This window comes from Streptococcus sp. OMI870 (genome assembly GCF_047460295.1).
Lineage (GTDB): Bacteria > Bacillota > Bacilli > Lactobacillales > Streptococcaceae > Streptococcus.
Window position 1 is genome coordinate 173015 of sequence record NZ_JASHGM010000003.1, and the last position, 55220, is coordinate 228234.

Genomic DNA, 55220 nt, shown 5'->3' on the forward strand with positions numbered 1-55220 from the left:
AAACTATCAAGACCAAGTACAAGGTGATTGCTAAAGGGTGGATCAACCTTGCCAACCCTGAGTCTGGCTACGATTCAGCAAGTTCACGAGCTAGTATCGAGCCAAAAGTTGGGGAATACCATGATTATACGGTCTATCTCCAACCAAATCTCTATACGGTTAAGAAAGGTCACAAGTTAGCCCTAGTCTTTAACACCTATGACCCATCTGATTTAACGGTGGAGCATCCATATGAAGTAACCTTTAAGACAGATTCTATCCAGGCTGCGATTCCAATTGTCGAAAAGACCCGCGCCCAAAAGGCAGTCTATGTGCCAAGTGCAGGCGATACAGACTATGCAAACTTGCCAGAAATAGAAGGAGCTGCTCTAGTAGCACCAGAAGTACACGACAAGGAGGAATATATCCTTCCAACCCCAGAACATCTTGTCCAACCAAGCCCAACTATTCCTGACAAGGTAGAGGAGATGAAGACAGGATCAGCTACACAAGAGCAACCTCATCATACAGTAGCAGTATCCTATGGCCCTCAATTTGTTTCATCAGGATTGGTAGAAGATTTTCCTGCTACCAACTCTACAGCAGGAGGAGAACATCTAAACCATACGCTTCCACAAACAGGGAACAAAGAACATGCTCTGGGTCTCTTAGGTCTGTTTACCCTGACAGCTTCTAGCCTCATCTTTTGGCGCAAGAAGAAAGAAGAGGCCTAAGGAGTAACCGTAGCAAATATTTCTAAAATGGCCTCTTTTAGTGTAAAATAAAAGTAGAAATGTTAGATCAGTAGATGGCTACTGAAAAAGGAGGAAATATGGCACACGTAATCACAGATGCAACTTTTGAACAAGAAACTAGCCAAGGACTTGTCTTGATTGACTTTTGGGCAACTTGGTGTGGCCCATGTCGCATGCAAGCACCGATCTTGGATCAGTTGGCAGAAGAAGTACATGAAGATGATTTGAAAATCTGTAAGATGGATGTCGATGAAAATCCAAACACAGCGCGTCAATTCGGTATCATGTCGATCCCAACTCTTCTCTTTAAAAAAGATGGACAAGTTGTCAAACAAGTGGCTGGAGTTCATACCAAAGCCCAATTAAAAGAAATCATTGCAGAATTGAGCTAAAAAGAAGACTCGTTTTCCAAACTGGAAAACGAGTTTTTTTGATGCTCTTTATTTCTTTCAAATAGACGCGATACCCATTGACAGCGTTTTCTCATAGTGCTAAAATGAAACTGTATTTCCTATAAAATTTTTACAGGAAAAAATCTCCTAGGAAGCTATAGGTCCTAGGAGAAAATTACATATAAAGGTTATTGGCCATCTGTATCTTGGGCTACCCAGACGCTGATGGAGCGTTCTGCCACTGGGAATTCAGCAGTACCGTCTTCTTGAACTTGGACAGTTTCGCTACAATTTTCTAGGACATCATAGTAGGTGAGACCTGCATAGGATGAGCCAATCTCCATGACTTTTGTAGCAGCTTGGTTATTCGAAATCAAGCAGGCGATTGGTGCTGAATCTTCTCTTCCTGAGCGTGTCCAACCGATGCAATTTGGATCATCGAAGTAGTCCGTTTGTTCCCCGTAGGCCAGATCTTTACGGACCCATAAGAGACGATCGAGAACCTCTTGGAAACTTTCTTGTGCAAATTTGCCTTGGATACCGTAGTAGTCTCCATAGAAGACACAAGGCAAACCAGCTTCACGAAGTAAAATCAAGGCATAGGCTGCAGGCTTAAACCATTCTTCAATGGTAGATTCCAAGGCTTGCCCTCTCTGGGTATCATGGTTGTCCACAAAGGTTACAGCCTGTTCAGGATGATTGAGCGCCAGTGTTCCATCAAAAATGGTTCGCAGGTCGAAATTTTCACCCTCTTGGCTAGCTCTGAAGAGGTTTTGGTGGAGAGCTACGTCGACCAGGTCATACAAGTAATCAATACTTTCCAAATACTCATCGTTGGTCTCTTTATCTCCATTCCAAAACTCGCCAAAGACGTAGAAATCTTCTCCAAATTTTTTAGTGATATTGTGGATGAAATTCTTCATAAAGAAGGAGTCGATGTGTTTGACGGCATCCAGACGGAAACCTTCTACACCAGTCGTTTCGATAAACCATTCAGCCCACTGATCGAGATTTTCTACAACCTCAGGGTGTTTGAAATCGATATCGGCGTACATGAGGTAATCGTAGTTTCCATTCTCTTTGTCCACCAGATCCCCATGAGCCCAACCTTTGTTGTCTCCTTGGATTTGGTAGATCCCATTCTTATTACGAGAAGCATCGTAGTCAGTACCGGTGAAGTGGTACCAATGCCAGTGGAAGTCATTATAGGCTCCATTTCGGCCATCAAAGGTAAATTTAGTCCATCCTTGAATGGTGAAGGGCTCAGTGAGGATCTTGTTTCGATCCATGGGATCGACTTCAACGACCTCGAACTCCTCTAGACCATCTGCTGCAGCTTTGTGGTTAAGAACGACATCAGCCATTGGTTGAATACCCACAGCTTTGAGGGCTTGAATGGCTTGCAGATAATCTTCTTTGAAGCCATATTTGGTACGAATCGTCCCTTTTTGGTCGAACTCTCCCAAATCAAAGAGGTCATAGACACCGTAACCAACGTCATTGTTAGAAGTAGCTTTAAAGGCAGGTGGCATCCAGACTTTACGAATACCCAAGTCTGCTAAGTGTTGCGCATCTTCAGCAAGACGCATCCAGTGGTTTCCATCAGCTGGCAGGTACCACTCAAAATATTGCATTAAGGTTTGATTTTCCATTGTTATTTCTTCTTTCATGTGAATGGTCCTATTTTACCAAAAATAGTTGGATGCGACAAACGTTTGCACTGGAAGCAAGCCCTTTCTAGAAAAGAAATCGCATACAGGAAAGAAGTGAGGTCGGGAGATAGAGTCATGGTTGCCTGTTGGCCACAGAGACATAGAAGTCTGATAGTAGGGATATCCATTATTCTATTTATATATAGTAGCAAAGAAGGGTGGTTTTGAAAGTGAAAGGAACCAATAGAGAGAGTATCGAAACGATTTTTACCGAAGCCTTGGCCATTCCAAGCTTCACCAACACGGAGACAGAGCAAGGAATCGAAGCCTTACTGGATCAACGGATTGCCCAAATCCCCTATTTTAAGGAACATCCGGACCACTTTGGGCGCTATCAGGTACCACAGGATCACTTGCATCGGTCGGTCAATTGGGCCTTGGTCGATAAAGGTAAGAAAAAAACTCTCATCCTTTTTCACCATCATGATACAGTCGATCTTGAAGACTATGGACATTTGTCGGAGATCGCGCTCGATTCTGATAAAGTAGCAGCAACATTGAAAATACTAGATATGCGACCAGATATCCAGGCTGATTTAGCTTCTGGTCAATGGAAATTTGGCAGAGGATCTTGCGATATGAAAGCAGCCTTGGCCCTTCAATTAGGGGTTCTAGAAGCCTATGCGGCGGATCCTATTGGAGGTCAGGTCAATCTGCTCTATCTCTCTGTTGGAGACGAGGAATCCTATTCACGTGGGATGCGGGGAGCTTTGGGGCTCCTGACAGATTTGCAAGAAAAGTTTGATCTGGATTATGTATTAGCAGTAGATTCGGAGCCCTTTGAATCGGATCTAGAAAAAGAAAAGGTCCTTCACATTGGTACGGTCGGCAAACTCATGCCAGTCGTTGTGGCACAAGGCGTCTTGTCCCATATGAAGGAACCCCTTAAAGGAATCAATGCCTTGTCCCTCCTAGTAGCCATCGCAAGCCAGCTAGATCTTCATCCCGATCTGGCAGATCAGGCGCTGGGAGAAACGTCTCCCCTCCCTTCTTGGTCCTATCTCAGAGATTTGAAGGAGCAGTACGATGTATCGACCGTGCTTTATGCGGCTGGATATTTCAGTGTGTTGCATTTGAAGAAAACACCGCAAGAACTCCTGCAGCGGATTTATGAACTTAGTCAGGAGGCCTTGGACGCCTTTTACAAGAAGTATGAACACTTGCAGGATCAGGCTGGCCAAGACCATATGATTGCAAGGCCAAGAGTTATCACCTATCAAGAGTTAGAGGAACGATGCCAAGCCATCGAGGACTACCAAGTCTTTAAGGAAGCTTCCAACAAAAAAGCGGAACAAGATTTTCGTGCAGGTACTAGCTACCAGAGCCTTGCGATTCAGCAAATCCAGCGACTGCTAGAGTTTCTCGGAGATAAGGATCCCATGGTGGTCATCGGTTTTGCGCCCCCATATTATCCTTCTATGAATTGTCGCTTTTTGGACAATACAGAACTCAAAATCGAGTCCTTGATCGAGGATTACCGCCAGTATCTGGACCAAAAGGGTTATACCTTAAAAGTCGAGGAATACTTTATGGGGATTAACGACACCAGTTATTGCGCCTTGGAAAAGGATGTGGCCTCTTACCAAGTCGTCCTAGATAGTCTGGCCACTCCGGCTCAAATTTATGATCTGGATCTGGATAAAATTGCCCAAATTCAGGTGCCAGCAGTCAATCTAGGCCCCTGGGGCAAGGAATTGCACAAGCGAGGGGAGCGGGTTTACCAAGAAGATTTCTTAGCAACCATTCCAAACTACCTGCTAGATTTGCTCTATCATTTCGATGATCTCTAATGACAATAGAAAACAAACACGATCCCAATGAGGATCGCACAAGGAGTTAGCATGATTACATTTCACGGAGTTACAAAAGATTACGATGGGCACATTGCCCTCAACCACTTGGATCTGACCATCGAAGATGGGCAAATTGTCGGCCTGATTGGACATAATGGAGCCGGCAAGTCGACAACCATCAAGAGTTTGGTCAGTGTCATTACCCCAACCACTGGGACCATCGAGGTAGATGGTCAGGACCTCTATAGCCATCGGCTTGCGGTCAAAAAGAAGATCGGTTATGTGGCAGATTCACCGGATCTATTCTTGCGTCTCACAGCTAATGAATTCTGGGAACTGGTTGCGACCTCTTATGATATGAGTCAGAAAGACTGTGATCAACGCTTGGAAGAGCTTCTCAGGATCTTTGATTTTCAGAGCCACCGCTATGAAGTGATTGAATCCTTTTCACATGGGATGCGCCAGAAGGTCTTCGTCATTGCAGCCCTCTTATCAGATCCAGATATCTGGGTCTTGGACGAACCGATGACCGGGTTGGACCCACAGGCTTCCTATGATTTAAAACAAATGATGCGGCAGCATGCGGATCGCGGAAAGACGGTTATTTTCTCTACCCACGTCTTAGAAGTAGCTGAACAACTCTGTGATAAGATCGCCATTCTCAAAAAAGGCAATCTCATTTTCTATGGGACGATCGAGGAATTGAAGGGCCAACACCCCGAACAAAGTCTGGAAAGTATCTATCTCAGTCTAGCGGGGCGGAAGGAAGAAGGTGGCGATCATGCGTCTTAAGATCATCCAACAGTTGGTCAATGTCAATATCATCTATGCCAGCCAGCCAGCTCAGATCGCAAAATTACGTGCCAAACAGGCCAAAAAACCGGACGTCAAACTCAATGTTGCCCGAAGATCGGTATTGAACTATCTCTCTTTAGGGTTTTTCTATTTCGTCTTGTTTGGTTTGCTCTTTAGTATCTATGATTTTGTCCATCAACCAGCCTTCTTTGTCAACATGGTGGCCCTTTTTTCCTTGATGACCATTTCCCAAGGTTTTATGAGCTTTTACAATGTCTTTTATGAAAGCAAGGACCTGCAGTTTTACCGGCCCTATGCTTTCTCAGATGCAGAAGTCATAGCAGGAAAGAGCATCTCAGTCATCCTGACTCTTCTCATGGCTATCCTTCCCTTGATCAGCTATTTTCTGATCCTCCCTGTACAGGCAGGTGGCTTTAATCCGTTAGGGATCCTACTAGGTCTCTTTTGTGCTTTGATTCTCTTAGCCGTTCTCTTTTTAGCGACGATCATCCTCTCCCATCTGATCACCAAGACCCTCTTTTTCAAAAAACACACGACCTTGGTCTCTAATCTCATGGTCGGAATCGGCTCCCTCCTCAGTCTAGGCGCTTATCTTTATCTAAATCTAGTCCAAACTCACCGGGTAGAGGTGTCGGGTGGAGCGGATATTCCCATTCTATTTCCACCTTTTACAGCCTTTCATCAGTTTATCCTCCATCCTTTTGAGGGAGGAGCGATCCTTGGCGTCTTGGGCTGGATAGCGGTGCTGTTGGTCTTGATCGGCCTGGTTCGCAAAATTGTCATCCCGCAATTCTATGATGCGGCCCTTGCAGTTGCGACCAACCAAACCGTCAAAGAGCGAGTGAGAGCGATCCATGTGGGTCAGAAAGACTCTTTTAGACGATTTGTCATTCAGTATCATCGCAGACTCTTGCTTGATGGAACCCTTATAGTGCAAGTCCTCTTGATGATGAGCATTCTGCCTTATATTTTCTTACTCAGTGGAGCAGTAGGAGCATCGAAAAATATAGGAGGCCTCAGTCCTTACTTGACAACCCAATATCTGGTGCCACTGGCTCTCGTTGCCTTCTTGATCGGTGTTTTCAATAGTTTTGGAGGCTTGACCGGTATCGGTATTTCGCTGGAGCGTGAAAACTTTGAGTACTTGAGATCGCTCCCTATTGATTTCAAGCGCTATCTCTTCCTGAAGTTTTGGATGCTCTATCTGGTGCAATCCATCCTTCCTGTCCTTCTTCTGGTTGGTGTTTGTCTCTATTTTGGCGTGCATCCCTTGGCTATCTTTGCCATGTTGCTGATCTGGGTCGTAACGACTATTCCGATTTGCATTCGAGACTATGTCAAAGATTTTCAAAATTTTAGCACCAATTGGACCAATATAACAGAGTTGATGACTCGTCATCGTGGGAATGCAGCTCTTCAGTCTATTCTCTTGATTGTCTTTCTCTTTGTGATGTTTCTCTTAATCATTGGCAGCTTCATTTGGACCTATCATTCCGTCAACACCCTGCTGGCTGTGATCCTTTATAGTGTTATCCTGCTAATCGGAGCAGGCATCAGTTATACCATCTACCGCAAAAAAATCCGCACTCTCTACCAAGAGATCGGAGAATAAAAAGAGAGAGTGGGACAGAAATCGGTCATTCGTTAGAATTTGATTTCGTCGTCCCACCTCCGTACAGTTGAGTAGGGCTGTAAAATCTGATGAAATCAGCGTAGTAGAGTCCACTTAACCACTGCGTCTTGCTCGACAATCCAAAAACAATTGAGAGGCTAGGACTTTTGTCCTAGCCTCTTTTTAGTGGTAACTTAAATCTCATACCCCATGAGGAGCCCGCCTTCTTCGGCATAGAAACTACAAAGTCCGGAAGTAGGAAGAACTTCGATGTTTGCACGGGCAAATTTTTCACGAACCAATTCAGAGAATTGCTCGATAAATTTTTCATTGTTGCGGTGGGCGATGGTAATATGCCCGCCATTATAGCCTGCCTTGATTAATTCATCAAAAGCAGCCTTGATCGCTTTCTTTTGGCCCCGTGCTTTTTGAAGCAACTCGAGGGTACCCGTCTTACTAGCTTCCCCAACCATACGGATATTGAGGAGCCCGACAACCGTTCCAATCAATTTGCTGAGACGCCCATTTTTGACTAGATTATCAACCTTGGCCAAAACAAAGAGCAACTTGGTTTTTTCTTGGTATTTGGTGATGACTTCGACCACTTGATCAAAATCGAGACCTTCAGCTACCAACTGGTTGAGTTTTCGAACGATTAGGTCCACCTCGCCCCCAGCTGACAAGCTATTAATGACGTGAATATTGGTATTCGGATGCTCTTCCAGATAAATTTTCTTGGCCACCTCAGCACTATTGTAACTACCAGAAAGGGTACCTGTGATGGTAACAACGAAGATATTATCCGCCCCTTCAAAAGACTTCATATAGTCATCCGGACTTGGGCAGGCAGACTTAGATGCAGTCGCAGTCGCATACATCTCTTCCATCATCTGATCGATAATGAGGTGGGCGTCATCTGTATAGATGGTCTCGCCCACTTGGATGGTCAATGGAACACTGATAAACTCTGTATCTGGTGCCAGATTGTCCAAAGAGCGGTAGTCGCAGCCTGAATCCGCAATAATTTTCCATTTCATTAGTAATTACCTCATAGTTATATAAAAATGTACATTGACAAGTAGTATGTCTTCTTTTACAATTATATCATGAAGTACCATGCTATCCAAGCAGATATCATCAGGTGAGACAGATAGAAAGTAAATGTTATGGCAGAAAGAAAAATATCTGAGAAATCCTTGGAAAATCTCAAACGATTTAACCAAGAAAACAATGCGATTACACGAGAATCCATCGAAATCTCTCTTTTGCAATTGTTGGAGAAAAAAGATCTGAAAAAGATCACCATCTCTGAGTTGGTTCAGCGTGCTGGGGTCTCTCGCGCGGCCTTTTACCGTAATTATGACTCCAAAGAAGAGATTCTAGAGTCCATCTTTCAATCTAGTATCGCAAAGATTACCAAGTCTTTAGATGGCTACAACCTTAAGACAGACCTCTACCAGGTCTGGGTCTACCTCTTTAAGGAAGTCAAGAAAGAAGCCAAAATCATTAGCCTAGCCATTGATTATAATTTTGAGCGCCTCTTGACCAAGGCAGTCTATGATTTTCTAGAAAAACGAAATGGCAGTTCCTCAAATGGCGCTGGCAGCTACCTCAATTCTTTCTGGAGCTCTGCCATCGTCTCAGTCATCTCCAAGTGGATCAAGGATGGCATGAAGATTCCCGCTGAGAAGATCGCGACCCTTGGCCTGCCCCTCTTTCCACAAAAGAAGAAGTAATCACCACCGAGAGGTGGTTTTTTTGGTGCAACTACCACCAACTAGTGAGGAAGTTGAATAAGACGCAAAATTTCGGTATCATGTTAGGAGTTAACTTGTAGAATTAAACCATTAAGTTGGACTTTTAAGTGATTTATTTTAAGACAGAGTAAATAAATGCCAAATCACAACAAGCTACTAACTAAGGAGATTTATGGTAAAAAATTATAAAGAACTAAGAAAACGATACAATATTCCAGTGATAGTCCTATTGGTCATTCTAGCCTTACCGTTTTTATATGTCGTGCAAGTGACTCAAAGTAAAAAAATTGCTCTCATTTGTTTTTTGATTTACTTACCATTTGAGCTGGTTCTAGTTATCATTAAAGATACTCTTTTAATTAAGAAGTTGAATAGTCTTATCTACGAGGATATCAATCTTGACTTGATGGCAAGCTATATTCTGAACCAAAAAAGAAAAAGTATCAAAACTATTAAAGCGCGTGTACAGGTTGCCACTATTTTCTATTTCTATAGGATTGGTGACTTTGGATCCATTGAAGCAGTTGTAGACGAACTCAAAAAGAATCAAAAGTTTACAGATGCTGAACAAGTAAAATTAAACGAAATTCTATTGAATGCAAACTTATTTTCTAGACCTGATTTGAAGGAAGATGAGTTTGAGGAATTGCTCTCTGACTATTTAGCAGATGTTGAACCACTCAAGATGGCATATAGAGCCCGCTACGATATACTGGTCAAAAAAGAGCCCAATGATGCCGTCTTACAGGAAGTGACGTACAACAAGTTCTCACAATTGGAATCTATGTACCTAAGGGCAGTCAATGAATACCTCAAAGGGAATAGAAACAAGGCAATGGAGCTATTTCGTACCATTGCGAAAGAAGATGAGGGATTGTATCTGGTCCGAATGGCTCAGGCCTATCTAGATAGTGAAAACTCAGGAGAAAAGAGTGTTTTACTTGATGAAAGACAAGAAGAAGTCACTTTGAAGCTATTGCGAATGCTCGTAAGTTTCTAGAAGAGATTGCTACTCCTAAAAACCAAATCGACCAGATTTGTCGGGTAATCAATGCTGTTTCTTTCAGCAAAAACCGCGGTAAACATCCAGAAACCATAGAAGGCAAGATTGTCCAGGATGCAGACCGCCTAGATGCGATAGGAGCTGTAGGAATTGCGCGAACTTTTTCCTATGGTGGCTACAAAGGGAGGTCCCTTACTGATACCGTCCAACATTTCCACGACAAGTTGCTCCTTCTAAAAGATGAAATGAACACGGAGACTGCTAAACAAATGGCAGAAAGTCGCCATCAATTTTTAATCACCTTTCTAAATGAACTAGAGACGGAACTCTAACAAAAAAAACCTGTCTGAAATGATCTCAGACAGGGGTCTTTCTTTATTCTTGGATCATGGCTAGGAGATCCTCTCCTGTAGTGGTTGGAAGGATCCGAACTCGTTTGAGGGAATAGAGGCCATCAGCGGAGCTGGCGAGTCCATTTTTAGTGGTGAGGCCCAGTTTGTAGTCAGCTTTCTTGGCTTGGTCGATCGTGACCTGGCTGTAGCGACCAGATGGGTAGACGATAACGCTGGTATTTTGATCCAGCACCCTGTCCAGCAGGCGTTTAGAAGCAACGAGCTCATTCTTTTGAGTCTCGAGACTGGAATTGGCTAGGTCTGGATGATTGACTGTATGGCTTTCAAATGTTAAGCCAGCATGTTTCATCTCTTTGATTTGGTCAAAGGTCAGGACATTTTCTTTTTCCTGTTGGGTAAAGTCTGTGATGATATTGTTGGTGGCCGTCATCTTGTATTTCTTAAGAAGCGGATAGACGATGGTATAGAAATCCTCGACGCCATCATCAAAGGTCAGCCAGACATATTTCTTACCTTTTGGCACTTCGTTCTTTGCGAGGATCCGATAAGCCTCCTCAGGTGTCAATGTGTAGTAACCCGCTTTTTTCAGGGCCTTTAGTTGGCTCTCAAAGGTTTCTGGATCGACAATTAGATTGGCATTGGCAGCTTCGGACTCAGCCATATTGTGTACAGAGTGGTACATGAGGATGGGCAGTTTGACCGGCTTTTTCACTCGGGTCCACTCGATAGAGGAGCTGTCTTCATCTAGCGAGCGCGTCATGGCAGTGTTACTTGTATTTCCATCACTGGGTTGAGTGATCCGTTTGATCAGAAGAAAGCTACAAATAAAGATAGAAACCAGAAGAAGGGCATTGATCCCAAGTAGGATTTTGATTTTTTTAGGTAGTCTTCGTTTACTCATGGTGTCACCGCTTTCATTATTTTCTTTATTGTACCACAAATTCTATGTTCTTTTCCAGAACTTGCTACAGCTTGCTATTGTCATGAAGATTCAGACTTTTTAAGGCAATTGGCTGTAAAAAACGCAAGTTTTTGTTATAATGGACCTATTATAGAAAATTCAAGGAGACCCATAGGATGTCTGTTAAGATTGCCTTACTAGGATTTGGTACTGTTGCCAGTGGCGTACCATTTTTATTAAAAGAAAACCATGAAAAGATTAGCCAAGCTGCTCAGGATGACATTGAGATTGCCAAGGTCTTGGTTCGCGATGATGCGGAAAAGCAAAGCTTGCAAGCGGCTGGCCATGACTACAACTTTGTGACCAATGTCGATGAGATTATTGAAGACAAAGAGATTGCCATCGTGGTCGAATTGATGGGCCGGATTGAGCCAGCGAAGACCTTTATCACCCGTGCTCTTGAAGCTGGTAAGCATGTGGTCTCTGCGAACAAAGACCTTCTAGCTGTTCATGGAAGCGAATTGCTAGAGGTTGCTCAAAAACATCAAGTAGCTCTTTATTATGAAGCTGCAGTAGCAGGTGGGATCCCAATCCTTCGAACCTTGGTGAATTCCTTGGCTTCTGACAAGGTGACCAAAGTACTCGGTGTGGTCAATGGAACATCTAACTTCATGATGACCAAAATGGTGGAAGAAGGCTGGACTTATGAAGATGCTTTAGCAGAAGCGCAACGCCTTGGTTACGCTGAAAGTGACCCAACCAATGACGTCGAAGGGATCGATGCAGCCTACAAGATGGTGATTTTGAGTCAATTTGCCTTTGGGATGAACATCCAATTTGACCAAGTAGGTCACAAAGGGATCAGCCAGATCACTCCTCAAGATGTCTCTGTTGCTCAAAGCCTTGGTTATGTGATCAAACTGGTCGGCTCGATCGTTGAAACGCAATCAGGTATTGCAGCAGAGGTGACACCAACCTTCCTTCCAAAACAACACCCACTTGCTGGTGTGAATGACGTCATGAATGCGGTCTATGTGGAATCCATCGGGATTGGTGAGTCTATGTACTATGGACCTGGTGCTGGCCAAAAACCAACTGCGACAAGTGTCGTTGCCGATATCGTTCGCATTGTCCGTCGTCTAAAAGAAGGAACGATCGGTAAAGCCTTCAATGAATACAGCCGCCCTCTTCAATTGGCTAAGCCTGAAGATGTGAAGAACAATTATTACTTCTCAATCAAGGCACCAGATGCGACTGGTCAAATCTTGCGTCTCGCGGAGATCTTTAATGCAGAAGGAGCTTCCTTCAAGCAAATCCTCCAAGAAGACTCTGATGGTCACTATGCAAGTGTGGTCATCATTACCCACCAAGTTAATCAGACCCAATTCAAGAACTTGGTTGAAAAACTGGATTCAGAGCCGAATTTCGAACTCTTGAATACCTTTAAGGTCTTGGGAGAATAAGCATGAAGATTATTGTTCCAGCAACCAGTGCCAATGTAGGGCCCGGATTTGATTCTGTTGGTATCGCTGTTTCTAAGTATTTGACCATTGAAGTCCTTGAACCAGCAGATGCTTGGTTGATTGAGCATGATCTAGGAGCAGGAATTCCGACAGACGAGAAGAACCTCTTGCTCTCGACAGCCCTTTCTATCTCAACTGATATGCAGCCCCATCGGATCAAGATGACCAGTGAAGTGCCTTTGGCGCGTGGTCTTGGTTCTTCTAGCTCTGTCATTGTAGCTGGGATTGAGTTAGCCAATCAATTAGCCGACCTCCAGCTATCAGATGATGAAAAATTACGTATCGCGACCAAGATTGAAGGTCATCCGGACAATGTAGCCCCAGCTATTTTTGGGAACTTGGTCATTGCCAGTTACATCGGTGAAGATGTCCAATATGTGACAGCTGACTTCCCAACTTGTGATCTGGTAGCCTTTGTTCCCAGCTACCAATTGAAGACCAGTGATAGCCGCAATGTTTTGCCGATAGAATGGTCTTATAAGGAAGCTGTTGCAGCCAGTAGTGTAGCCAATGTGGCTATCGCAGCCCTCCTCAAAGGCGACTTGGTAACGGCTGGTCGCTCCATCGAGTTGGATCAATTCCACGAGCGCTACCGTCAATCCTTGGTTAAAGAATTCCCTCAGGTCAAAGAAGTTGCGCATCAACACGATGCTTATGCCACTTACCTTTCTGGTGCAGGTCCAACGATCATGAACCTTTTGGCACCGGAGCATACCGCATCCTTTGTAGCAGCTCTCGCAGCACTTGGGCTAGATGGTCAGATTTTCCAGCTTAAAATCGACACATTTGGCGTTTGTGTCGAGAAATAAGACTGAATGTAACACAATTGAAAAAAGGATGTATACATTTGTATATGTCCTTTTTCTTGATCCTATGGTAGAATAAGGAACTGTATGGGGAAATGCTCAAGCTTTCCCAATCATGTAGGGGGAAAAATGAAACCAGAATATTTACATAATATTGCTACAGATCTTGGTCTGCAGTTTGATAGTGAAGCGCGTGTCATGTATGGAGAGCGCGAGGGATTTTTATTAGTCATTGAAGGAACGGAAACCAAAAATGTTTTTAACATTTCATTCAGTGCTAAGCAAGGATCAGAGGGAGATTTGATCGAAGAGGGAAAAGACATCTGGGATGACTTAAAAACACAATCAAAAGCCATTCATGCGATTTCCTTCAATGATTATCTAACAACTGTCGTCGTCAAAGGTGGGATGACCAAAGGGAAGGCTGTCGAAACCTTGTGGACAGCCATCCAAGATATTGTCGATTTCTTGCTCAACCACCAATTCGTGCAAGTCAATGCGGCAACGGGTGAGGAAGAACCAATTGGTCTGTATCAAATCGGTGATACCATCTATTTAATCGATGATGCTACCTTCCAGGACTACCATGCAGAGGTTCAAGATACGGTTCAAGCATACGACGATCGGAAAGAAAACTTCCTTTTGGGGATAGTTGGGGCCGTAATCGGTGTGATCATCGGTGGAGCAGTTGCCCTCTTAGTAGCGCGTCTCGGCTATGTATCTGTTTTGGCAGGTGCAGCCCTCGGTTTTTGTACCATCAAGGGTTATGAGATTCTTGGTAAAAAATTGACTAAAAAAGGTGTGGTGGTCTCAGCGATTTTGATGGTCTTGACAGTCTTATTGGTTAACCAATTAGATTATATTTTGTTTCTCATGGATGAGTATGCCTTGCCATTCGATGTATCTTGGAGTCTCTTCAACGAAGAGACATTTAAGGGGAATTTTCCAGAAAACTACTTCTTGGAGCTAGGGAAGTTAGCTGTCTTCACTCTTGGTGGTGCTTGGATTTCAGTTCAATCAGCTCTGGAAGGGAAAAAGAATCGTGCCATCGCACGTAAAATTGCCTAATTTATTAGAAAAGAAAAAAGCTGGGCAGGCCGTGTCCAGCTTTTGCTATTTCCTAGTAGTGAGTGCGTCCAACACTTTTAAAATTGGCTTGAAGAGGCTGGTGAATTTACCAGCCTCTTTCTTTATTGGGGGTCGAAAAAAAGTCAAAAATTTGGTATAATAGTTTGTATTTTATAGAGAGAGAATATACTGAAAGATGATCGAAAAAATAAACCAAATTCTTGAAGGGATTGATATCCGTTTTCAAGAACCATTAAAACATTATACCTATACCAAGGTTGGTGGGAATGCTGAATTTCTGGCCTTTCCTCGTAATCAATACGAATTAAAACGCATTGTACGCTTTGCAAACCAAGAGGATATTCCATGGATGGTCCTGGGGAATTCTTCGAATATTATTGTTCGAGATGGGGGAATTCCTGGTTTTGTTATTATGTTTGATCGCTTGCGGGACATTAGTGTGGATGGCTATGTGATCGAAGCAGAAGCAGGTGCAAAACTCATCGAAACGACTCATGTAGCCTTGTATCATAGTTTGAAAGGTTTTGAGTTTGCTAGTGGCATTCCAGGAAGTGTCGGTGGGGCTGTCTTTATGAATGCTGGAGCTTATGGGGGAGAGATTGCTCATGTTCTGGTATCTTGTAAGGTCTTGACCAAGGAAGGGGAAATTGAAACCTTGTCGGCGAAAGAGTTGGCTTTTGGCTATCGTCACTCAAAGATTCAAGAGACAGGGGCTGTCGTCATCTCTGCCAAATTTGCTTTGTCTCCAGGTAATCACGAGCAAATCAAACAGGAAATGGAGCGTTTGACCCATCTTCGTCAGTTGAAACAACCCCTTGAATACCCTTCGTGTGGATCTGTCTTTAAGCGTCCAGTGGGCCATTTCGCTGGTCAGTTGATTAGTGAAGCAGGACTAAAAGGCTATCGAATCGGTGGTGTTGAAGTCTCTGAAAAGCATGCTGGCTTTATGGTCAATGTGGACAATGGAACAGCTAAGGACTATGAAGATTTGATCGCTTATGTCATTGAAGCAGTAGAGTCTCATTCGGGTGTCCGTTTAGAACCAGAAGTTCGCATTATTGGCCAAGCCTAAGAGCTTGCTTTTAAACACAATTTATAGTGAACCATCGATAGCATCTGTTGGAGAGGGGGTGAGTGCCTATCGATACCGTAAATAGGTGGGGCAGTCTAGTAAGTCCCCGAGAGGTATTGGTGGCCTGACAGGTTTTCCTGTCAGCCGCTGCGTTTTCGTTTGAAAAGCAGTTTGGTAATCGCAGTAAAGAAGGAATTTATGTGAATTGAAAAAACCAATTATTGAGTTTAAAAATGTTTCAAAGGTCTTTGAAGATAGCGGAACCGTTGTCCTAAAGGATATCAATTTTGAATTGGAAGAAGGGAAGTTCTATACCCTGCTCGGTGCATCTGGATCAGGGAAATCGACCATCCTGAATATCATTGCCGGTCTTTTGGATGCTAGCTCTGGAGATGTCTACCTTGATGGGGAGCGGATCAATGATGTCCCAACCAACAAGCGGGATGTCCACACAGTCTTTCAGTCCTATGCTCTGTTTCCTCATATGACGGTCTTTGAAAATGTGGCTTTTCCCCTTCGTTTGAAGAAGGTAGACAAGGCTGAAATCGAGAGACGAGTAACAGAAGTCCTCAAGATGGTGCAATTGGGAGGCTTTGAGAAACGTTCCATCCAGAAACTTTCTGGTGGGCAACGCCAGCGGGTAGCTATTGCACGGGCTATTATCAATGAACCGCGTGTGGTCCTTTTAGATGAGCCCTTGTCTGCACTTGACTTGAAACTTCGAACAGACATGCAGTATGAGTTGCGAGAATTGCAACAACGCTTGGGCATTACCTTTGTCTTTGTTACCCACGACCAAGAAGAAGCCCTTGCCATGAGTGACTGGATTTTTGTCATGAATGAAGGGGAGATCGTCCAATCTGGGACACCAGTTGATATCTATGATGAACCGATCAACCACTTTGTAGCCACCTTTATCGGGGAGTCCAACATCCTTTCAGGTCGCATGATCGAGGACTACTTGGTTGAATTCAATGGCAAACGTTTTGAAGCCGTCGATGGGGGAATGCGTCCAAACGAACCAGTCGAAGTCGTCATTCGTCCTGAAGACTTGCAAATCACTCTTCCTGAAGAAGGCAAGCTCCAAGTGAAGGTGGACACCCAGCTCTTCCGTGGTGTGCATTACGAGATCATCGCCTATGATGATTTGGGAAATGAGTGGATGATTCACTCCACTCGTAAGGCTATCGTGGGAGAAATCATTGGGCTAGACTTTGAACCAGAAGATATCCACGTTATGCGTCTCAATGAAACCGAAGAAGAATTCGATGCGCGGATCGAAGAGTACGTTGAAGTGGAAGAGCAAGAAGCTGGTTTGATTAATGCCATTGAGGAGGAAAGAGATGAAGAAAACAACCTCTAATCTATTTATCCTCCCCTATTTCTTGTGGATTTTTCTCTTTGTCTTGGCTCCTGTAGTCATGATCATCTTTCAATCCTTTTTCAACGTTGAAGGGCAGTTTTCACTTGAAAACTACAAAGAGTTCTTTACTTCGCAAAATCTGACTTATTTAAAAATGAGCTTTAATTCGGTCCTTTATGCCGGAATTGTCACCTTGGTGACGCTCTTGATCTCCTACCCGACTGCTTACTTTTTGACGCTGCTCAAACACCGGCAGTTGTGGTTGATGTTGATCGTCTTGCCGACCTGGGTCAATCTCTTGCTCAAGGCATATGCCTTTATCGGAATCTTTGGCCAAAACGGCTCCATCAATAGCTTTTTAAGCTTTCTCGGTGTCGCTCCCCAGCAGATCCTCTTTACCGATTTCTCCTTTATCTTTGTAGCTAGCTACATCGAGTTGCCTTTTATGATCTTGCCGATCTTTAACGTCTTAGATGACTTAGATCCAAACTTGATCAATGCCAGCTATGATTTGGGTGCCAATCGTTGGGATACCTTCCGTCGTGTGGTCTTCCCCTTGTCCATGAATGGAGTCCGTTCAGGTGTGCAGTCTGTCTTTATTCCTAGTCTGAGTCTCTTCATGTTGACACGGATGATCGGTGGAAACCGCGTCATTACCTTAGGGACTGCGATTGAACAGCACTTCCTGACAACACAAAACTGGGGAATGGGTTCTACCATCGGAGTTGTTCTGATCCTTGCCATGCTCTTTACCATGTGGGCAACTAGAGAAAGGAGAGAACGATGAAAAAAGTATCTCATTTCTATCTAGGTTTCGTCTTTCTGATCCTCTATCTTCCTATTTTCTATTTAATCTTTTATGCTTTCAATAAAGGGGGAGATATGAATGCCTTTACAGGCTTTACCATGGATCATTTCAAAGAGTTGTTCGCAGATAGTCGCTTGATGCTGATTTTGACAGAGACCTTCTTTTTGGCCTTCTTATCAGCTTTGATAGCGACGGTGATTGGAACCTTTGGAGCTATCTATATTTACCAATCCAAGAAAAAGTTAGAAGGACCTTTGCTCTCCATTAACAATATTCTCATGGTAGCGCCAGACGTCATGATCGGAGCTAGCTTCTTGATTCTCTTTACGACGGTGAAGTACCAGCTAGGCTTCTTATCGGTTCTGGCTAGCCACGTGGCTTTCTCGATTCCTATTGTGGTCTTGATGGTTTTGCCACGTCTCAAGGAAATGAACCGGGATATGGTCAATGCAGCCTATGACTTGGGAGCTACCCAAGTGCAAATGCTCAAAGAGATCATGTTGCCGTATCTGACACCAGCTATTATCGCCGGCTACTTTATGGCCTTTACCTATTCTCTTGATGACTTTGCCGTGACCTTCTTTGTAACCGGAAATGGTTTTACAACCTTGTCAGTAGAGATCTACTCACGTGCGCGTCAAGGGATTTCCCTCAGTATCAATGCCTTGTCCGCCCTTGTCTTTCTCTTTAGTGTGCTCTTGGTCATCGGTTATTACTTTATCACCCGTGAAAAGGAGGAAGCAGCATGAAAAAACTTTATTCATTCCTAACTGGGATTGTCCTTGTCATTCTGGTCCTCTGGGGAATTAGCCACCAGATCGAAGCGAGCATGAATACCAAGAATAGTGACAAGCTGGTCATCTACAACTGGGGAGATTATATCGATCCAGAATTGCTCCAGGAATTCACCAAAGAGACAGGGATTCAGGTGCAATACGATACCTTTGATTCCAACGAAGCCATGTACACCAAGATCAAGCAGGGGGGCACGACCTACGATATTGCGATTCCTAGTGAATACATGATTGCTAAGATGATGGATGAGCATCTGGTTGAAAAGTTGGACCAATCTAAGATCAAAGGGATGGAAAACATTGATCCAAAACTGTTGAACCAATCGTTTGATCCGGGCAACCAATATTCCGTTCCTTATTTCTGGGGAACCTTGGGGATTATCTACAATACCAAGATGGTCAAAGAAGCTCCGGAACACTGGTCAGATCTCTGGCGTGAAGAGTACAGAAATGACATTATGATGTACGATGGGGCGCGTGAGGTCATGGGAATTGGTCTCAATACCTTGGGCTATAGTCTCAACGAAAAGGATCCAAAGAAATTGCAAGAGGCGGTGGATAAACTCTACACCTTGACGCCAAATATCAAAGCTTTGGTGGCCGATGAGATGAAAGGCTATATGATCCAAAACAATGCAGCTATTGGGGTTACTTTCTCAGGGGAAGCCAGCCAAATGTTGGATGCCAATGAGGATCTTCGCTATGTCGTCCCAACGGAAGCCAGCAACATTTGGTTTGATAATATTGTCATTCCAAAAACCGTTAAAAATAAAGAAGCAGCATATGCCTTTATTAACTTCATGCTTCGTCCTAAAAATGCTTTGAAAAATGCTCTTTATGTTGGCTACTCAACGCCAAATAAAAAAGCCAAAGCCATGTTGCCAAAAGAAATCCAAAATGACCAGGCCTTCTATCCAAGTGATGAAACACTGGACCATTTGGAAGTCTATCAACAATTAGGCAAGAAATTGCTTGGAGTCTATAACGATCTTTACCTCCAGGTCAAGATGTATCGAAAATAACACAAAAGGAACCTCCGGGTTCCTTTTTGATTGCAGATAAACTCCTCTTAGAAACTTTCCTTAAATGAGTACGGACGTCAGCGAACTTCGAAGAAGTTCCATGACTTAGTTTTGGACCTAAGGTTCCAAAACTCCCGAGTGCTAGAAACAATGGTGTTTCTAGCACTTTTCTCACAGCGGAAAGTTTCATTATATATTTAGATGCTCTACAAAAATGCAACAATTGAATTTTTAGCATCACTTAGGTGTTATTTGTAAAAAAGGATTATCTATATTCTAGCAGAACACCGCAGGTTCTTTTATGATTGCTGCATAAAGTCTCTAACTAGTGAGTTGGATTGAGATTCAAATGAAAGATGCTATAATAGTAAAGAAAGTGACTGGCCCATTTAGTCATGAAAGGAACGATTGGAGAAGAAGAGATGAAGAGACGACTGAAACTATTTTTGATCATCCTGTTACCGATTCTAGGACTTTTACTTCTAGGAGGAAAGATCATGAACATAACGAAGAAACCAGAACAGAAGGTAACGGCCTCTTCTTCAAAGAAAGTAGTTCAGAAATCAGAAGAAGAAATAAAAAAAGAGCAAGTAGCCTATCTCAAAGAGCATGAAAAAGAAATCGTGGATTATGTGAAAGCCCAAAGTCCGAAAATTGAATCCGTTCAGATCGATTGGGATCAGACGCAATGGAGTGATGGTGGTCTCACAACCCCCAAATATTATATAAATGTTTTTGGTGGCATTAATCATATTGACGATTCTGGTTGGGGAATAGATATTCCAATTAATAATGATCAGTCAATTGAAATGCGAGAAATGTTTATGCTCCATGAACCTACGATTGGCGGAAAACCTATTTCCTAAGTAAGTACAATACATTTTGAAAAAGAACTGTTTTAGAGAAAGATAGCACATGATAAAACAAACGGCGTTTAAATTAATCACTACATTAGCTCTCCTTGCAAGTATAGGAGGATGTACCATAAATTCAAAAGAGCAAACGAAACAAGCACCAATTACAACCTCTTCGACAAGCGGAGAGGACAAAGAAGCGATAAATAAAAAACAAATCGCTTATCTCAAAGATCACGAGCAAGAAATCGTCGATTTTGTAAAGTCAAAAAATTCTAAAATAGAATCTGTTCAGGTTAATTGGAGTGATATTCGATGGGGCGAAGCAGGCAACGGAACTCCTCAAGGAGGTGGCGAAATCATCGAGTTATATGGTGGTTTTAATCATATTGAATATTCTGGTTGGAATGTCACGATTGAGATTGTTAATAAAATGCCTGATCTAAAAACTATGATGTTAAGCAATGGTTTTGGTGTTGGAGGAGAAGTATTTGAGTAATTGGGACAAGGAAAAGCTATGAGATTAGAAACCAGACAAATCGTGGTAACAGTTGTTGCCATTGCTGGATTTTTAATCCTTGGAGGGTGTGTTGGGAAGCCAAAAGAACAGACGAAACCAATAAATAACATCGCTTCGTCATCAATCAAAGAAGACAAAAAAGCCATTAAACAAAAACAACTTGCTCATCTCAAAGAGCATGAGCAAGAAATCGTCGATTTTGTCAAAGCTCAAAATCTGAAAGTTGAATCTGTCAAAAATATTGGGATGAAACTCAGTGGGGCGTGGCAGGAAATGGAACACCTCAAGGTGGTGACGAAATACTATTAGTATTCGGTTATGCCAATGGAAGTGATCTAACAAATTTTAGCCTGAATTTTACCTTAGACGAAAATAAGATGCCTAAAATAGATTCAATTGGTTCAGACAATTTATATCGGGTAGAAAAGAAATGATCCGTCCGTTATATAATGAGAGATGCAATAGAGGAATCAGTTTTAAACGAAATAAAATTATGAAAAAACAAATAAACAATCTGGTGATCACAATTACTTTCATTTCAACACTTGGATATCTAGTAGGATGTGTGAAGCAAGAACGTGAAAAGAGCAGACGAGAGAAAATTGTCGCATCCTCATCAATTAAAGAAGACACAGAAGTCTTTAAACAAGAACAGCTCGCTTATCTCAAAGATCACGAGCAAGAAATCGTCGATTTTGTGAAATCAAAGAGTTCAAAGGTTGAATCTATTCAAATTTATTGGGACGAAACGCAATGAATTGAGGGTGGAAATGGGACACCACAAGGTGGAGATGAGGTCATAGAAATTTTTGGCACCGTCAATCAACTTGAAGATTCAGGATGGAGGGTGGATGTCGTATTGGATTCTGATCAAAAGATGACATTCAGTATGGGCCAACATATTAGTATTAAGGGTGATTATATCGAGTAAGAGTTGGAAAATTTAAAACCTTTAAGTTTTTGTAGTCAATGTTATTGAATTAGTTATTTTACTAGAATATCTAAATGACTTTACTGGAGTTTATCAAAAACGAAAAAAATGAGTAAGATCCACTTATTTTATTTAATAAATACTACAATAAAAGCTGACATCAAAAGCTAAAAAAAATCAGTAAGATTGTCCTTACTGATTTTTTAGTTGGTTCCGGATGATGCTGTATCTGCGCCACTGTTTGTTGCTGTGGAGCCTTGGTCTTGTGCGGCAGACGAACTAGATTCTGTAGCGGATGAGCTATCGGTTTCTTTTTGTGAACTGGTATCTGTATTGCTTGAATCGGTTTGCGTATTGGCATCTGTATTGGTAGCGCTTGAGTCAGACTCCTTATCGTGAACCACGACGACGCTGGTGCTGCTAGATGGTTTGTCTTCTGTCTTTTGATTGTCTTTATTAAGCAGACTCATAATCGTAATAGAAGTGACGATAATCCCTAAAAGACTAGCAATTGTAGCTACAACTGTTTGAAATAGTGATAGACCTTGTTTGACCTTTTCACCGCGAGAAGGTTTGGTATCTACTTGTTCCTCAGGTTTTTGATTCTTGTTACTTCTTGAATATTGTGACATGTTTGTTCTCTTTCTATCATGAATTTTTTTAACACTTTCCTATTATAAGTCATTTTCTGAAAAATGTCTAAAAAGAACTGAATTTTATAGAGGGATTTCACCTCATCTATCTTTATCAAATCCTTGTCCCAAGCTGTTAGAAATGATAAAATAGAAGTTACGTAAAAAGAAAGTGATGGATGCGTAGGACATGATTTATTTTGACAATTCAGCAACGACCAAACCTTATCCGGAAGCCCTTGCTACCTATACGGAAGTAGCGACTCGGATTTGGGGGAATCCTTCTAGTCTGCACAATTTAGGAAGTCAAGCTACTCGTATTTTAGAGGCTTCCCGGAAACAGATTGCGGAGCTAATTGGCAAGAAAGCTGAGGAGATTTATTTCACGTCTGGTGGGACAGAAGGGGACAACTGGGTCCTCAAGGGTGTCGCTTTTGAGAAAGCTCCTTATGGCAAGCATATCATTGTCTCTGACATCGAGCATCCTGCCATTAAGGAATCGGCTACTTGGTTAGAAACGCAGGGATTCGAAGTGGATTATGCGCCAGTGGATGCCCGGGGCTTTGTCAAAGTGGATGCCTTGGCTAACCTACTTCGTCCGGATACGACATTGGTCTCTGTCATGGCCGTCAACAATGAGATTGGCTCCATCCAACCCATCCATGAAATTGCTGCTCTCCTAGAAGATCGCCCAACTATTAGTTTCCATGTTGATGCGGTTCAAGCCTTGGCCAAGGTAGCAACGGCGGGCTATCTACCAGAGCGCGTGGACTTTGCGACCTTCTCTAGTCACAAATTCCATGGTCTTCGCGGGGTTGGATTTGTCTATATCAAAGAAGGCAAAAAGATCACCCCTCTCTTAACGGGTGGGGGCCAAGAAAAAGAAATGCGCTCGACAACTGAGAACGTGGCAGGTATCGCAGCAACCGCAAAAGCCCTACGCTTAGCGATGGAAAACCAAGTAGCTTTTGTCAGTAAGACCCAGCAGATGAAAGAAGTGATCCGCAAAGAATTGGCCAACTATCCTGATGTCACCATCTTTTCTGGTGAGGATCACTTTGCGCCTCACATCTTGACTTTCGGGATCAAGGGAGTTCGTGGTGAAGTAGTGGTCCATGCTTTTGAAGAGTTTGATATTTACATCTCGACCACCAGTGCCTGCTCTTCCAAGGCTGGAAAACCAGCTGGAACCTTGATAGCTATGGGAGTGGACAAGAGTATCGCCCAGACAGCTGTTCGCTTGAGTCTCGAACTGGAAAATGACATGAGCCAAGTCGAGCAATTCTTGACCAAATTCAAACTGATTTACGAACAAACAAGAAAAGTACGTTAATTTTAGAAGGAAATCAACATGACCTTAACCTATTCAGAAATTATGATTCGCTATGGAGAGCTTTCTACGAAAGGAAAGAACCGTATGCGTTTCATCAATAAACTTCGCAATAATATCCAAGATGTTTTATCTATTTATCCAGCTGTCAAAGTGACAGCGGACCGCGATCGGGCCCATGCTTATCTACATGGGACAGATTATGAACCAGTAGCAGAATCGCTCAAGCAGGTTTTTGGAATCCAAAATTTTTCACCTGTTTACAAGATTGAAAAATCAGTCCCAGCCTTGAAAGTAGCAGTGCAAGGGATTATGAAAGAGATTTACGAAGAAGGCATGACCTTTAAAATCTCAAGTAAGCGGAGTGACCATACCTTTGAGCTCGATAGCCGCGAGCTCAATCAAACCTTGGGTGGGGCTGTCTTTGAAGCGATTCCAACCATTCAGGCACAGATGAAAAAGCCAGATATCAATCTGCAAGTCGAAATCCGCGAAGAAGCAGCTTACATCTCTTATGAAACCATTAAGGGAGCTGGTGGCCTTCCTGTTGGTACATCTGGCAAAGGGATGCTCATGCTATCTGGTGGGATCGACTCTCCAGTAGCTGGCTACCTAGCCTTGAAGCGTGGGGTGGATATCGAGGCCGTTCACTTTGCGAGCCCGCCTTATACTAGCCCAGGTGCCTTGAAAAAAGCCCAGGAATTAACACGGAAGTTGACCAAGTTTGGTGGCAATATCCAATTTATCGAGGTGCCCTTCACAGAGATCCAAGAGGAAATCAAGGCAAAAGCGCCCGAAGCTTACCTCATGACCCTGACCCGACGCTTTATGATGCGCATCACAGATCGTATTCGTCAAATCCGTGGTGGCTTGGTCATCATCAATGGAGAAAGCCTCGGTCAGGTAGCTAGTCAAACGCTAGAGAGCATGCAAGCCATCAATGCCGTGACCAATACACCGGTTATCCGTCCGGTAGTGACCATGGACAAGTTGGAAATCATCGATATTGCCCAAGCGATTGATACCTTTGAAATCTCTATCCAGCCTTTCGAGGATTGCTGTACCATTTTTGCGCCAGACCGTCCGAAGACCAATCCCAAACTCAAAAATGCGGAGAAATATGAGGAACGCATGGATGTGGAAGCTTTGGTTGAGCGTGCGGTAGCAGGGATCATGGTAACGGAGATCACACCAAAAGCAGAAAAAGATGAGGTCGATGATCTGATTGAGGACCTTTTATAATAGAGACTGAGATTTTCCAGCCTCTTTTTAAAAAGAACTAGAAGGAGAGAAGATGAAAAAAATTATCGTGTTAATAACGAGTTTGCTTCTTTTGACAGGCTGTGTCAAAGTATCTTTTACGAGCTCAAATAAAGAATCAAAATCTAGCCAAACCTCAAGCAGTAAGAAAGAAGCCCTCACATTTGTTAGAGCTGACCAGTACAAAGATCAGGACAATGAGATTTTAGAACTTGCTGAAAAGTTTATCAAAGACAATCCGACGCTTGGGGATGCCGGAAAATTATTTGTCTTTTTCCCAGGTTATACTTTTGGAGATGAGGAAACTCGCTTGGCCCTGTTCTTAATGGTGAATCGGACCACTACAACCATTGATCGAGATGCCTCCTTTGTTGTGAACTTGGAATATGATAGAGCACCGATTCTTGAAAATATTACGGTAGATTATCAGATCAGCGAATCAGGTGTTTTAAAACCGAATATGGTTTCAGCTATTCCTCTCAAAATCACCAAAGAGCAAGAAGAAAAATTGAATAGCATGACCGATTCGTCGAAAGCTAAAATGAGTTTTAAAGACTTTAAATATAAAAGCAAGGGATAAGAGGAAGAAGAGAAAAAATAATTAGACTTCAATCGCCCTGAACCTAGAGCTATCTTCTAGGTTGAGGGGCTTTTTGATATCAAAATAAAGAAAGGGATCTAGTCTGTAATGGGAAGGCTAGATCCTTTAAAATATAGAGGGTTACAAGATATATTTAGTAAGCATAGCTTAGTTTTTCGCTTGAATCGCTGCTTGAGCGACGGCTAGTCTGGCAGCAGGAACCCGGTAAGGAGAGCAGGAAACATAGGTGACTTGAATGTCTTGGAAGAAGGAGATCGAAGAAGGATCTCCGCCAACTTCGCCACAGATACCGATAGTGAGGTTCGGTTTTACTTGACGGGCCTTGCTGATAGCAATTCTCATTAATTCACCGACTCCCTCCCTATCGATTTTTTGGAAGGGATCAAAAGAAAGAATATCCTTGTCCTTGTAGTGGCCAATGAATTTACCAATATCATCCCGAGAGAAGCCATAGGTCATTTGGGTCAAGTCATTGGTGCCAAAGCTGAAGAAATCAGCCTCTTGAGCCAGTTTATCTGCGGTTAGGCAGGCGCGGGGCAGTTCAATCATGGTACCAATTTCATAAGGGAATGGCTCCTGACCATACTGTTTGAAAAGCTGTTCAATATGCTGAACAAGATACTCTTTGATGCATGCTAATTCTTTTTGATCAGCAATTAAAGGAACCATGATTTCCGGCTTAATCTGTTGACCTTCTTGATGCAATTTGATAGCACTTCTAAAAATAGCTTCTGTCTGTATCTTGTAGATATCCGGCTTAGTTATGCCGAGACGGCAACCCCGGTGTCCCAACATAGGATTGCTTTCCTGCAGACTTTCAATGCGGTCGGCAAGTTTATCAGGAGATTTTTTTAGTTTGCTTGCTAATAATGCAATTTCTTGGGAATCCTTAGGTAGAAACTCATGCATGGGTGGATCGAGCAGGCGGACAATCATTGGTTTATCTTGAACGGTTTGGAACATTTGGTAGAAATCTTCTTCTTGGAATTCTAGGAGCTTATTGAGGGCTTCTTTTGTTTCTTCTTCAGTATCCGCTAAGATGAGGCGACGCATTTCAAGAATCCGTTCTTGTCCAAAGAACATGTGTTCCGTCCGGGCCAACCCGACTCCTTTGGCCCCAAAGTTCATAGCGGTTGTCAAGTCTTTGACGGTTTCTGCATTGGCTCGAACTTGGAGGATGGCGAATTCATCTGCCCAAACAAGCAAGCGCTGGAGGTCTTGGTTGTTCTCAACTAGGACAGTTGGAAGTTCGCCACGATAAATGCGACCAGAATAACCATCTACGGAGATGAGATCTCCCTCCCTTAGAACCAGATTGCCACAGGAAAGGGTTTTATTTTCTTCACTGATAGTCAATTCTCCGCAACCTGCGACACAGCAAGTTCCCATGCCACGAGCTACAACAGCAGCGTGGGAGGTCATTCCCCCTTGGCTGGTGACAATGGCTTGGCTGACAATCATCCCTTCAATATCTTCAGGAGAAGTTTCTTGTCGAACCAGGATGACTTTTTTCCCTTCTTGATGGATTTCTTTAGCTCGGTCGGCAGTAAAGACGATTTGGCCAGTAGCTGCACCTGGGCTGGCTGGTAGGCCTTGAGCTAAGAATGGTGCTTTCTCTAAGGCCACTTCCTCAAAGACAGGATGGATTAGTTGACTGATGGAAGCAGGAGCAACTCTGAGGAGAGCTTCTTCCTTACGAATCAGACCTTGGTCTACCATATCTAGAGCAATCTTTAAAGAAGCTTTGGCTGTTCGTTTTCCATTTCGGGTTTGGAGGATGTAGAGCTTGCCTTTCTCAATGGTAAATTCAATATCCTGCATATCCTTATAGTGGTTTTCAAGGATCTTGGCGTAGTCACTGAAAGCCTGATAGGTTTCAGGTTGGATTTCTTTTAAGGCTGCAATCGGCTCAGGAGTGCGGATCCCAGCTACCACATCTTCCCCTTGAGCATTTAGCAAAAATTCACCAAACAGTTCTGCCTCCCCAGTTGCAGGGTTTCTAGTGAAGCAAACCCCTGTCCCACTGGCTTGGTCACTATTTCCAAAGACCATGGCCTGGACATTGACAGCTGTTCCTAAATCATGAGGGATCTGATGAAGCTCCCGGTAAATTCTAGCCCGCTTGTTATTCCAGGATTTAAAGACTGCTTGGATGGCAGCATAAAGTTGCTCATTCGGGTTCTCAGGAAATTGCTTTTTGTGTGTGGAGTAGAGATCTTTATAGTGTTGGATCAATTCTTGTTGCTGGGCCAGGTCAAAATCATGGACCTTTTTATTCTGTTTTTGTTCAAATGCTGCTAGTTGGTCATCAAAAAGTCCCTTATCGATACCATAGACCACATCAGCAAACATCTGGAGTAGACGGCGATAGCAGTTGTAGGCGAAATCAAGATTGGTTTCTTTGGCCAGTAATTGAGTCCGTTGATCATTGAGACCAAGATTGAGAATGGTATCCATCATCCCTGGCATGGAAAACTTGGCCCCGCTACGCACAGAGACTAAGAGCAAGTGAGGATCCTCTCCGCTAAAGGACTTACCCGTTTTGTCTTCCAGTTGAGCAACCGCTTTCAAAATTTCCTCTTTTAAAGAGGAATCAAAGAAGTCAGGATGATCGAGATAGTGGATACAACTTTTTGTGGTGATGGTAAATCCAGGAGGAACCGGTAGTCCCAGATGGCTCATCTCAGCTAAATTAGCGCCTTTCCCACCCAGGAGATCATTGTCCTTCGCACTTCCTTCTTCGAAGGAGTAAATCCATTTTGTCATATAAGCCTCCAAAAAAACTAAATATGTGTCACATTTAAGACAAAAACATTGTATTATACATCACATAAATTTGTCAAATAAAACATACATCTTTTTCTGTTGACTAATTGGATTATTTTGCTATAATATTCAGTAAAAAATGATGATTATTTGAAAGTAAAGGATGAAAATATGATGAATATTGCTTTGAAGATGTCTGATATAATCATCATGGAGCTAGAAATAGAAAGGCTAGGAAATTTTGAAATTAAGTGAACGTCAAAAGAAAATAGTTGAAATTGTTAAAATGCATCAGCCCTTAAGTGGGGAGAAGATTTCTGATTTATTGGATATTTCAAGAGCGACCCTTCGCCCGGATTTGTCCTTTCTGACCTTGGTTGGTATGTTGAAAGCGACTCCCAAAATTGGCTATACTTATTCTGGATTAGATCTAGAAACACTTTTCTTTTTTGATACTTTTCAAAAAGAAGTAGCAGAGATCATGACCTCTCCGGTTTTAGTCACCCATGATTCCTATATTCAGGATGCCATTATCACCCTATTTATGTATGATGCCGATGTCCTCTATGTTATCGATGAAGACAAGCTCTTACTGGGAATTATGTCCCGTAAAGATTTATTGAGAGCATCTCTTAATTCAAGTATCCAGACGACTCCTGTAGCAGTTTGTATGACTCGAATGCCACATATCATTACCTGTACAAAAGACATGAACATCCTAGAAGCGGCTGCCCTCCTGCAGGATCATGCCATCGATTCCTTACCGGTAGTCGATGAGGAAAATGACCGAAAAATTGTGGGAACGGTGACCAAATCAGTCTTGCTCGATTACATTATCCTACAAGCAAGAAATGCTGAACTGAAGAGTGAAGAGGAATAAATATGAAAAAAGAGATCATTGTATATAGTATTTCAGATTCTTTGGGTGGAACTTCCCAAAAATTATTGTCAGCAGTTACGGCACAGTATCCAGATATCATTTTTAATAATAGTTCCCGTTTCCCTTTTATCAATCAAGAAGAGGAACTCTTGGATATCTTATATGATGCCTTAAAGGATGATGCGCTTGTCATCAGCACCTTGGTCAATAGTCAGTTAGCATCAGTAGCCAGGGAATTTAGCCAAAAAAATGGTCTGGCTTATTTAGATCTCATGCATCCATTTTTTGAAATCATTCAAGAAAAGACCGGAACCAGACCAATCGAAGTTCCAGGAACCTTGCACCGCTTGGACAGTGATTATTTTAAAAAGATTTCAGCAATTGAATTTGCTGTGAAATATGATGACGGTAAGGCACCCCAGGGATTTTTAGAAGCCGATTTGGTCCTGCTTGGTGTTTCCCGTACATCAAAAACACCCCTGAGTATTTACCTGGCCAACAAGGGCTATAAGGTTGCAAATTTGCCTTTGATCCCAGAAGTTCCTTTACCTCAGGTCTTGGATAAGGTTGATTCTCGTCGCTTGATTGGTCTAATCTGCGAGCCCGAAAAATTAATGAAAGTTCGAAGCCATCGCTTGGATTCTTTAGGATTAACACAAGAAACAAGCTATACGGATTTAGAAAAAATCTATCAAGAATTGGATTATTCCAAGAAGGTCTTTAAACAATATGGCGCTCAAGTCATCAATATGACGGATAAATCGATTGAAGAGACAGCTTTCCTAATTGAGGAGCAAGTAAAGAAGATGAACTGATTCTTGAATCAGTCTAGATTGGGTTGTAACTGCAGATTCCTTGGAGAAATGATATGGAGCAATATAAGCGTATTTTACTAGAGAAATTTGATTCTCGTCAAAAAGTCATTACTGAACTCACTAATCTTGAGGCCATTTTAAACCTACCAAAAGGGACAGAACTCTACATAAGTGATATTCATGGAGAATTTGCGGCTTTTGATTATATTTTGAGAAGTTGCGCTGGAATTTTAAATGAGAAAATTAATGATTGCTTTGCAGCTTCCTTGACACAAGAGGAAAAGAATACACTGTCAGCTCTGGTATCTTATCCAGAGCGAGTTTTGGAAGGAGTGAATAAGGAGAAAGAGTGGTATAAATCAACGATTTCTCAACTCTTGACTCTATTGAGTTTTGTAGCAGCTAAATATAGCCGTTCCAAACTGAGAAAGGCCTTGCCCCAGGAATATGCCTATATTATAGAAGAACTGATCTATAGTGATCTTACGCTAGCTGATAAACATTCTTATTTCCATACTATCTTAAGTTATGTTATTGAACTAAGAGAAGCGGATCCCTTTATCTTGGGAATTGCCAGCAGTATTCGTCGCTTATTGATAGATCACCTGCATGTGGTAGGAGATATTTTTGATAGAGGGGCTGGAAGTGCCCAGGTAATGGATGAGCTTCTTCAGTTTCATTCCTTAGATATTCAATGGGGCAATCACGATATCATTTGGATGGGAGCTTTTTTTGGATCCAAGGCGTGTTTATTGAATGTATTGCGCATTGCAGCACGCTATGGTTATTTATGGGATATCGAAAAAGCTTATGGCTTAAACATTCGATCCTTAACCTTATTTGCGGATAAAACCTACAAAGCCAATCCTAAGTTTAGGCCTATTCTGGGGACAAGAGAGGAGGAATTTACACCAGAAGAAATATTACAGCTGGAAAAGGTCCATCAAGCGCTGGCCATTCTCCAATTTAAGATAGAAACTCAATTGATGAAGAGACGGCCAGAATTTCAGATGGGAAATCAAATCTTGCTGGATAACATTGATTATTGGAAGAATACAATCAGCATTGACGGGAAGAGCTATTCCTTGAAAAATACCTGCTTCCAAACCATAGATCGGGAAAATCCTTCTGAACTATCCTCAGAAGAAAAACAAATAGTAGACAGTATGCTGGCTTCCTTCCATGGATCTCCCAAAATGGCCAAACATATGGAGCTGTTAATGAAAAAAGGTTCCATGTATAAGGTTTACAATCATCACTTGCTTTTTCATGGTTGTATTCCCTTGAAACCTTCTGGGGAATTTCAACCTCTGCTTCTTCATCAAGCCCAGTATGCGGGGAAAGAATTACTAGACTTTTTCGAATATCATATACGCTTTGCGGCAAAAAACAAAGAAGTTGGGGACGACCTTTCAACGGATTTAGTATGGTATTGCTGGCGAGGGCAATTATCTCCTCTCTTTGGGAAGAATAAGATGACGACCTTTGAACGGTATTTTATTGAGGAGGCAGAAACGCATAAGGAAATAGAAAATGAGTATTTTAGCTATCGCAATTCAAAAAAGATTTGCCAATTAATTTTAGAGGAATTTGGTCTTGAAGCCAAGGTATCTCGCATTGTGAATGGACATACACCAGTGAAGACAGGAAAGGGGGAATCGCCCATTCGGGGTGAAGGACTACTCTTTGTCATTGATGGGGGTCTTTGCGAAGCATATCAAAAGAAGACAGGTACAGCAGGCTATTCACTCCTTAATAATTCCTATGGTTTTCAACTGGTAACCCATCAGCCCTTCCAAGACATTCAAAAGGTAGTAGATTCGCCATTTGAGCAAACTTCCTTGAAGAGGGTTATTGAAGACCTGGAGGACCGTACTCTCATCCAATCCACCACCATCGGTCAGAACTTACTGGAACAACAGCAAGAACTGATCCAATTGCTCCATGAATTTTATGATGGGTGAGATCATTCATAAAAGGAAACAACTAAATCATAAATAGCTTCTTTATAAAGATAGCTGAGATTTATAGAAGTCATTTAATTCTAGTAAACACTTAAAAGAATTTTTTAAAAGAAAATTCGTTTTCAAAGCGCAAAAATGCTTGTCTTTGTCTGATAGAAGTGATATACTAAGAGAGTTGACTATGCACATGCCTGTGCAACCGCTCGATCATCGTTGCTCATTTTCATGAGAATAAGTGGTTCGTCCCACGATGCTAGGCGAGTCTTCACAAAAATACGGGGAAACCCAAAAATACATAGGAGGTGCATAATGAGCACATACGCAATCATTAAAACTGGCGGAAAACAAGTTAAAGTTGAAGTTGGTCAAGCAGTCTACGTTGAAAAATTGAACGTTGAAGCTGGTCAAGAAGTTACATTTAACGAAGTTGTTCTTGTTGGTGGTGAAAACACTGTTGTCGGAACTCCACTTGTTTCAGGAGCTACTGTTGTTGGAACTGTTGAAAAACAAGGAAAACAAAAGAAAGTTGTTACTTACAAGTACAAACCTAAAAAAGGTAGCCACCGTAAACAAGGTCACCGTCAACCTTACACTAAAGTTGTCATCAACGCAATCAACGCTTAATTTTTAGGAGAACACATGATACAAGCAGTCTTTGAACGAGCCGAAGATGGCGAGCTGAGGAGTGCAGAAATCACTGGGCACGCTGGAAGTGGCGAATACGGCTTTGATGTCGTGTGTGCATCGGTTTCTACGCTTGCCATTAACTTTGTCAACTCTGTTGAGAAATTTGCAGGCTATGAACCGGAACTAGAATTAAACGAAGAAGAGGGTGGTTTCATGCGGGTCACAATCCCGACACACATTCCACCTCATCAAAGAGAAATGACCCAACTATTCTTTGAATCATTTTTCTTAGGGATGGCAAACTTATCGGAGAACTCATCTGAGTTCATCCAAACAAGAGTTATCACAGAAAACTAACATGGAGGAAAACAATTATGTTGAAATTGAATCTTGCTAACTTGCAACTTTTCGCCCACAAAAAAGGTGGAGGTTCTACATCAAACGGACGTGATTCACAAGCTAAACGTCTTGGAGCTAAAGCAGCTGATGGACAAACTGTAACAGGTGGATCTATCCTTTACCGTCAACGCGGTACTCACATCTACCCAGGTGTGAACGTTGGACGTGGTGGAGACGATACTTTGTTCGCAAAAGTTGAAGGCGTAGTACGCTTCGAACGTAAAGGTCGCGATAAAAAACAAGTTTCTGTTTACCCAATCGCAAAATAATTGCTTTAGATAGCATAAAATAAGGCTCTCCGAATATAACGGAGAGCCTGTTTTTTTGTTTTGATACCCACGGTGATACCCATATTCTAAAAACCAATGTAGGAAGCAAATTTGTCAGCAACTTCATTTTTTGCTTTTTGGGTGACGTGAGCATATATGTCCATCGTTGTCTGTATATTTTCATGCCCCAGTCGCTCCTGGACCTCTTTGATCGTTGCTCCAGCCTCGAACAATAGGGAACAATGAGTATGTCTGAAGCCGTGAGGAGTGATACGCTTGAATTCAGGATACTTTCTCCAAACTCTATTCAGTAAGTTATTTACATGCACAATACTTTTAGGGCTGCCTGATTCATTTTTAAATAATAAGCCTTTTGTACTGTATTTGTGCCAATCTTTCAAAATATCAATAGTCTTTGGATCCAGCGATATTGTTCGCTGGCTTTTTTTCGTTTTTGGAGTCTGAAATATGATTTTATTGTTTTCACCCTTAGCTAGTGTTTGATTAACTTTTAGTTGTCCACTCTCCAAATCAATATCAGTCCATCTTAATGCACCCACTTCGTTTTTCCTCATTCCTGTGAAAGCCAACAAACGGAAGAAAGTGAGCATTTCTATGTCATCAAGTTCCTGGACCATTTCGAAAAAAGTTTTTAGTTCTTCTTTATTATAGAATTGTTCAAGCTCTTCCTTATCTTTCTTTTTTCTTTTTGGTTTTAGAGTTTTTCTCATTGGATTGCTATCAATCAATTCCATAGATATAGCATAATCAAATATCTGATTAGCAATGCTGATGATCCCAAAAAATCTCTTATAGTCCTCAGCCCATTTATTGACCTGAGCTTGGCACATGGATAGAGTAATTTTATTTATGGGCTTATCTCCAAAATGAGGGATAATAAGTCTATCTGCTTTGTCAATTTGGCTAACATAGGTAGATTCTTTAACTGTATTTCTATAATGCTCTTTCCACGTTTCATATACCTGTTTGAAAGTAGTAGTTGTATTTCTGGTTCTAAATGTTTTCTTCTCATAATCAGCCAAACACTTAGCTTCAGCAAGTCTAGCTTCGCGTTCGGTTTTAAAACCACGCCTAAGAGTTACAATCTTCTTTCCAGTTAAAGGATCAATTCCATGATAGGCTTTAAAATAGTAAGCGAAACCATCACCTTTTTTATATTTTTTGATCATTGATTTTTACCTCATTTCTTGTTAAAATGGGTATAGTAAAGAGGGCTTTTTAATGCCATTCTTTCTATACAGCACATCCTCACATTTTAGCTTGCAGGCGGTGTGGGGATTTTTATTGCTTTTTGTTAATCTTCGTTGTAAAATAATATTGAAAGGTGGTGCAGTGACATGTTTTCTTTTTTTACTCGTATTAACAAAGAACAAAAACAAATAGAGCAATCTATAAAAGAAATGGAATTGCATCACAAGGAGTTCGCTGATAAAATTCATAAGGATATCCAAGTCGGTGAAGAAGAACTAACTTTAAAAAGAGAGCTGTTCAATCAAAGATATGGTCACTTATTTAGTCCTCGAAATAAATAGCAATAGGTCTTACTAGGTGGTCTCCTACATTAATGACACCAAACGAACTAAGCATAATACTTAGAATTGTAGTCGGTGCGTGTTTTATTATTTTGTTACCATCACTCATATATGATAAGTCGTTAGTTGTTTGTTCGTCAATAGTTGATGAACAAATACCTAACATTTTTATTTTTCTTTTACCTAGTTGCATAAAGCTGAGTTGGATATTTTGAACTCTAAGAAACTCTAGAGGCAAAATACTAAAGGTATCGTTAATCTTAACTAAATTTGTTTCAGGTAATAATTTTTTTAAGTAAGCTGACATATTTTTTAGTATATCAAAATTGTTCCAAGCGTTCGTTTCAAGCTCTTTTTGAATGTCTTTTGTTCTTGCTAAATACTTTTGTTTATCTTTTATTTTTGAATATTCTGAGCGCAGTGATTTAAATTCGTCATATCCTGGGAGCATAAATCCAATTTCTTCAAGGTCGCTTGCTTCAGCTAACTGTTCAAAGTTGAAAGCTGTCAATTCTCCAGATGTAGAAATTAAGTCACCGTCTTTGTAATCAGTTAGTTTGATGAGTTGTTTTGCTTCAAGCCCATTGATAAGCAAATCTAATGAGTAATCATCAAGTGCAGTTTCTACTAAATTTTTGTTTGATTTGGAAAAGACAAAGTTATAGTTATCTATTGTTGTAGAAGAATAATCACCTTCAGCTTTTAATAAGGCTGAAATACCGACTGAACCTTTTTTTGTAGCTTGTTCTGTGCTCCCCTCTGTCCTAGCGTCACTTTCGCCATCTTCGTTCACTAATTTTGTAATCAGGCCTGAGTTAAGTTGTGCTAATAATGAATTAACTAGATTTGTATCTAAATAAATTATTTCTTTCATATTTTCTCCAATATCTTTTGTGAAGGTGATAATAAAAAGATCTAACTAAATAATTTTCTCAAACACCATTGTAGCCTGGATGCGATCTCCTCCACCTAGGCCCTTGCTGCCCCCGTTAGCTGTGCTAATGGTATGGAGTCGGTATCCTTTAGCAGCTTGTTTGTTAATCACATCTTCAAGTTCAGTGAGGTTTCCAGATCCAGTACCAAATAACTTTTCTTTAAGTGTCACTTGAAGCACAACATAGTTCAATCCAGTTACTCCTGAAGCTCCAGAAAAAGAACTTTCTTGTTTAACATTATCAAAAAATCCCATAATAATTTCTCCTTTTTTAATCAATTAAAGACCTATATTCATCAATCACCATCGTTTCGTTAGCGATGGTTTTTAAATTATACCGTTCCATAAAATGGATGTAATTAAATTCTGATACATCATCCAGAGTCTTTAATTCTTCTTCTAATAGATGATGAATCATGCTACGATCAGCTTGAAGTTCACACAACTCCCTATTAATCTCATACTGGACTGGGTTATGTTCTTTATGTCCCAATTCATGTAGGGCTACTTGTTTTTGATCTTGCTCCGATAGATTGATATCTATAGCAAGGACTTTTAATGCCGGATTGAAGAAGCCTGGGCTGTGCCATTCGCTTCCATCAAAGTAGCATAGGCTCACACCCTCAAGGGCACAAAGCTCTTTTACAGTCATAAAATGCACCTCTATTTATTTTTTAAGTGGGCCTCCAAGACTGCTGTAATAAAATCAATATCCTCTTCAGTAAGTGGTTTACCATCGAATAACATAGATTGCGCAGCAATGTCTCTGAGGTCTAATGGTGCAGAAGCATCACCATCTTTCGCAATTTTTGGATTTTCAGTGCGTCCCAATAGGTAGTCGGTGGACACGTTGAAGTAGTCAGCGATTTCCGATATTCTCTCAGCGTTAGGTTTTTGAGATTTCAACTTATAGAGTGTATTTCTGCTGTAACCTAAATCCTCTTCTAGTTTCGTGAGAGAAATTCCCCTTTTATCGGCAAGTTCTTTAATTTTTTCGTATGTCGGAAACATTGTCAAATCAACCTTTCAGAAGCATAACAAAAAATATTTCAACTTTTTAGGTGTAAAAGTGTTGACAATACACCTAATTGGGTGTAAAATAGTTTTTGTAAGTTAGTGAGTTAGAAAAAAACGAAGTAAAACTTATCTAAAATAAACAGCTTTGGCGAGCAAGATAGTTGATAGATATTGCGTTTTATCAAGTTTTTAACTATGCCTACATTTTAACCTTTTGGGTGAAAGTTGTCAAGGATTTTATAAATTAATTTACTAACTCATTTTCTTACACAAATAAAAAACGCACCTCAGCTGCTATCTGGGGTACGTTACGGAAATTGTTCTGCTCAAACTAATAGCAGTAGTCAACAACACTTCGCCGGTATCGTCCCCGGACCTGCAGTTGAAATAGAATTTGATTCTCGATTTTAGAGTCTAGCTTTTTCGCCACTATAAAAGTGACAGCTGATTTAACTACTATTTGGGTCGTCCAGCTAAGACGCCCTGAAAAAGATAGCTCTCCTATTGAACCCTGCTAGTCAGGTACGGTAGGCAAAAGGAAAACCTACAGATGAATCCAAATTTTACTGAGACACAGTACCTTTCAAAAATTCTGCCAATTTGCATCAGCTCCTTTCTGTTATAAAGGTAACGTTATTATACTAAATGTAAGAAGATTTGTAAAGGTTTTATTTGCTAAAAGTTAGAGCAGACAATGAATTCCAAAAAAATAGTTCATTATTTTTACTTACAAAAAAGGAGGAAACGAGATGCCTAATATGGATGGTGGCCGTCAAAAGGTCAGAGATTATTTGAAAGAACATGGTTTGTCAATGGCAACATTAGCTGTACAGTATAGTATGACCCGTCAGGATGTTACCAATATCCTAAATGGAAAGTTGAAAAATCCACAAGCTAACCAATTCATTGCTCGTGTGATTGAAGATTTTAAGATCCGATAGAAGGTGAAGGGATATGAACGAACTTATCAATGTAACCCTGAATGATAGTCAGGAGCCTGTAGTTTCAGGCAGACAACTACACGATGCTTTAGGGGTTAATTCAAATTATACAACATGGTTTGATAGAATGACTGACTATGGTTTTGTAGAAAATCAAGATTATATTTTGCTTTCCAATTTTGGAACGCAAACAGGCCGAGGTGGGCACAACAAATTGGACCACATCATTAAGCTAGACATGGCAAAAGAAATTGCTATGATCCAGCGAACGGAGCGTGGAAAGCAAGTCAGACAGTACTTCATCCAAATAGAAAAAGACTTCAATAGTCCAGAGAAGATTATGGCAAGAGCCTTACTGATGGCTGACAAGAAAATTCATAAACTTGAAACGCAGATTGAAGCTGATAAGCCGAAAGTTCTATTTGCTGATGCAGTGAGCGCAAGTCATTCTTCAATCTTAGTCGGTGATCTTGCTAAACTAATCAGCCAAAATGGATACAAAATTGGTGGAAATCGTCTGTTTGTCTGGCTACGTGAAAATGGCTATCTTATCAAGCGAAGAGGCTCTGACTGGAATATGCCGACACAACGTAGCATGGAAATGAAACTCTTTGAAATCAAAGAGTCTACCATCACACATCCAGACGGTCATATCTCAGTTAGTAGGACCGTCAAGGTCACTGGTAAAGGTCAGCAATACTTTATTAATAAATTTTTGAATGGCTACGTGGCATAAAACAAAAAAAGCACTTCACAAAACAAGTGAAGCGCTCAACAAAAATAAACTACTTAAATTATATCACAAATTGGAGTTGACAATGAATATTCTAAGTGAAGAATTTGAAAACGGAATAAGATCAGTGGTTCGAGTTCAATTTAAAGAATCTTTCACTGAATTCTTAGATCAGGAGATAGCAGAAAAGCGTTGGTTATCACTAGAAAGTGCAGCACATTATGCGGATTGTAGTTCAAATACCATCAGAAAATGGATCAAGATGGGATTGAATCTTTATCAAATTGATGGAACAAAACGCATCGATAAGAATGAATTAGATCAATTCATTCAAAGTAATATCGTTATTTAGATAAATATAACAAGAAATGGAGATCAGAAAATGTTAAATGAAATTATTATTGGTGTATTGGTAATCGTTGTGTTGTTTGAGGCTATCATGGTAAGTGCAATTAGCCAACGATGCAAAGAGTCAAAACGGGAATTAAAAAAGTTGATCAAGGAAAAACAACAAATCGAAGAAGCTCGTCAAGCAATGCGCTTTGGGTATCGTAGATAAGGAGCGATAAAATGGCAGAAAAAACAAATATCCTGCCTCACGACTTACTAGCTGAACAGGCGGTACTTGGATCAATTTTCGTTGATCCAGAAAAAATATTTATCGCATCCGAATTTCTCACACAAGAAAGTTTTTATAAATTATCTCACGGTATTATCTTCAACATTATGGAAGAATTGGCAGACAAGGGAGAGCCAATTGACCCTGTATCTGTAAAATCAGCACTTGACTCTATTGGAGAGTTTGAGCGTATTGGTGGAATGGCTTTTCTTGCTAGTTTGATCAATTCAGTTCCTACTAGTGCTCACATTGAACATTATGCAAAGATTGTGGCCGAAAAAGCTAAAGCAAGAGAGGTCATCAATGATCTAGGTAAAGCTATTGAAACAGTATATGAGGATCACCAAGATCTAGATGATGTCATAGTAAGACTTGAAAATACACTGACATCGGTAAGTGCTAATCAAAACTCAGGTTTTAGAAACATCATGGACGTATTGGATTCCACTAATATCAGAATTGATGAACGATCTAAGCACATTGGGGATGTTACTGGCCTTGCTACAGGTTTTACCGATTTTGACAAAATAACAACAGGACTACACGAAGACAACTTAATTATTTTGGCTGCCAGACCTGCCATGGGGAAAACAGCATTTGCTCTAAATATTGCACAGAATGTCGCAATACGAGCAGGTAAACCAGTAGCTATCTTCTCACTTGAAATGGGGGCTGATAGTCTAGTAGAACGCATGCTATCCGCTGAAGGAGTGATTCCAGCCTATCACATTCGGACAGGAAAGTTATCTGACAGTGAGTGGAGGCGAATGCTCTTAGCACAGGAACAGTTATCAAAGGCTCAACTCTATATTGATGATACCGCTGGCATCAGAATTTCTGACATCCGAGCACGATCAAAGAAATTAGCTCAAACAACAGGAGAGTTAGGTTTGATTGTTATTGATTATTTACAGTTGATTACTGGCAGAGGTAAAGAAAATAGACAGCAAGAAGTATCTGAGATCTCAAGACAATTAAAGATTTTAGCAAAGGAATTAAAAGTGCCAGTGATTGCGCTTAGTCAGCTTTCTCGTGGAGTAGAACAACGGAATGACAAACGGCCTGTTCTATCAGATCTTCGTGAATCAGGATCAATTGAACAAGATGCTGACATTGTAGCATTTCTTTACCGAGATTCTTACTACCGTCGTGAGGGGCAAGAGGAAGATGATAATGTGACAGAAGTAATCTTTGAAAAGAACCGTCATGGAGGGTTGGGTACTGTCAAATTATTCTTCCACAAAGAATTTACAAAATTTACAAATATGGAGGTAAACTAAATGATTAAAAAATCTGAAGTAGCAGGCTTTCTAGCTTTCTTTAAATTTCCTAAACCATTTATCTATGACGAAAAATATAAAAAACTTAGCAACAATGCAAAATTAATGTATATGTTACTGTTTGGTAGGCTTGAACTATCGGTAAAAAATGGCTGGCATGACAGAAAGGGAAATGTTTTTCAATATTATACAAATGAGCAATTAATGATTGATTTAAATAGCAGTGAAAAAACAATCATTAAAGTGAAGAAAGAATTAAGAGAGGTGGGTTTACTGGAAGAAATTCGACAAGGAAATAATCTACCAAATAGAATTTATATCAGTCAAGTTGATGGAGCTGTAGAAAATACAGTTCTTGAACTGGAAAAAGTACAGCATGGAGCTGTAGAAAATACAGTTCTTGAACTGGAAAAAGTACAGACAAACAAGATAGATATTAACGATACTGATAATAACAATATTAAGTCGTTTTGTCAGGAAGTTATTACTTATCTCAATCAGGTTACAAAGAAGAATTTCAACAAAAATACAGCTAGCCATCATAAATACATTAAGGCACGCTTGAAGGAAGGTTATGAACTAAAAGACTTTAAACATGTGGTTAATGTTATGGCAGCTACATGGATGGGAACAGATTATGAACGATATCTACAACCTCAAACGCTTTTTGGGAATAAGTTTGATAGTTATCTTAATCGTAGCATACCAAAAAATATCCGCTCATTTGCTTCAGCAGTTGATGAAAGGCTAGGATTCTAATGGAAGTTCTAAAAGATATTGAAAGAAAAAAGCTACTAGATAAAATCTGTGAAGTGCACTCTTGCCAATTATGGGAGAGTCCAGTAGTTATTGCTGGAAAATTGAAATATTTGCAGGTTTGTCCAGAGTGTGAGAAGGAAGAAATTAAACGAATAGAGAAAAAGTTAAATAATGAGTCAGCAATTAATTCAAAATTAGCCCAAACATTTGAAGTATTCAGTCGTTTTAGTTTATTTCCTGATGAATTGATCGGAAAAAATTTAGAGAACTTTAGCACTGATAATCAGAGTGCAGAGCAAGGTTTAAATTTTTCAAAAAGGATGCTGAGAGACTATGTGAAGGGAGAAACTGGGAATGTTATTATCACTGGCCCTCCTGGAGTTGGTAAGAGTCATCTATCAATTGCTTTAGCTTCTTCTCTGAATAATAAATTCAAGGACATAGGTACTCCTAAAAGTATTGTTTTTGTATCGGTAACTAGACTATTTACTGAGATAGAAAATAGCTTTGGTGGGAAAGGCGACTTTACAGAAAGTCATGCTGTAGAAATGCTTAGCAATGTAGACTATCTTTTTCTTGATGATCTAGGTAAGGAAAGTAGTATGAGTGATAATCTTAAGCAAGCAAATGAATGGAGACAAAGGGTCCTATTCAAGATTTTGGACAATCGACAGACAACTTTTATCAATACGAACTTATCTAGTAGCGATATCAAAAAAATCTATAATCCAGCACTTGCAGATAGAATTTTTAAGGGTGCAAGTAAACATATTTTTAAATTCCCTGATGGGATGGAAAGCAGAAGGTATTAATGGAAAATAAAAGATTAGTTGAATTAATTAAGAAAACTCAAAAATGGTTTTATGATCGTAATTTACAGACTCAGAATCCTGATAAACAATTTTTAAAATTGTTTGAGGAAATTGGGGAATTAGCTAGTGGGCTAGCAAAAAAACAAGATGACGTTGTAAAAGATAGCATCGGAGACATTGCTGTAGTGTTAATTGGCCTTACTCTACAATTAGGAATTGATACGAAAGAAGTATTTCCAGATACAGAATCAGTTCCTTCTACGAATTCTAACAAGGAAGAAGATCATTTTATTTTATTGCTAGATCAATCAGTTGCTGCTTACTTTAGTCGCCAAAATTATCAATTAAAAAATGTAGCATTTGAATTGATTCGAGTATCTAAGTTTTTGAATATCGATTTCACAGAGTGTTTAGGCTTGGCATACGAAGAGATCAAAGATCGAACAGGGCGCTTAGTTGACGGTGTTTGGGTGAAAGAGGAGGATTTATGATGGGCGAAAACAAAGTGAAACAGTATGATACTATCAACAACCCCAGCCATTATCATGGGAAAAATGGGATGGAGGCAATTGATGTAATAGAAAACTTCATAGGTGATTTAGCAGGAAAGGCAGGTTGGGCCTGGGGAAATTCAATGAAATACCTTTTACGATTCCAAAAGAAGAACGGCATAGAGGATGTAAAAAAAGCCTTCCGCAATTTGGTATGGGTTCTTGAGGAAATCGCAGGTAAAAAAGAATCTTTAGCATTCCTCAGTTCTTTAGTAAAGGAGTTAGAGAATGAGCAAGTACACAAAGAATCAGATTGAACATGCTAAACAACAAGTGCAATTACTCCTAGCAAGTCGAGGTATGACTAGGCATCAATTATCCTTTGAATTAGGATATGGGAGAGATGCAGTTACTTCATGGTTAAATGGTAGAGTGCAGTTAGGAAAGTTTCAAGTTCAATGCCTTTGTGATTATTTTGGTGTGACAGAAAGTTCCATTGTTGGGGATCCAGAAGAGTTAGCAGATTACAAATTATATAAAGATGGCAGATACATCTGTCGAGGGCCACTCAAAGAATTGAGTCGTATTATCGGCAAAGATGCAGGTATGCTTAAGTATTATGCAGAATTGCATGCTCAAGGGAAAAAAACAGGAAATCTAACTGTGGTTAGAAGCGAGGAATGATGAACTTTAGACAAAAAAGAAAACATTATCAATACTCTTTCAGATATTTCATGGCTTGGTTTAATCAACATGACGAAAACTTTTCGTTTTCATGTCCTAAAAAATACAGAAAAACATTAAAACAAAAATTAATGGTTAAAGAAGAGTATGACTACGACAAATGTTGTAGAAAGTATTGGTTTTGCGAAGAATATTGCGGCAATATACCTAAATTTATGAGATAGAGAAGGTGGAAGGATGATTATTAAAAATTATAAATACGAAAATTCGACAGATGGGATTCATTACATAATTGATGTAGATGGTTTCGAATTTGAAATGAATCACACAAGAACAGAGTACGGCAGTGTGCAACATGACGACATAGAATATTTTTTAAATGAAGTCGCTGAATACGATATGCAAGAAGCGGAATTGATTGAAGACTTTGTAAGACTTCAAAGTTACTTGTTGATGTATGGAGTTGGATTTACTTTTAAAAATGCCGAGGAGGTGGAAGAATGAAAGATTTGATGTTTTGGGGGATGTTCTTTGCTTGTTTGCTGATTTCAGCTATGACATTCTACATTATGTATTCTCAAGCGATGGTCAATAGAGATTTAGAAAGAAAATACTATGACTTAAAACAAGAAATTTCAAGAGTTTTTGGTTGGGAAGAATATGACTGGGCAAATAATTTTAGGGATTATGCTCGCAAAGTTGAAGGCCTTATAAAGTTTAAAAAAGAAATTGAACAACTTGAAATTATTAAAAAAGCATTAGAAGTCAAAAGTTTGGAAGAGTTGCAGAAGAAGAAAGAACATATTGAAAATGTAATCAAAACGTTAGAAAAATAAACGAGGAACAAAACAATGAATATTATATTTCATTTAAAAAACGGTAATAAGATTGAGGCAGATGGATGCAGTGAGAAAGATTTAACTAGATTGGTTAGTCAATTCAACAATGGACATTTAATGCGTGTTAAGAATGTATGCATTAACCCAAAAGAGGTAGTTTATTTAGTTGGATACGGAAGCGAGGACAACCAATGACCCTTCAAAACTTTATCTACATACTACTCGCAGCAGTCTGGCTTTCTGGCTTGATTTGGGCCATTTTGGTGGCTGTTTTATCAAATATAGAGGATGATAAAAAAGATGAAATTAGAGACATTAGTTAAAACAAGAAATGCCTATCAAAAAAGACTAGAAGATGAGAAATTGTTCATATCTTTATGTAATCAAATAGGAAAACAAAATGCCACAGCGAACAAAGAGTGGATGAAACGTAAAGTCAGAGATTTAGACAAGGAGATTGAAGAGTATGAACAAAAATCAATTACTGATTGTTAATATTGCAGCTCTATTTTTAATACTCTTTCTATCAAGCATAAATCTAAACACACGAATAAGAAAACTTGAGCAAGAAAATAGGGATTTGCAATGGGAAGTAGAAGAGCACGAATTAAGTATCCAGCGCATGGCTGAAAAAAATACAATGCAGGATACTATTCTAAATAAATTAAATCGTGAATATCAAATGCGTGAGCATGAACGTGCTCAGAAGTTAAAAGAAATTGCCGAACAGAACGGAGTAGGAGGATAAGAATAATGATTAACAATGTAACTTTAATCGGAAGATTGACAAAGGATGTAGAGTTGAAACGCACTCCTTCAGATATTGCTACTGCACAATTTACAATAGCTTGCAACCGGAATTTTAAAAATTCCAATGGAGAATACGATGCAGATTTTGTAAATTGCGTGATGTGGCGTGAACAAGCAGAACGCTTTGCAAGCTGGACCAAGAAAGGGTACCTTGTAGCAATTGTTGGACGTATCCAAACAAGAAACTATGAAGGAACGGATGGTAGACGTATTTATGTCACAGAGGTTGTAGCAGAGAATTTTCAAATTCTAGAAAAACGTGATAATTCCGGCAATCAAAATTCGATGATGGAACAAATGCCACCTTCTTATGCTTCAAATCCAATGGATATCAGCGATAATGATCTTCCATTTTAGGAGGTATATATGATTATATTTGATGATTTCTATCGTGAAGAAGTTCGACGATGCTACAAAGAGATTGAAGCTCTTGAGGTAGAAAATAAAAAACTTAAAGAAAGAATAAGTTACTTCATACATTCTTCATGTGATAGCGAGTGGAAGAAGATCGTTAAAGATTTTAAGATTAAGAAACAAAATCGGAAGTGGAAAGCAAGATAAACTAACAGATATAGCGATTCAGGAAACGGAGGTGAAGAATGCAGCTTTTTGATGATATCGATGAAAAAGAAACAATAAGAAGGTCTAAGAAAAAGCTCTCAGAATATCCACGCTGGAGAGAAATAGCATGTGATGACCCAATTCAAAAAGTAACGCAGGAATTCACATTTCAACCCAGGGGAGGAGCAGGACCTAATAAAGCTGTCGAAAATTTAGCAGTTCGACGTGTGGATGCAATGATGGAGTTAGAAGAAATTGAACAAGCGGTAAGCAGGCTATTCAATCCTACTTATCGATATATACTATTTTCCAAGTTTCTTAAAAATCAAAAAGATCTAAACTACGAAATTTACAACTATCTAGGTATAGAGAGGACTAAATTTCAGGAACTGTACAACAATGCTTTATTAGCGTTTGCAGAGCAGTATCGAGATGCTGAGCTAGTATGTAATAAAAAAACGGTATTTTTGCGGTAAAAATACGGTAAACATAACACAAAATATGACTTAAAATAGTATTATCAGAAAATGAAGGCGGTGGCCTGGTAGTTTTTTGTAGATCTCCTAATAGTATTTTTGGTTAGCTGTTCACCAGAGAGATTCGGGGTGGCATGGGTTCGAATCCCATACAGCTAATATTTTAAGTCAGTTCTAATGGACTGACTATTTTTATTTGAAAGGAGTAGGTAAATGCGTAAAGTAGAACCGATTCGGGATACAGATGATATTGAACGTATGAAGGATTACTTAAAGAGTAAGAATGAACGAGACTATGTAATGATGGTTACAGGGCTGTATTCAGGAATGCGAGTTAGTGATATCCTGCCCTTGAAAGTAAGAAGTGTTAAAGGAACTCACATTGAAGTTACCGAACGCAAGACAGGTAAAACAAAGAGATTCGCTATTAACCCAGCTCTAAGAAAAGCCCTGGATCATTATATAAAAGAAAATGAATTAAAGGATTATGATTACTTGTTCCCTTCGAGAAAGAAGGTGAGCAATGAAGGGCTTAGAATAACACACATTGGTAGAGTGGCAGCATATCAGATCTTGAGGGATGCAGGAGAGCACATTGGTTTAACAAATATCGGAACACATTCCATGAGGAAAACGTTTGGATACCATCACTACAGAAAGAATCAAAATGTTGGAATATTGATGGAGTTATTTAATCATTCTTCACCAGATATCACACTTGGTTATATAGGGTTCAAGCAGGATGAGTTAGATAATAGCATGCTGAATTTTGCTTATTAAGGTCACGTATTTAACAAAATGAAATAAAGTAAATTCATTTATTGATGATGGCTCACTTATCTATGAGAGAGTAAGGTGGAAAGTCTTATGGTTCAAATTAACAGAATATAAGATATGTTAAATTCAAAGACCCTCCCCCTCTAATAAAATAACACCCATCAACTTAAAAATACCAGGCCTAATAATTACACCCTCCCTCATTAATTTACTCCCCCCTATCTAACAAAATAATACCCCCCACTATTCAATACCAGGGTATTGATACCGAATAAGGGAACGAGGGTAAGGTGTGCAGGATGATATAAAACAGAGAAGACAATCGAGGTATACAATGAAAGAACTACGGGCAGACCGTAACGGACCACATCGAGTAGCATTTGAAAAGAATAAGAAGATACTACTCAAGACTCAGAATACCTGTGGGATCTGTGGCCAGCCTGTAGATAAATCCCTCAGGTACCCTCACCCACTATCCCCAGTGATAGACCACATCATTCCAGTGAATAGGAATGGACATCCATCAGACATCAAGAACTTACAGCTTGCGCATTGGCAATGCAATAGACAAAAGTCTGATAAGTTATATGCTGAACAAAATTTTGAAAAAAATGCAATTGTTGGAAATCGCAATTTGCCACAATCAACCAATTGGCTGAAATACCACAGTTGACCCAGAACTGATAGGGGGGTTACCCCCTCCCCTCGGTTCTGGCCGAGCTTCACGCCGTCACTGTACATATTTTCTCGTGCCAAAACGAAAGGATAAGAAATTGGAACTAAGAGGAATTGAATATCTCAGAAGAAAATTAGAATTTTGCAGGCCTAGAGTTAATTTGCGGTATAAGCATTATGCTATGAAAAATAATGACAACCCCATAGGGATTACTATCCCTATAAATGTCCGTGCTCAATACAAATCAACGTTGGGGTGGACTGCTAAGGGGGTTGATAGCCTTGCAGATCGTCTAGTGTTTAGAAAGTTCGAAAATGATGATTTTGAAGTTACTGAGATTTTTGAACAAAATAACCCGGATATCTTTTTTGATAGTGCAATCTTATCCGCTTTGATTGGATCGTGTAGTTTTATCTACCTTTCGAAAGGGGATAATGAAGAAGTGCGATTGCAGGTGATTGAATCAAGCAATGCAACAGGAATTATTGATCCGATCACTGGACTGTTAAATGAAGGGTATGCAGTATTAGCTCGTGATGATTACGGACAACCAACTTTGGAAGCATATTTTGAGTCGAATGCCACTCACTTCATTCCAAAAGATGAAGAGCCTTATTCAGTCAAGAACCCTGCTAATATTCCTTTATTGGTCCCTGTTATTCACAGGCCAGATGCAGTTCGTCCTTTTGGTCGTTCACGGATTACTAGGGCAGGGATGTATTATCAAAAATACGCTAAACGGACTCTAGAACGTGCTGATATTACTGCTGAATTTTACTCATGGCCACAAAAATATATCATTGGCCTGGATCCTGATGCAGAACCATTAGAAAAGTGGAAAGCAACAGTTTCTAGCCTACTAACTATCTCAGCAAGTGATACTGGAGAAAAACCAAGTATCGGACAGTTTACGACTGCTAGCATGACACCATTCACAGAGCAATTGAGGACAGCAGCAGCTGGATTTGCTGGAGAAATGGGTTTGACCTTGGATGATTTGGGATTCGTTTCAGATAACCCATCATCTGTAGAAGCGATTAAAGCTAGTCATGAGAACTTGCGTTTAGCAGGTCGAAAGGCTCAGCGATCATTAGGTGCTGGTTTCCTAAATGTAGCTTATGTAGCTGCTTGTTTGCGTGATGAATTTCATTACGAAAGAAGCCAATTCGTGAAAACAACCGTGAAATGGGAACCATTATTTGAAGCGGATGCTAATATGATGACCATGATTGGTGATGGTGCTCTTAAATTGAATCAAGCCTTGCCTGGCTATATCAATGCTGAAACGGTTCGAGATCTTACAGGTATTGCTGGTGATATGTCTGCTGTTCCTGTGACAAATGAAGGAGAACCAGATGGAACATGATGTATTACCTGGTATTCTAAAGGAAGTACAGCATCGTTTTGAAAGTGAATATGGGAAGAGCGAAGTTGTCAGTCGAGCTTTTGCAGAACTACAGGCCAAAAAAGCAACTTATAAGACAGCGAATGAGTTCGCTATCGAAGTTGGAGAAATTCTCTCTAAGGCTCTGGAAGCTTCTCTAAGCGCCGATAAATTACCAGATGGTAAAATGTATTACAATATTGCTCAACGTTTGTTGATGGACGTGCTGGGTCGTAATTATGAGATAATAAGCGCTTATACTAGAGATGTTCAGGAAAATTTGAACAGAGAGGCAAAAATAGGGCTTAAAGTTCAAATTCCTTTACTAAATCAAGATCGAATAGATGGTATCGTAAATCGCTTTTCGTCTGAAGATAATTTTGAAGATGTAAGGTGGCTGCTCGGTGAGCCTATTGTCAATTTCACGCAATCAATTATTGATGATAGTATTCAAAAAAATGCTGAGTTTCATCATAAATCTGGATTACAACCCGAAATTATTAGAAAATCTTATCTCCATTGCTGTGATTGGTGTCAAGAGGTTCAAGGTAGCTATAAATATCCAAAAGTTCCAAAGAATGTTTATAGAAGACATCAACATTGTCGTTGTACTGTTGACTATGATCCAAAAAGCGGGAAAGTTAAAGACATTTGGAGTAAAATTTGGAGAAAAACAGATGAAAGTGATAAGATAGAAGCAAGGAAAGATATCAATGGGAAATCTCAAATGAGCGAAGTGAGAAAACTTGCGCTTCAAGAAGGAATTACCTCGAATCCTATCAAAAAAAGTCCTAAAAAACTAACTGAGGAGCAAATCATTGCTGCTGTTGGTGGTGGAGATAAAACAAAAGGATCATGTTCATCCGCAGCTTTTGCTTACATAGGTAATAAAGGTGGTTATACCGTTTTAGATTTTCGAGGAGGGGAAAGCTGTGACTTTTTTGCTAGAAACAGTAGAATCCAAATGATAGGAAATCTTCCTGGTGTTAAAATGCATGTTGTTAAACATACAAATGACTTTACTGCTGTCAGAGAATTGTTGGAAAAGGTAGAATCTGGGAATGAATATTATTTAGCGGCAGGTAGACATGCGGCTATCATAAGAAAAAATGAAGGCCGTTTCGAATATTTGGAATTACAATCCAGAATATCAAACGGGTTTAAACCAATAGATAACATTGTTTTGAAAGAAAGATTCAAGTGTAAAAAAACGCATAGTACCAGACACGGTAAATATGAGGTGGATAGTTGTATTATTGATTCGGATTCATTGAAAGATAATCCTGAGTTCCATAATATATTGAGTTTCATTAACACAGCCGGTTCTAAACAAATGAAAGGAATTGAAGGCCATGAAAGATGATCATGAAGAAATAAACTGGTCTGAATATTGCTATAAAGAAAATCATGATGACAAAATTTGGTGGGTTGATACGTCATGGTTTGCTAGAGGGTTGATGTTATTTACGTTTGATAAGGAAAAGTTCTATAACCTTTTTGAAGATTACCCTCAAAACATGACTTCAGAAGAGGTTGAAATCTTTGGTAAAGAAAATCCATATTGGGCTGAATTCTTTTCAGACCGAAAATAAGAATACTGAAGCACTCGAAAGGGTGCTTTTATTGTGGTTTTAATTAGGAGGTGATCTGATATCTCCCAGCGATAGGGTTATCATGCGATTACGATTGAAAGGTTATAGTATGGCTAGGAAGAAACTTGGCAATCAGAATCCTACTCAATCGGTGATTTTAAAATACGTCAAGAAAAATTCATTAGCAAATGAAGCGATTGATCTTTACGAAAAAACTGGTCTTTCTTGCTATTCTTGGCAAAAAAACCTTCTACTACCTATGATGGCTGTTGATAAAAATGGCTTATGGGTGCATCAGAAATTTGGATACTCTATTCCTCGACGGAACGGGAAGTCAGAGCTTCTTTACATTTTGGAGATTTGGGGGCTGCATAAAGGACTAAACATCCTTCACACAGCTCATCGTATTTCCACTTCTCACGCCTCATTTGAAAAGGTTAAACGTTACCTAGAGAAAATGGGATATGTGGATGGTGAAGATTTCAACTCTATCCGTGCCAAAGGACAGGAACGGATTGAATTATATAAAACTGGTGGTGTGGTCCAATTCCGTACCAGGACATCAAATGGGGGTCTTGGTGAAGGATTCGATATGCTGATCATTGATGAGGCACAGGAATACACAACAGAGCAGGAATCTGCTTTGAAATATACTGTAACCGATAGTGCTAATCCAATGACTATAATGTGTGGGACTCCTCCTACACCAGTTTCCAGTGGTACAGTCTTTACTAAGTATCGAGAAACGTGCTTATTCGGTAAAGGGAAATACTCTGGTTGGGCTGAATGGTCTGTGTCTGAAGAAAAAGAGATTGACGATGTGGATGCCTGGTATCATTCAAATCCATCAATGGGTTATCACTTGAATGAACGAAAAGTAGAAGCTGAGTTAGGTGAAGATAAACTAGATCATAATGTTCAACGTCTAGGTTTCTGGCCTACTTACAATCAGAAGTCTGCTATATCTGAAACAGAATGGAACGAATTAAAAGTATCTGATATTCCTGATCTTGTCGGACAATTATTTGTTGGGATTAAGTATGGACAAGATGGTACAAACGTTGCCATGAGCGTTGCAGTTCGGACGAAAGATGGACGTTTTTTTGTCGAAGTTATAGATTGTCAATCGGTGCGCAATGGGAATGACTGGCTAGTGGCTTTTCTGCGTAGTGCAGATGTGGCCCAAATCGTTATTGACGGTGCAAGTGGTCAAAAGATTCTAGATGAAGAATTGAAGGACTACAAAATTAAGAATGTCATCTTACCAACTGTTAAAGAGATCATAGTGGCAAATGCTCTTTGGGAGCAGGGTATTTATCAAAAAAATATCTGCCATGCTGGACAACCATCTCTATCAAAAGTGGCTACTAACTGCGATAAGCGTAATATTGGTTCAAATGGTGGTTTTGGTTATCGCTCTCATTTTGACGATATGGATATTTCTTTGATGGACAGCGCTTTGCTTGCGCATTGGGCTTGTGTAACCACTAAGCCTAAGAAAAAGCAAAAAATCAGTTATTAAAAAGTAGCAGTCCCAGAACTGCTTTTTTTGATGATAAAATTACCGAACTGCCGGGAAAGCAGGAGAAAGGAGACATGAGAATGTCAGAATTTAAGGTTATTGAAACGCAAGAGGAACTTGATGCAATCATCAAGAATCGTTTAGAACGAGTTAAAGAAAAATACTCGGATTACGATGATATAAAAGCTCTTGTTGTTCAAGTACAGGATGAAAATAGCAGTCTAAAATCTGCATTAGAAACTTCTAAGCAAGAGACAGAAAGTTCTAACAAGCAAATTGCCGATCTTGAGGCTAAAATTTCCGGTTATGAAACGGAAAACTTACGTACTCGAATTGCATTACAGAATGGTTTGCCATTCGACTTAGCTGATCGCTTGCAAGGTACCGATGAAGAAAGTCTAAAAGCAGATGCAGAACGCTTAGCATCTTTTATCAAACCTGTCGAACCTGTTGCACCAATGCGTGTTGTAGAACCACAAATTGGAGACAATAAAACATCGCAAATGAAGTCAATGCTTCGAGAATTAAATAATACAGGAGAATAATGTAATATGACAGACAATTCATTAAAACAAGGAACGCTTTTTAAACCAGAATTGGTTAAAGAACTCATTTCAAAAGTGCAAGGACGTTCTGTTCTTGCTAAGCTCTCATCTCAAACACCAATTCCATTTAATGGAGTTGAGCAATTTATCTTTAATCTTGAAGGGAATGCTCAAATTGTTGGTGAAGGACAACAAAAAGGTGCTGGTAAAGCAATCATTGAACCAAAGGTAATTAAACCGCTTAAATTTGTATACCAAGCACGTATCACAGATGAATTTAAGTATGCTTCTGAAGAAAAACAACTTGAATACCTTTCACAATTTGCTGATGGATTCGCTAAGAAAATCGCAGATGCTTTTGATATCGCTGCTATCCACGGTCTGGAGCCAAAAGGGCTTACAGATGCAACCTTCCGTGACACTAACTCATTTGATGGTTTGATCTCTGGGAATATCGTAACTTATGCAGAAGATAAATTTGACGATAACATTGATGCTGCTGTCCAACAAATCGTAGCTAAGGGTGGAGAAGTTACTGGTGTGGCTATCTCTCCAGTAGGTGGTCAATCACTTGCTAAGTTGAAAGTAAATGGTGTGGCTCAATATCCAGAATTCCGCTTTGGTCAAAATCCTGACTCGTTCTACGGAATGAAATCAGACGTAAACAAAAACTTGACTGTTACAGGTGGAACTGCTCAAACAGACCATGCAATCGTTGGTGACTTTGAGAACCGTTTCAAATGGGGTTATGCTGAAAATATCCCAATGGAAATCATTGAATATGGTGATCCAGATGGAGCTGGTCGTGACTTGAAAGCCTACAATGAAATCTTGCTGCGTGCTGAAGCGTTTATCGGATGGGGTATTCTTGATGCTGATGCATTTGCTCGTGTTAAAGCGTAAGGTGATTTGAAATGATTTACGTTAATAAAGTATCAGGAGAAATAATCACCACTGATTCAGTGCTGGGAGGCGATTGGATCGCTGGTAGTGAATATAAAAACGGGACAGAAGTTTCAGAAATGAAAGTGGCAGATATTCGCTCTAAACTAGACAGTTTAGGAATCGAATACGACAAAGGAGCTAAGAAGGCTGACTTACTTGCTCTTTTAGAACAGCATGAAGGATAGTTAAAATGACAACATTTGCAACAGTAGAAGACCTTGAAACTTTGTGGCGTTCTTTAAAATTCGATGAACGGAAGAGAGCAGAGGCGCTGTTGAAAATAGTGTCAGATTCTCTTCGTGAAGAAGCTAAGAAAGTCAGCAAAGATTTAGATAAGATGGTGCTTGACAGCCCATCTTATCAAAGTGTTGTGAAATCTGTTACTGTGGATGTGGTTGCTCGTACATTAATGACATCAACTGATCAGGAGCCAATGACACAAATGGCTGAGTCTGCTATGGGATATTCTTTTAGTGGCTCTTATTTGGTGCCTGGTGGTGGCTTGTTTATCAAGGAGTCTGAACTAAAGAGGTTAGGCTTCAAAAAGCAAAGATATGGGGTGATTGATCTTTATGGGACGAATTAAAGGTATTACGATCACTCTTATAGAAACCATTGAGAAGGGAAGGGATGACTTTGGTCATCCCATTTTTGAGGAAGTTGAAACTTTGGTGGATAATGTCCTTATATCTCCATCTTCAACGGAAGATATCACAAGCCAGATGAATCTAACTGGACGGAAAGCAGAGTATACTCTAGCAATACCAAAAGGTGATCTTCATGATTGGGAAGATAAAGAAGTTTTATTTTTCGGTAAGAAATGGAAAACTTTTGGAATTCCTCTTGAAGGGATTGAGGAGATGCTTCCTTTAACTTGGAACAAGAAGGTGATGGTAGAACGCTATGAGTGATATTAAGTTTAAACTCAATCGTGCAGGAGTGGCTGAATTAATGAAATCTGCCCCTATGCAGAGTATCCTTTCTCAATATGCATCTGACATTCAAGCTAGATGCGGTGATGGATATGTAAAAGATATTCATGTAGGTAAAAATCGTGCTAATGCAATGGTTAGTGCAAAGACCTATAAAGCTAAGAAGGACAATATGAAAAACAATACTCTTTTGAAGGCGGTGAATTAAATGATTGAAATTGTTATCAAGAAATATCTTGACGGTCATTTATCAGTACCGTCTTTTTTTGAGCATGAAATTAACATGCCAAAAGAGTTTGTAATCCTTGAAAAGACTAGGGGAGCAAAGAAGAACCACGCTAAGACTGCAACTTTTGCTTTTCAGAGTTATTCAACAAGCATGCAGAAAGCTGCTGAATTGAATGAGAAACTAAAACAAGTTATCGAAAACATGGTTGAACTGAATGAGATCAGTGGAATCCATCTAAACAGTGATTACAATTTCACAGACACAGAAACTAAAAAATATCGTTATCAAGCGGTATTTGATATAAATTATTTTTAAGAAATGGAGAATGGAATGGGATCAGAAGCTCAAACTACTCAAACAACATCGTCATCATTAGTGACGACAGCAAAACCTAAAATTGGGGGTGCAATCTATTCAGCACCTAAGGGAACTCCTCTACCAACAGATGCTACAACCGCCTTAAATGCTAAATTTCTATCTCTAGGATATATCTCAGAGGATGGCTTGGAAAACGAAAATAGCCCTGAATCTGAAAACGTCAAGGCATGGGGTGGTGATATCGTACACTCCTCACAAACAGAAAAACCCGATACATTCACTTATACATTAATCGAGGCATTGAACGTCAATGTTCTTAAGGAAGTGTACGGTGCGGATAATGTGACTGGTGATCTTAAAACAGGTATCACTATCAAGGCTAATTCAAAAGAA

The 55220-nt window shown here is 40.1% G+C and carries 69 protein-coding genes, 2 pseudogenes and 1 other annotated feature (2 of these 72 running past the window's edge); of the genes and pseudogenes, 61 read left to right on the forward strand and 10 right to left on the reverse strand.

All coding sequences use genetic code 11. The annotated features are described in order from the left end of the window. A protein-coding gene (locus QM968_RS06935) for a CocE/NonD family hydrolase (protein WP_414383181.1) crosses the window boundary here: on the forward strand, positions 1 to 713 show its 3' end. 2317 nt of this gene lie to the left of the window's left edge; only the last 713 of its 3030 coding nucleotides appear in the window; the start codon falls outside the window, past its left edge; it ends in the stop codon at positions 711 to 713. A gap of 98 nt (positions 714 to 811) precedes the next feature. Further along, positions 812 to 1126, forward strand: coding sequence for a thioredoxin (trxA, locus tag QM968_RS06940; protein WP_003002728.1), 315 nt, complete (start codon positions 812 to 814; stop codon positions 1124 to 1126). A gap of 188 nt (positions 1127 to 1314) precedes the next feature. On the opposite strand, the gene QM968_RS06945 is transcribed toward trxA, so the two are convergent. Further along, on the reverse strand, positions 1315 to 2796 hold the full coding sequence (locus QM968_RS06945) for an alpha-amylase (protein WP_414383183.1): 1482 nt from the start codon (positions 2794 to 2796) through the stop codon (positions 1315 to 1317). A gap of 212 nt (positions 2797 to 3008) precedes the next feature. Here QM968_RS06945 and QM968_RS06950 point away from each other — a divergent pair, with 212 nt between their 5' ends. Genes QM968_RS06950 through QM968_RS06960 form a run of 3 tightly spaced genes read left to right on the forward strand, consistent with a single transcriptional unit; the run spans position 3009 to position 7059 of the window. After that, complete coding sequence (locus QM968_RS06950; RefSeq protein ID WP_414383286.1) at positions 3009 to 4628, forward strand: M20/M25/M40 family metallo-hydrolase; 1620 nt, start codon at positions 3009 to 3011, stop codon at positions 4626 to 4628. A gap of 51 nt (positions 4629 to 4679) precedes the next feature. After that, positions 4680 to 5423 carry an ABC transporter ATP-binding protein gene (locus QM968_RS06955; RefSeq protein ID WP_009731248.1) on the forward strand — a complete coding sequence of 248 codons (744 nt, stop codon included), beginning with the start codon at positions 4680 to 4682 and terminating at the stop codon, positions 5421 to 5423. Then, positions 5413 to 7059, forward strand: a complete 1647-nt coding sequence (locus QM968_RS06960; RefSeq protein ID WP_414383185.1) for a hypothetical protein — start codon at positions 5413 to 5415, stop codon at positions 7057 to 7059. Before QM968_RS06955 ends, QM968_RS06960 begins: the two co-directional genes overlap by 11 nt. Before the next feature lie 194 nt (positions 7060 to 7253). Here QM968_RS06960 and QM968_RS06965 read toward each other — a convergent pair whose 3' ends face one another. Beyond that, positions 7254 to 8096 (reverse strand): DegV family protein, encoded by an 843-nt coding sequence (locus tag QM968_RS06965; protein ID WP_414383187.1) that lies wholly within the window; start codon positions 8094 to 8096, stop codon positions 7254 to 7256. Positions 8097 to 8225: 129 nt separating this feature from the next. Between QM968_RS06965 and QM968_RS06970 the strand changes: the two genes are divergently transcribed. The 3 genes and pseudogenes from QM968_RS06970 to QM968_RS06980 all read left to right on the forward strand — a co-directional run. Further along, a complete protein-coding gene (locus QM968_RS06970; protein WP_013903748.1) occupies positions 8226 to 8795 on the forward strand; it encodes a TetR/AcrR family transcriptional regulator in 570 nt (189 codons plus the stop codon). A 193-nt stretch (positions 8796 to 8988) separates the two neighbouring features. Beyond that, on the forward strand, positions 8989 to 9816 hold the full coding sequence (locus QM968_RS06975; RefSeq protein ID WP_414383189.1) for a hypothetical protein: 828 nt from the start codon (positions 8989 to 8991) through the stop codon (positions 9814 to 9816). Continuing rightward, positions 9795 to 10151 (forward strand): annotated as a pseudogene (locus tag QM968_RS06980) (HD domain-containing protein); the annotation flags it as partial. The gene QM968_RS06975 and the pseudogene QM968_RS06980, both read left to right, overlap by 22 nt. Positions 10152 to 10194: 43 nt before the next feature. Here QM968_RS06980 and QM968_RS06985 read toward each other — a convergent pair. Further along, on the reverse strand, positions 10195 to 11073 hold the full coding sequence (locus QM968_RS06985; protein WP_414383191.1) for a polysaccharide deacetylase family protein: 879 nt from the start codon (positions 11071 to 11073) through the stop codon (positions 10195 to 10197). A gap of 176 nt (positions 11074 to 11249) precedes the next feature. Here QM968_RS06985 and QM968_RS06990 point away from each other — a divergent pair, with 176 nt between their 5' ends. From QM968_RS06990 to QM968_RS07045, 12 genes are all read left to right on the forward strand, one after another. Beyond that, entirely contained in the window at positions 11250 to 12536 is a 1287-nt protein-coding gene (locus QM968_RS06990) for a homoserine dehydrogenase (RefSeq protein ID WP_414383193.1), read from the forward strand. A 2-nt stretch (positions 12537 to 12538) separates the two neighbouring features. Then, the gene (gene thrB, locus QM968_RS06995; protein WP_414325746.1) at positions 12539 to 13405 is read left to right on the forward strand and encodes a homoserine kinase; all 867 of its coding nucleotides are present in this window, start codon (positions 12539 to 12541) and stop codon (positions 13403 to 13405) included. 126 nt (positions 13406 to 13531) lie between these two features. Continuing rightward, the gene (locus QM968_RS07000; protein WP_414383195.1) at positions 13532 to 14470 is read left to right on the forward strand and encodes a hypothetical protein; all 939 of its coding nucleotides are present in this window, start codon (positions 13532 to 13534) and stop codon (positions 14468 to 14470) included. A gap of 196 nt (positions 14471 to 14666) precedes the next feature. Next, a complete protein-coding gene (murB, locus tag QM968_RS07005) occupies positions 14667 to 15563 on the forward strand; it encodes a UDP-N-acetylmuramate dehydrogenase (protein ID WP_414383197.1) in 897 nt (298 codons plus the stop codon). Between the two features lie 205 nt (positions 15564 to 15768). Continuing rightward, positions 15769 to 16926: an ABC transporter ATP-binding protein gene (locus QM968_RS07010; protein WP_414383199.1), complete on the forward strand. Its 1158-nt coding sequence runs from the start codon at positions 15769 to 15771 to the stop codon at positions 16924 to 16926. Then, positions 16907 to 17713, forward strand: coding sequence for an ABC transporter permease (locus tag QM968_RS07015; protein WP_009731237.1), 807 nt, complete (start codon positions 16907 to 16909; stop codon positions 17711 to 17713). The genes QM968_RS07010 and QM968_RS07015 overlap by 20 nt, the downstream gene beginning before the upstream one ends. Beyond that, the gene (locus QM968_RS07020; protein WP_414383201.1) at positions 17710 to 18483 is read left to right on the forward strand and encodes an ABC transporter permease; all 774 of its coding nucleotides are present in this window, start codon (positions 17710 to 17712) and stop codon (positions 18481 to 18483) included. The genes QM968_RS07015 and QM968_RS07020 overlap by 4 nt, the downstream gene beginning before the upstream one ends. Next, positions 18480 to 19550, forward strand: coding sequence for an ABC transporter substrate-binding protein (locus QM968_RS07025; RefSeq protein ID WP_414383203.1), 1071 nt, complete (start codon positions 18480 to 18482; stop codon positions 19548 to 19550). Before QM968_RS07020 ends, QM968_RS07025 begins: the two co-directional genes overlap by 4 nt. A gap of 395 nt (positions 19551 to 19945) precedes the next feature. Beyond that, the gene (locus QM968_RS07030; protein WP_414383205.1) at positions 19946 to 20416 is read left to right on the forward strand and encodes a hypothetical protein; all 471 of its coding nucleotides are present in this window, start codon (positions 19946 to 19948) and stop codon (positions 20414 to 20416) included. A 49-nt stretch (positions 20417 to 20465) separates the two neighbouring features. Beyond that, positions 20466 to 20903, forward strand: a complete 438-nt coding sequence (locus QM968_RS07035; RefSeq protein ID WP_414383206.1) for a hypothetical protein — start codon at positions 20466 to 20468, stop codon at positions 20901 to 20903. A gap of 18 nt (positions 20904 to 20921) precedes the next feature. Continuing rightward, on the forward strand, positions 20922 to 21233 hold the full coding sequence (locus QM968_RS07040) for a hypothetical protein (protein ID WP_414383208.1): 312 nt from the start codon (positions 20922 to 20924) through the stop codon (positions 21231 to 21233). A gap of 184 nt (positions 21234 to 21417) precedes the next feature. Further along, complete coding sequence (locus tag QM968_RS07045) at positions 21418 to 21681, forward strand: hypothetical protein (protein ID WP_414383210.1); 264 nt, start codon at positions 21418 to 21420, stop codon at positions 21679 to 21681. Positions 21682 to 22058: 377 nt separating this feature from the next. On the opposite strand, the gene QM968_RS07050 is transcribed toward QM968_RS07045, so the two are convergent. Further along, positions 22059 to 22487, reverse strand: a complete 429-nt coding sequence (locus tag QM968_RS07050; protein WP_414383212.1) for a DUF6556 family protein — start codon at positions 22485 to 22487, stop codon at positions 22059 to 22061. A gap of 190 nt (positions 22488 to 22677) precedes the next feature. Between QM968_RS07050 and QM968_RS07055 the strand changes: the two genes are divergently transcribed. From QM968_RS07055 to QM968_RS07065, 3 genes are read left to right on the forward strand one after another with little or no spacing between them, the layout of a single operon-like run. Beyond that, positions 22678 to 23820, forward strand: coding sequence for a cysteine desulfurase family protein (locus QM968_RS07055; RefSeq protein WP_414383214.1), 1143 nt, complete (start codon positions 22678 to 22680; stop codon positions 23818 to 23820). Between the two features lie 18 nt (positions 23821 to 23838). Beyond that, positions 23839 to 25059, forward strand: coding sequence for a tRNA uracil 4-sulfurtransferase ThiI (thiI, locus tag QM968_RS07060; RefSeq protein WP_009731224.1), 1221 nt, complete (start codon positions 23839 to 23841; stop codon positions 25057 to 25059). 52 nt (positions 25060 to 25111) lie between these two features. Beyond that, positions 25112 to 25657 (forward strand): lipoprotein, encoded by a 546-nt coding sequence (locus QM968_RS07065; protein WP_009731223.1) that lies wholly within the window; start codon positions 25112 to 25114, stop codon positions 25655 to 25657. 168 nt (positions 25658 to 25825) lie between these two features. On the opposite strand, the gene ppdK is transcribed toward QM968_RS07065, so the two are convergent. Beyond that, entirely contained in the window at positions 25826 to 28444 is a 2619-nt protein-coding gene (ppdK, locus tag QM968_RS07070; protein ID WP_414383217.1) for a pyruvate, phosphate dikinase, read from the reverse strand. Positions 28445 to 28685: 241 nt separating this feature from the next. Here ppdK and QM968_RS07075 point away from each other — a divergent pair, with 241 nt between their 5' ends. The 6 genes from QM968_RS07075 (at position 28686) to rpmA (ending at position 33398) form a co-directional block, all read left to right on the forward strand. Further along, the gene (locus QM968_RS07075) at positions 28686 to 29324 is read left to right on the forward strand and encodes a helix-turn-helix transcriptional regulator (RefSeq protein WP_009731221.1); all 639 of its coding nucleotides are present in this window, start codon (positions 28686 to 28688) and stop codon (positions 29322 to 29324) included. A gap of 2 nt (positions 29325 to 29326) precedes the next feature. Then, a complete protein-coding gene (locus tag QM968_RS07080; RefSeq protein ID WP_009731220.1) occupies positions 29327 to 30139 on the forward strand; it encodes a pyruvate, water dikinase regulatory protein in 813 nt (270 codons plus the stop codon). Between the two features lie 53 nt (positions 30140 to 30192). Beyond that, complete coding sequence (locus QM968_RS07085; RefSeq protein WP_414383219.1) at positions 30193 to 32103, forward strand: fructose-1,6-bisphosphatase; 1911 nt, start codon at positions 30193 to 30195, stop codon at positions 32101 to 32103. A 187-nt stretch (positions 32104 to 32290) separates the two neighbouring features. Further along, positions 32291 to 32378, forward strand: a sequence feature (ribosomal protein L21 leader region). 34 nt (positions 32379 to 32412) lie between these two features. Continuing rightward, positions 32413 to 32727 carry a 50S ribosomal protein L21 gene (rplU, locus tag QM968_RS07090; RefSeq protein ID WP_003007734.1) on the forward strand — a complete coding sequence of 105 codons (315 nt, stop codon included), beginning with the start codon at positions 32413 to 32415 and terminating at the stop codon, positions 32725 to 32727. Between the two features lie 15 nt (positions 32728 to 32742). After that, positions 32743 to 33087: a ribosomal-processing cysteine protease Prp gene (locus QM968_RS07095; protein ID WP_342984216.1), complete on the forward strand. Its 345-nt coding sequence runs from the start codon at positions 32743 to 32745 to the stop codon at positions 33085 to 33087. Positions 33088 to 33104: 17 nt separating this feature from the next. Next, positions 33105 to 33398 (forward strand): 50S ribosomal protein L27, encoded by a 294-nt coding sequence (gene rpmA, locus QM968_RS07100; RefSeq protein WP_003002805.1) that lies wholly within the window; start codon positions 33105 to 33107, stop codon positions 33396 to 33398. A gap of 86 nt (positions 33399 to 33484) precedes the next feature. Here rpmA and QM968_RS07105 read toward each other — a convergent pair whose 3' ends face one another. Beyond that, positions 33485 to 34588: a tyrosine-type recombinase/integrase gene (locus tag QM968_RS07105; RefSeq protein ID WP_414383221.1), complete on the reverse strand. Its 1104-nt coding sequence runs from the start codon at positions 34586 to 34588 to the stop codon at positions 33485 to 33487. 168 nt (positions 34589 to 34756) lie between these two features. On the opposite strand from QM968_RS07105, the gene QM968_RS07110 reads away from it, so the two are divergent. Further along, a complete protein-coding gene (locus QM968_RS07110) occupies positions 34757 to 34951 on the forward strand; it encodes a hypothetical protein (protein ID WP_414383223.1) in 195 nt (64 codons plus the stop codon). Here QM968_RS07110 and QM968_RS07115 read toward each other — a convergent pair. Genes QM968_RS07115 through QM968_RS07130 form a run of 4 tightly spaced genes read right to left on the reverse strand, consistent with a single transcriptional unit; the run spans position 34932 to position 36896 of the window. Next, positions 34932 to 35825 carry a hypothetical protein gene (locus tag QM968_RS07115; RefSeq protein ID WP_414383225.1) on the reverse strand — a complete coding sequence of 298 codons (894 nt, stop codon included), beginning with the start codon at positions 35823 to 35825 and terminating at the stop codon, positions 34932 to 34934. The genes QM968_RS07110 and QM968_RS07115 overlap by 20 nt on opposite strands. Before the next feature lie 45 nt (positions 35826 to 35870). After that, positions 35871 to 36140, reverse strand: coding sequence for a DUF4177 domain-containing protein (locus tag QM968_RS07120; protein WP_347101935.1), 270 nt, complete (start codon positions 36138 to 36140; stop codon positions 35871 to 35873). A 16-nt stretch (positions 36141 to 36156) separates the two neighbouring features. Further along, positions 36157 to 36537 carry an ImmA/IrrE family metallo-endopeptidase gene (locus tag QM968_RS07125; RefSeq protein WP_414383227.1) on the reverse strand — a complete coding sequence of 127 codons (381 nt, stop codon included), beginning with the start codon at positions 36535 to 36537 and terminating at the stop codon, positions 36157 to 36159. Positions 36538 to 36548: 11 nt separating this feature from the next. Next, positions 36549 to 36896: a helix-turn-helix domain-containing protein gene (locus QM968_RS07130; protein ID WP_414383229.1), complete on the reverse strand. Its 348-nt coding sequence runs from the start codon at positions 36894 to 36896 to the stop codon at positions 36549 to 36551. A 755-nt stretch (positions 36897 to 37651) separates the two neighbouring features. Here QM968_RS07130 and QM968_RS07135 point away from each other — a divergent pair. The 31 genes and pseudogenes from QM968_RS07135 to QM968_RS07285 all read left to right on the forward strand — a co-directional run. After that, on the forward strand, positions 37652 to 37843 hold the full coding sequence (locus QM968_RS07135) for a hypothetical protein (protein ID WP_414383231.1): 192 nt from the start codon (positions 37652 to 37654) through the stop codon (positions 37841 to 37843). Positions 37844 to 37856: 13 nt separating this feature from the next. Next, entirely contained in the window at positions 37857 to 38579 is a 723-nt protein-coding gene (locus tag QM968_RS07140; protein ID WP_414383233.1) for a phage antirepressor KilAC domain-containing protein, read from the forward strand. A gap of 82 nt (positions 38580 to 38661) precedes the next feature. Further along, complete coding sequence (locus QM968_RS07145; RefSeq protein ID WP_195227204.1) at positions 38662 to 38928, forward strand: helix-turn-helix domain-containing protein; 267 nt, start codon at positions 38662 to 38664, stop codon at positions 38926 to 38928. 30 nt (positions 38929 to 38958) lie between these two features. Then, on the forward strand, positions 38959 to 39135 hold the full coding sequence (locus QM968_RS07150) for a hypothetical protein (RefSeq protein WP_195227205.1): 177 nt from the start codon (positions 38959 to 38961) through the stop codon (positions 39133 to 39135). A gap of 11 nt (positions 39136 to 39146) precedes the next feature. Then, the gene (dnaB, locus tag QM968_RS07155) at positions 39147 to 40475 is read left to right on the forward strand and encodes a replicative DNA helicase (protein ID WP_414383236.1); all 1329 of its coding nucleotides are present in this window, start codon (positions 39147 to 39149) and stop codon (positions 40473 to 40475) included. Further along, a complete protein-coding gene (locus tag QM968_RS07160) occupies positions 40476 to 41234 on the forward strand; it encodes a conserved phage C-terminal domain-containing protein (RefSeq protein ID WP_414383238.1) in 759 nt (252 codons plus the stop codon). It begins immediately after the preceding gene. Further along, positions 41234 to 42046 carry an ATP-binding protein gene (locus QM968_RS07165; RefSeq protein ID WP_414383240.1) on the forward strand — a complete coding sequence of 271 codons (813 nt, stop codon included), beginning with the start codon at positions 41234 to 41236 and terminating at the stop codon, positions 42044 to 42046. The genes QM968_RS07160 and QM968_RS07165 overlap by 1 nt, the downstream gene beginning before the upstream one ends. Beyond that, positions 42046 to 42537: a MazG-like family protein gene (locus QM968_RS07170; protein WP_414383242.1), complete on the forward strand. Its 492-nt coding sequence runs from the start codon at positions 42046 to 42048 to the stop codon at positions 42535 to 42537. Before QM968_RS07165 ends, QM968_RS07170 begins: the two co-directional genes overlap by 1 nt. Continuing rightward, a pseudogene (locus QM968_RS07175) lies at positions 42537 to 42770 on the forward strand (DUF3310 domain-containing protein); the annotation flags it as partial. The gene QM968_RS07170 and the pseudogene QM968_RS07175, both read left to right, overlap by 1 nt. A 55-nt stretch (positions 42771 to 42825) precedes the next feature. After that, on the forward strand, positions 42826 to 43221 hold the full coding sequence (locus QM968_RS07180) for a helix-turn-helix domain-containing protein (protein WP_414383244.1): 396 nt from the start codon (positions 42826 to 42828) through the stop codon (positions 43219 to 43221). 237 nt (positions 43222 to 43458) lie between these two features. Next, on the forward strand, positions 43459 to 43725 hold the full coding sequence (locus QM968_RS07185; RefSeq protein WP_414383246.1) for a hypothetical protein: 267 nt from the start codon (positions 43459 to 43461) through the stop codon (positions 43723 to 43725). Further along, a complete protein-coding gene (locus tag QM968_RS07190; protein ID WP_414383248.1) occupies positions 43722 to 44057 on the forward strand; it encodes a hypothetical protein in 336 nt (111 codons plus the stop codon). Before QM968_RS07185 ends, QM968_RS07190 begins: the two co-directional genes overlap by 4 nt. A 303-nt stretch (positions 44058 to 44360) precedes the next feature. Then, a complete protein-coding gene (locus QM968_RS07195) occupies positions 44361 to 44555 on the forward strand; it encodes a hypothetical protein (RefSeq protein ID WP_061455145.1) in 195 nt (64 codons plus the stop codon). Next, positions 44527 to 44808, forward strand: a complete 282-nt coding sequence (locus QM968_RS07200; protein ID WP_061455146.1) for a hypothetical protein — start codon at positions 44527 to 44529, stop codon at positions 44806 to 44808. The genes QM968_RS07195 and QM968_RS07200 overlap by 29 nt, the downstream gene beginning before the upstream one ends. Before the next feature lie 5 nt (positions 44809 to 44813). Next, the gene (gene ssb / locus QM968_RS07205) at positions 44814 to 45227 is read left to right on the forward strand and encodes a single-stranded DNA-binding protein (protein ID WP_414383250.1); all 414 of its coding nucleotides are present in this window, start codon (positions 44814 to 44816) and stop codon (positions 45225 to 45227) included. A 9-nt stretch (positions 45228 to 45236) separates the two neighbouring features. Further along, complete coding sequence (locus tag QM968_RS07210) at positions 45237 to 45431, forward strand: hypothetical protein (RefSeq protein ID WP_414383252.1); 195 nt, start codon at positions 45237 to 45239, stop codon at positions 45429 to 45431. A 38-nt stretch (positions 45432 to 45469) separates the two neighbouring features. After that, complete coding sequence (locus QM968_RS07215) at positions 45470 to 45907, forward strand: ArpU family phage packaging/lysis transcriptional regulator (RefSeq protein ID WP_414383254.1); 438 nt, start codon at positions 45470 to 45472, stop codon at positions 45905 to 45907. A 213-nt stretch (positions 45908 to 46120) separates the two neighbouring features. Further along, a complete protein-coding gene (locus QM968_RS07220) occupies positions 46121 to 46687 on the forward strand; it encodes a site-specific integrase (RefSeq protein ID WP_061455149.1) in 567 nt (188 codons plus the stop codon). 331 nt (positions 46688 to 47018) lie between these two features. Next, on the forward strand, positions 47019 to 47357 hold the full coding sequence (locus QM968_RS07225) for an HNH endonuclease (protein WP_061455150.1): 339 nt from the start codon (positions 47019 to 47021) through the stop codon (positions 47355 to 47357). Between the two features lie 100 nt (positions 47358 to 47457). Then, complete coding sequence (locus QM968_RS07230) at positions 47458 to 48726, forward strand: phage portal protein (RefSeq protein WP_201037563.1); 1269 nt, start codon at positions 47458 to 47460, stop codon at positions 48724 to 48726. After that, entirely contained in the window at positions 48716 to 50107 is a 1392-nt protein-coding gene (locus QM968_RS07235) for a hypothetical protein (protein ID WP_414383257.1), read from the forward strand. Before QM968_RS07230 ends, QM968_RS07235 begins: the two co-directional genes overlap by 11 nt. After that, entirely contained in the window at positions 50097 to 50336 is a 240-nt protein-coding gene (locus QM968_RS07240) for a hypothetical protein (RefSeq protein ID WP_414383259.1), read from the forward strand. The genes QM968_RS07235 and QM968_RS07240 overlap by 11 nt, the downstream gene beginning before the upstream one ends. Positions 50337 to 50445: 109 nt before the next feature. Next, on the forward strand, positions 50446 to 51858 hold the full coding sequence (locus QM968_RS07245; RefSeq protein ID WP_343085765.1) for a terminase: 1413 nt from the start codon (positions 50446 to 50448) through the stop codon (positions 51856 to 51858). Positions 51859 to 51938: 80 nt separating this feature from the next. Further along, entirely contained in the window at positions 51939 to 52403 is a 465-nt protein-coding gene (locus QM968_RS07250; protein WP_414383261.1) for a DUF4355 domain-containing protein, read from the forward strand. Positions 52404 to 52409: 6 nt separating this feature from the next. Next, positions 52410 to 53306 (forward strand): phage major capsid protein, encoded by an 897-nt coding sequence (locus QM968_RS07255; protein WP_414383263.1) that lies wholly within the window; start codon positions 52410 to 52412, stop codon positions 53304 to 53306. A gap of 11 nt (positions 53307 to 53317) precedes the next feature. After that, on the forward strand, positions 53318 to 53533 hold the full coding sequence (locus QM968_RS07260; protein ID WP_070659711.1) for a HeH/LEM domain-containing protein: 216 nt from the start codon (positions 53318 to 53320) through the stop codon (positions 53531 to 53533). 5 nt (positions 53534 to 53538) lie between these two features. Then, positions 53539 to 53934 (forward strand): phage Gp19/Gp15/Gp42 family protein, encoded by a 396-nt coding sequence (locus QM968_RS07265; RefSeq protein WP_070659709.1) that lies wholly within the window; start codon positions 53539 to 53541, stop codon positions 53932 to 53934. Next, the gene (locus QM968_RS07270) at positions 53921 to 54259 is read left to right on the forward strand and encodes a hypothetical protein (RefSeq protein WP_414383266.1); all 339 of its coding nucleotides are present in this window, start codon (positions 53921 to 53923) and stop codon (positions 54257 to 54259) included. The genes QM968_RS07265 and QM968_RS07270 overlap by 14 nt, the downstream gene beginning before the upstream one ends. Next, positions 54252 to 54488, forward strand: a complete 237-nt coding sequence (locus QM968_RS07275) for a hypothetical protein (RefSeq protein WP_070659706.1) — start codon at positions 54252 to 54254, stop codon at positions 54486 to 54488. Before QM968_RS07270 ends, QM968_RS07275 begins: the two co-directional genes overlap by 8 nt. Then, entirely contained in the window at positions 54489 to 54824 is a 336-nt protein-coding gene (locus QM968_RS07280) for a hypothetical protein (RefSeq protein WP_070659703.1), read from the forward strand. It abuts the gene before it with no gap. A gap of 15 nt (positions 54825 to 54839) precedes the next feature. Beyond that, positions 54840 to 55220: the 5' portion of a phage tail protein gene (locus QM968_RS07285; RefSeq protein WP_195227219.1), read on the forward strand. Its footprint extends 198 nt past the window's final position; only the first 381 of its 579 coding nucleotides appear in the window; its start codon is at positions 54840 to 54842; the stop codon falls past the right edge of the window.

Excerpts from the sequence above, each read along its gene's own strand:
- trxA (WP_003002728.1), top strand. The coding sequence starts at position 812 with ATGGCACACGTAATCACAGATGCAACTTTTGAACAAGAAACTAGCCAA.
- QM968_RS06945 (WP_414383183.1), bottom strand. The coding sequence starts at position 2,796 with ATGAAAGAAGAAATAACAATGGAAAATCAAACCTTAATGCAATATTTT.
- QM968_RS06955 (WP_009731248.1), top strand. The coding sequence starts at position 4,680 with ATGATTACATTTCACGGAGTTACAAAAGATTACGATGGGCACATTGCC.
- QM968_RS06960 (WP_414383185.1), top strand. The coding sequence starts at position 5,413 with ATGCGTCTTAAGATCATCCAACAGTTGGTCAATGTCAATATCATCTAT.
- QM968_RS06965 (WP_414383187.1), bottom strand. The coding sequence starts at position 8,096 with ATGAAATGGAAAATTATTGCGGATTCAGGCTGCGACTACCGCTCTTTG.
- QM968_RS06970 (WP_013903748.1), top strand. The coding sequence starts at position 8,226 with ATGGCAGAAAGAAAAATATCTGAGAAATCCTTGGAAAATCTCAAACGA.
- QM968_RS06975 (WP_414383189.1), top strand. The coding sequence starts at position 8,989 with ATGGTAAAAAATTATAAAGAACTAAGAAAACGATACAATATTCCAGTG.
- QM968_RS06985 (WP_414383191.1), bottom strand. The coding sequence starts at position 11,073 with ATGAGTAAACGAAGACTACCTAAAAAAATCAAAATCCTACTTGGGATC.
- QM968_RS06990 (WP_414383193.1), top strand. The coding sequence starts at position 11,250 with ATGTCTGTTAAGATTGCCTTACTAGGATTTGGTACTGTTGCCAGTGGC.
- thrB (WP_414325746.1), top strand. The coding sequence starts at position 12,539 with ATGAAGATTATTGTTCCAGCAACCAGTGCCAATGTAGGGCCCGGATTT.
- QM968_RS07000 (WP_414383195.1), top strand. The coding sequence starts at position 13,532 with ATGAAACCAGAATATTTACATAATATTGCTACAGATCTTGGTCTGCAG.
- murB (WP_414383197.1), top strand. The coding sequence starts at position 14,667 with ATGATCGAAAAAATAAACCAAATTCTTGAAGGGATTGATATCCGTTTT.
- QM968_RS07015 (WP_009731237.1), top strand. The coding sequence starts at position 16,907 with ATGAAGAAAACAACCTCTAATCTATTTATCCTCCCCTATTTCTTGTGG.
- QM968_RS07020 (WP_414383201.1), top strand. The coding sequence starts at position 17,710 with ATGAAAAAAGTATCTCATTTCTATCTAGGTTTCGTCTTTCTGATCCTC.
- QM968_RS07025 (WP_414383203.1), top strand. The coding sequence starts at position 18,480 with ATGAAAAAACTTTATTCATTCCTAACTGGGATTGTCCTTGTCATTCTG.
- QM968_RS07030 (WP_414383205.1), top strand. The coding sequence starts at position 19,946 with ATGAAAGGAACGATTGGAGAAGAAGAGATGAAGAGACGACTGAAACTA.
- QM968_RS07035 (WP_414383206.1), top strand. The coding sequence starts at position 20,466 with ATGATAAAACAAACGGCGTTTAAATTAATCACTACATTAGCTCTCCTT.
- QM968_RS07040 (WP_414383208.1), top strand. The coding sequence starts at position 20,922 with ATGAGATTAGAAACCAGACAAATCGTGGTAACAGTTGTTGCCATTGCT.
- QM968_RS07045 (WP_414383210.1), top strand. The coding sequence starts at position 21,418 with ATGAAAAAACAAATAAACAATCTGGTGATCACAATTACTTTCATTTCA.
- QM968_RS07050 (WP_414383212.1), bottom strand. The coding sequence starts at position 22,487 with ATGTCACAATATTCAAGAAGTAACAAGAATCAAAAACCTGAGGAACAA.
- QM968_RS07055 (WP_414383214.1), top strand. The coding sequence starts at position 22,678 with ATGATTTATTTTGACAATTCAGCAACGACCAAACCTTATCCGGAAGCC.
- thiI (WP_009731224.1), top strand. The coding sequence starts at position 23,839 with ATGACCTTAACCTATTCAGAAATTATGATTCGCTATGGAGAGCTTTCT.
- QM968_RS07065 (WP_009731223.1), top strand. The coding sequence starts at position 25,112 with ATGAAAAAAATTATCGTGTTAATAACGAGTTTGCTTCTTTTGACAGGC.
- ppdK (WP_414383217.1), bottom strand. The coding sequence starts at position 28,444 with ATGACAAAATGGATTTACTCCTTCGAAGAAGGAAGTGCGAAGGACAAT.
- QM968_RS07080 (WP_009731220.1), top strand. The coding sequence starts at position 29,327 with ATGAAAAAAGAGATCATTGTATATAGTATTTCAGATTCTTTGGGTGGA.
- QM968_RS07085 (WP_414383219.1), top strand. The coding sequence starts at position 30,193 with ATGGAGCAATATAAGCGTATTTTACTAGAGAAATTTGATTCTCGTCAA.
- rplU (WP_003007734.1), top strand. The coding sequence starts at position 32,413 with ATGAGCACATACGCAATCATTAAAACTGGCGGAAAACAAGTTAAAGTT.
- QM968_RS07095 (WP_342984216.1), top strand. The coding sequence starts at position 32,743 with ATGATACAAGCAGTCTTTGAACGAGCCGAAGATGGCGAGCTGAGGAGT.
- rpmA (WP_003002805.1), top strand. The coding sequence starts at position 33,105 with ATGTTGAAATTGAATCTTGCTAACTTGCAACTTTTCGCCCACAAAAAA.
- QM968_RS07105 (WP_414383221.1), bottom strand. The coding sequence starts at position 34,588 with ATGATCAAAAAATATAAAAAAGGTGATGGTTTCGCTTACTATTTTAAA.
- QM968_RS07110 (WP_414383223.1), top strand. The coding sequence starts at position 34,757 with ATGTTTTCTTTTTTTACTCGTATTAACAAAGAACAAAAACAAATAGAG.
- QM968_RS07115 (WP_414383225.1), bottom strand. The coding sequence starts at position 35,825 with ATGAAAGAAATAATTTATTTAGATACAAATCTAGTTAATTCATTATTA.
- QM968_RS07120 (WP_347101935.1), bottom strand. The coding sequence starts at position 36,140 with ATGGGATTTTTTGATAATGTTAAACAAGAAAGTTCTTTTTCTGGAGCT.
- QM968_RS07125 (WP_414383227.1), bottom strand. The coding sequence starts at position 36,537 with ATGACTGTAAAAGAGCTTTGTGCCCTTGAGGGTGTGAGCCTATGCTAC.
- QM968_RS07130 (WP_414383229.1), bottom strand. The coding sequence starts at position 36,896 with ATGTTTCCGACATACGAAAAAATTAAAGAACTTGCCGATAAAAGGGGA.
- QM968_RS07135 (WP_414383231.1), top strand. The coding sequence starts at position 37,652 with ATGCCTAATATGGATGGTGGCCGTCAAAAGGTCAGAGATTATTTGAAA.
- QM968_RS07140 (WP_414383233.1), top strand. The coding sequence starts at position 37,857 with ATGAACGAACTTATCAATGTAACCCTGAATGATAGTCAGGAGCCTGTA.
- QM968_RS07145 (WP_195227204.1), top strand. The coding sequence starts at position 38,662 with ATGAATATTCTAAGTGAAGAATTTGAAAACGGAATAAGATCAGTGGTT.
- QM968_RS07150 (WP_195227205.1), top strand. The coding sequence starts at position 38,959 with ATGTTAAATGAAATTATTATTGGTGTATTGGTAATCGTTGTGTTGTTT.
- dnaB (WP_414383236.1), top strand. The coding sequence starts at position 39,147 with ATGGCAGAAAAAACAAATATCCTGCCTCACGACTTACTAGCTGAACAG.
- QM968_RS07160 (WP_414383238.1), top strand. The coding sequence starts at position 40,476 with ATGATTAAAAAATCTGAAGTAGCAGGCTTTCTAGCTTTCTTTAAATTT.
- QM968_RS07165 (WP_414383240.1), top strand. The coding sequence starts at position 41,234 with ATGGAAGTTCTAAAAGATATTGAAAGAAAAAAGCTACTAGATAAAATC.
- QM968_RS07170 (WP_414383242.1), top strand. The coding sequence starts at position 42,046 with ATGGAAAATAAAAGATTAGTTGAATTAATTAAGAAAACTCAAAAATGG.
- QM968_RS07180 (WP_414383244.1), top strand. The coding sequence starts at position 42,826 with ATGAGCAAGTACACAAAGAATCAGATTGAACATGCTAAACAACAAGTG.
- QM968_RS07185 (WP_414383246.1), top strand. The coding sequence starts at position 43,459 with ATGATTATTAAAAATTATAAATACGAAAATTCGACAGATGGGATTCAT.
- QM968_RS07190 (WP_414383248.1), top strand. The coding sequence starts at position 43,722 with ATGAAAGATTTGATGTTTTGGGGGATGTTCTTTGCTTGTTTGCTGATT.
- QM968_RS07195 (WP_061455145.1), top strand. The coding sequence starts at position 44,361 with ATGAAATTAGAGACATTAGTTAAAACAAGAAATGCCTATCAAAAAAGA.
- QM968_RS07200 (WP_061455146.1), top strand. The coding sequence starts at position 44,527 with ATGAACAAAAATCAATTACTGATTGTTAATATTGCAGCTCTATTTTTA.
- ssb (WP_414383250.1), top strand. The coding sequence starts at position 44,814 with ATGATTAACAATGTAACTTTAATCGGAAGATTGACAAAGGATGTAGAG.
- QM968_RS07210 (WP_414383252.1), top strand. The coding sequence starts at position 45,237 with ATGATTATATTTGATGATTTCTATCGTGAAGAAGTTCGACGATGCTAC.
- QM968_RS07215 (WP_414383254.1), top strand. The coding sequence starts at position 45,470 with ATGCAGCTTTTTGATGATATCGATGAAAAAGAAACAATAAGAAGGTCT.
- QM968_RS07220 (WP_061455149.1), top strand. The coding sequence starts at position 46,121 with ATGCGTAAAGTAGAACCGATTCGGGATACAGATGATATTGAACGTATG.
- QM968_RS07225 (WP_061455150.1), top strand. The coding sequence starts at position 47,019 with ATGAAAGAACTACGGGCAGACCGTAACGGACCACATCGAGTAGCATTT.
- QM968_RS07235 (WP_414383257.1), top strand. The coding sequence starts at position 48,716 with ATGGAACATGATGTATTACCTGGTATTCTAAAGGAAGTACAGCATCGT.
- QM968_RS07240 (WP_414383259.1), top strand. The coding sequence starts at position 50,097 with ATGAAAGATGATCATGAAGAAATAAACTGGTCTGAATATTGCTATAAA.
- QM968_RS07245 (WP_343085765.1), top strand. The coding sequence starts at position 50,446 with ATGGCTAGGAAGAAACTTGGCAATCAGAATCCTACTCAATCGGTGATT.
- QM968_RS07250 (WP_414383261.1), top strand. The coding sequence starts at position 51,939 with ATGTCAGAATTTAAGGTTATTGAAACGCAAGAGGAACTTGATGCAATC.
- QM968_RS07255 (WP_414383263.1), top strand. The coding sequence starts at position 52,410 with ATGACAGACAATTCATTAAAACAAGGAACGCTTTTTAAACCAGAATTG.
- QM968_RS07260 (WP_070659711.1), top strand. The coding sequence starts at position 53,318 with ATGATTTACGTTAATAAAGTATCAGGAGAAATAATCACCACTGATTCA.
- QM968_RS07265 (WP_070659709.1), top strand. The coding sequence starts at position 53,539 with ATGACAACATTTGCAACAGTAGAAGACCTTGAAACTTTGTGGCGTTCT.
- QM968_RS07270 (WP_414383266.1), top strand. The coding sequence starts at position 53,921 with ATGGGACGAATTAAAGGTATTACGATCACTCTTATAGAAACCATTGAG.
- QM968_RS07275 (WP_070659706.1), top strand. The coding sequence starts at position 54,252 with ATGAGTGATATTAAGTTTAAACTCAATCGTGCAGGAGTGGCTGAATTA.
- QM968_RS07280 (WP_070659703.1), top strand. The coding sequence starts at position 54,489 with ATGATTGAAATTGTTATCAAGAAATATCTTGACGGTCATTTATCAGTA.